This window comes from Pseudoalteromonas sp. SR43-7, from assembly GCF_014163785.1.
GTDB classification, from domain to species: Bacteria; Pseudomonadota; Gammaproteobacteria; order Enterobacterales; family Alteromonadaceae; genus Pseudoalteromonas; species Pseudoalteromonas distincta.
Genome location: NZ_JACJDY010000001.1, coordinates 115,343 through 173,013, shown reverse-complemented (window position 1 = coordinate 173,013; position 57,671 = coordinate 115,343). Strand labels below are relative to the sequence as shown.

At 39.5% G+C, this 57,671-nt stretch carries 52 protein-coding genes and 1 pseudogene (2 of these 53 running past the window's edge); 22 read left to right on the top strand and 31 right to left on the bottom strand.

Going from position 1 to position 57,671, the window contains the following annotated elements:
- Both H5087_RS00785 and H5087_RS00780 read left to right on the top strand, forming a co-directional pair.
- Nucleotides 1-192 carry the final stretch of a M15 family metallopeptidase gene (locus H5087_RS00785; protein ID WP_182670841.1) on the top strand. Its footprint begins 708 nt before the window's first position, so the window shows 192 of its 900 coding nt (coding positions 709-900); the start codon falls outside the window, past its left edge; the stop codon is at nt 190-192.
- 9 nt (nt 193-201) lie between these two features.
- Nucleotides 202-645: a hypothetical protein gene (locus tag H5087_RS00780; RefSeq protein WP_182670840.1), complete on the top strand. Its 444-nt coding sequence runs from the start codon at nt 202-204 to the stop codon at nt 643-645.
- Between the two features lie 78 nt (nt 646-723).
- On the opposite strand, the gene H5087_RS00775 is transcribed toward H5087_RS00780, so the two are convergent.
- The 8 genes and pseudogenes from H5087_RS00775 to metA form a co-directional block, all read right to left on the bottom strand.
- Entirely contained in the window at nt 724-2,985 is a 2,262-nt protein-coding gene (locus H5087_RS00775; protein ID WP_182670839.1) for a xanthine dehydrogenase family protein molybdopterin-binding subunit, read from the bottom strand.
- The gene (locus tag H5087_RS00770) at nt 2,982-3,479 is read right to left on the bottom strand and encodes a (2Fe-2S)-binding protein (protein ID WP_182670838.1); all 498 of its coding nucleotides are present in this window, start codon (nt 3,477-3,479) and stop codon (nt 2,982-2,984) included. Before H5087_RS00770 ends, H5087_RS00775 begins: the two co-directional genes overlap by 4 nt.
- 414 nt (nt 3,480-3,893) lie before the next feature.
- The gene (locus tag H5087_RS00765; protein WP_182670837.1) at nt 3,894-6,992 is read right to left on the bottom strand and encodes a VCBS repeat-containing protein; all 3,099 of its coding nucleotides are present in this window, start codon (nt 6,990-6,992) and stop codon (nt 3,894-3,896) included.
- Between the two features lie 158 nt (nt 6,993-7,150).
- Nucleotides 7,151-7,618: pseudogene (locus tag H5087_RS00760) on the bottom strand (hypothetical protein); the annotation flags it as partial.
- Nucleotides 7,619-7,727: 109 nt separating this feature from the next.
- Nucleotides 7,728-8,516, bottom strand: a complete 789-nt coding sequence (locus H5087_RS00755) for a DUF3800 domain-containing protein (protein WP_182670836.1) — start codon at nt 8,514-8,516, stop codon at nt 7,728-7,730.
- Between the two features lie 312 nt (nt 8,517-8,828).
- Nucleotides 8,829-11,459 (bottom strand): methionine synthase, encoded by a 2,631-nt coding sequence (gene metH / locus H5087_RS00750; RefSeq protein WP_002958120.1) that lies wholly within the window; start codon nt 11,457-11,459, stop codon nt 8,829-8,831.
- A 9-nt stretch (nt 11,460-11,468) separates the two neighbouring features.
- Nucleotides 11,469-12,542, bottom strand: coding sequence for a homocysteine S-methyltransferase family protein (locus H5087_RS00745; RefSeq protein ID WP_182670835.1), 1,074 nt, complete (start codon nt 12,540-12,542; stop codon nt 11,469-11,471).
- Entirely contained in the window at nt 12,532-13,479 is a 948-nt protein-coding gene (gene metA / locus H5087_RS00740) for a homoserine O-succinyltransferase (RefSeq protein ID WP_002958117.1), read from the bottom strand. The genes H5087_RS00745 and metA overlap by 11 nt, the downstream gene beginning before the upstream one ends.
- Before the next feature lie 222 nt (nt 13,480-13,701).
- Between metA and ettA the strand changes: the two genes are divergently transcribed.
- From ettA to H5087_RS00720, 4 genes are all read left to right on the top strand, one after another.
- Nucleotides 13,702-15,375 carry an energy-dependent translational throttle protein EttA gene (ettA, locus tag H5087_RS00735; RefSeq protein ID WP_039486820.1) on the top strand — a complete coding sequence of 558 codons (1,674 nt, stop codon included), beginning with the start codon at nt 13,702-13,704 and terminating at the stop codon, nt 15,373-15,375.
- A 155-nt stretch (nt 15,376-15,530) separates the two neighbouring features.
- The gene (locus H5087_RS00730) at nt 15,531-15,896 is read left to right on the top strand and encodes a PilZ domain-containing protein (protein WP_002958114.1); all 366 of its coding nucleotides are present in this window, start codon (nt 15,531-15,533) and stop codon (nt 15,894-15,896) included.
- Between the two features lie 53 nt (nt 15,897-15,949).
- On the top strand, nt 15,950-16,858 hold the full coding sequence (locus tag H5087_RS00725; protein WP_182670834.1) for a histone deacetylase: 909 nt from the start codon (nt 15,950-15,952) through the stop codon (nt 16,856-16,858).
- A 62-nt stretch (nt 16,859-16,920) separates the two neighbouring features.
- Nucleotides 16,921-17,424, top strand: a complete 504-nt coding sequence (locus tag H5087_RS00720) for a TlpA disulfide reductase family protein (protein WP_182670833.1) — start codon at nt 16,921-16,923, stop codon at nt 17,422-17,424.
- Nucleotide 17,425: 1 nt separating this feature from the next.
- Here the strand turns inward: H5087_RS00720 and H5087_RS00715 are convergent, their stop codons facing one another.
- Both H5087_RS00715 and H5087_RS00710 read right to left on the bottom strand, forming a co-directional pair.
- Nucleotides 17,426-18,427 carry an AraC family transcriptional regulator gene (locus tag H5087_RS00715; protein WP_182670832.1) on the bottom strand — a complete coding sequence of 334 codons (1,002 nt, stop codon included), beginning with the start codon at nt 18,425-18,427 and terminating at the stop codon, nt 17,426-17,428.
- On the bottom strand, nt 18,411-19,331 hold the full coding sequence (locus H5087_RS00710) for a GGDEF domain-containing protein (protein WP_182670831.1): 921 nt from the start codon (nt 19,329-19,331) through the stop codon (nt 18,411-18,413). The genes H5087_RS00715 and H5087_RS00710 overlap by 17 nt, the downstream gene beginning before the upstream one ends.
- A gap of 297 nt (nt 19,332-19,628) precedes the next feature.
- Here H5087_RS00710 and H5087_RS00705 point away from each other — a divergent pair, with 297 nt between their 5' ends.
- The 4 genes from H5087_RS00705 to H5087_RS00690 all read left to right on the top strand — a co-directional run bounded on the left by H5087_RS00705 (nt 19,629) and on the right by H5087_RS00690 (nt 25,800).
- Complete coding sequence (locus H5087_RS00705) at nt 19,629-21,932, top strand: TonB-dependent siderophore receptor (protein WP_182670830.1); 2,304 nt, start codon at nt 19,629-19,631, stop codon at nt 21,930-21,932.
- Nucleotides 21,933-21,992: 60 nt separating this feature from the next.
- Complete coding sequence (locus H5087_RS00700) at nt 21,993-22,967, top strand: metallophosphoesterase (protein WP_182670829.1); 975 nt, start codon at nt 21,993-21,995, stop codon at nt 22,965-22,967.
- A gap of 11 nt (nt 22,968-22,978) precedes the next feature.
- Entirely contained in the window at nt 22,979-24,961 is a 1,983-nt protein-coding gene (locus H5087_RS00695) for a phytase (RefSeq protein ID WP_182670828.1), read from the top strand.
- A gap of 173 nt (nt 24,962-25,134) precedes the next feature.
- Nucleotides 25,135-25,800 carry a hypothetical protein gene (locus H5087_RS00690; protein WP_182670827.1) on the top strand — a complete coding sequence of 222 codons (666 nt, stop codon included), beginning with the start codon at nt 25,135-25,137 and terminating at the stop codon, nt 25,798-25,800.
- Here the strand turns inward: H5087_RS00690 and H5087_RS00685 are convergent, their stop codons facing one another.
- Nucleotides 25,801-27,258: a PLP-dependent aminotransferase family protein gene (locus tag H5087_RS00685; protein ID WP_182670826.1), complete on the bottom strand. Its 1,458-nt coding sequence runs from the start codon at nt 27,256-27,258 to the stop codon at nt 25,801-25,803.
- Nucleotides 27,259-27,364: 106 nt separating this feature from the next.
- Here H5087_RS00685 and H5087_RS00680 point away from each other — a divergent pair, with 106 nt between their 5' ends.
- Nucleotides 27,365-27,940: a GNAT family N-acetyltransferase gene (locus H5087_RS00680; RefSeq protein ID WP_182670825.1), complete on the top strand. Its 576-nt coding sequence runs from the start codon at nt 27,365-27,367 to the stop codon at nt 27,938-27,940.
- The gene (locus tag H5087_RS00675) at nt 27,940-28,527 is read left to right on the top strand and encodes an FMN-binding negative transcriptional regulator (RefSeq protein ID WP_182670824.1); all 588 of its coding nucleotides are present in this window, start codon (nt 27,940-27,942) and stop codon (nt 28,525-28,527) included. Before H5087_RS00680 ends, H5087_RS00675 begins: the two co-directional genes overlap by 1 nt.
- Nucleotides 28,528-28,588: 61 nt before the next feature.
- Here the strand turns inward: H5087_RS00675 and cyoE are convergent, their stop codons facing one another.
- From cyoE to H5087_RS00590, 17 genes are all read right to left on the bottom strand, one after another.
- Nucleotides 28,589-29,473 carry a heme o synthase gene (gene cyoE / locus H5087_RS00670; RefSeq protein WP_182670823.1) on the bottom strand — a complete coding sequence of 295 codons (885 nt, stop codon included), beginning with the start codon at nt 29,471-29,473 and terminating at the stop codon, nt 28,589-28,591.
- A 9-nt stretch (nt 29,474-29,482) separates the two neighbouring features.
- Nucleotides 29,483-29,839: a cytochrome o ubiquinol oxidase subunit IV gene (cyoD, locus tag H5087_RS00665; protein WP_182670822.1), complete on the bottom strand. Its 357-nt coding sequence runs from the start codon at nt 29,837-29,839 to the stop codon at nt 29,483-29,485.
- On the bottom strand, nt 29,839-30,465 hold the full coding sequence (gene cyoC, locus H5087_RS00660) for a cytochrome o ubiquinol oxidase subunit III (RefSeq protein WP_002958100.1): 627 nt from the start codon (nt 30,463-30,465) through the stop codon (nt 29,839-29,841). The genes cyoD and cyoC overlap by 1 nt, the downstream gene beginning before the upstream one ends.
- Nucleotides 30,462-32,450, bottom strand: coding sequence for a cytochrome o ubiquinol oxidase subunit I (gene cyoB, locus H5087_RS00655; RefSeq protein WP_024596558.1), 1,989 nt, complete (start codon nt 32,448-32,450; stop codon nt 30,462-30,464). The genes cyoC and cyoB overlap by 4 nt, the downstream gene beginning before the upstream one ends.
- A 2-nt stretch (nt 32,451-32,452) precedes the next feature.
- Nucleotides 32,453-33,412: a ubiquinol oxidase subunit II gene (cyoA, locus tag H5087_RS00650; protein WP_039486806.1), complete on the bottom strand. Its 960-nt coding sequence runs from the start codon at nt 33,410-33,412 to the stop codon at nt 32,453-32,455.
- A gap of 318 nt (nt 33,413-33,730) precedes the next feature.
- The gene (locus tag H5087_RS00645; RefSeq protein WP_149594338.1) at nt 33,731-34,150 is read right to left on the bottom strand and encodes a hypothetical protein; all 420 of its coding nucleotides are present in this window, start codon (nt 34,148-34,150) and stop codon (nt 33,731-33,733) included.
- Nucleotides 34,151-35,203: 1,053 nt separating this feature from the next.
- Entirely contained in the window at nt 35,204-35,416 is a 213-nt protein-coding gene (gene nqrM, locus H5087_RS00640; RefSeq protein WP_182670821.1) for a (Na+)-NQR maturation NqrM, read from the bottom strand.
- A gap of 101 nt (nt 35,417-35,517) precedes the next feature.
- The gene (locus tag H5087_RS00635; protein WP_182670820.1) at nt 35,518-36,549 is read right to left on the bottom strand and encodes an FAD:protein FMN transferase; all 1,032 of its coding nucleotides are present in this window, start codon (nt 36,547-36,549) and stop codon (nt 35,518-35,520) included.
- Nucleotides 36,550-36,658: 109 nt separating this feature from the next.
- A complete protein-coding gene (gene nqrF / locus H5087_RS00630; protein WP_002958895.1) occupies nt 36,659-37,888 on the bottom strand; it encodes an NADH:ubiquinone reductase (Na(+)-transporting) subunit F in 1,230 nt (409 codons plus the stop codon).
- A gap of 18 nt (nt 37,889-37,906) precedes the next feature.
- Nucleotides 37,907-38,515, bottom strand: a complete 609-nt coding sequence (gene nqrE, locus H5087_RS00625; protein ID WP_002958896.1) for an NADH:ubiquinone reductase (Na(+)-transporting) subunit E — start codon at nt 38,513-38,515, stop codon at nt 37,907-37,909.
- A gap of 10 nt (nt 38,516-38,525) precedes the next feature.
- Complete coding sequence (locus H5087_RS00620; RefSeq protein ID WP_002958897.1) at nt 38,526-39,158, bottom strand: NADH:ubiquinone reductase (Na(+)-transporting) subunit D; 633 nt, start codon at nt 39,156-39,158, stop codon at nt 38,526-38,528.
- Nucleotides 39,158-39,910 (bottom strand): Na(+)-translocating NADH-quinone reductase subunit C, encoded by a 753-nt coding sequence (locus H5087_RS00615; protein ID WP_002958898.1) that lies wholly within the window; start codon nt 39,908-39,910, stop codon nt 39,158-39,160. The genes H5087_RS00620 and H5087_RS00615 overlap by 1 nt, the downstream gene beginning before the upstream one ends.
- A complete protein-coding gene (locus H5087_RS00610; protein WP_002958899.1) occupies nt 39,903-41,105 on the bottom strand; it encodes an NADH:ubiquinone reductase (Na(+)-transporting) subunit B in 1,203 nt (400 codons plus the stop codon). Before H5087_RS00610 ends, H5087_RS00615 begins: the two co-directional genes overlap by 8 nt.
- 4 nt (nt 41,106-41,109) lie before the next feature.
- Nucleotides 41,110-42,453 (bottom strand): Na(+)-translocating NADH-quinone reductase subunit A, encoded by a 1,344-nt coding sequence (locus tag H5087_RS00605; RefSeq protein WP_024596562.1) that lies wholly within the window; start codon nt 42,451-42,453, stop codon nt 41,110-41,112.
- A 363-nt stretch (nt 42,454-42,816) separates the two neighbouring features.
- Nucleotides 42,817-44,010 carry an enoyl-ACP reductase FabV gene (fabV, locus tag H5087_RS00600; protein WP_138489515.1) on the bottom strand — a complete coding sequence of 398 codons (1,194 nt, stop codon included), beginning with the start codon at nt 44,008-44,010 and terminating at the stop codon, nt 42,817-42,819.
- 113 nt (nt 44,011-44,123) lie between these two features.
- Nucleotides 44,124-44,435: a BolA family transcriptional regulator gene (locus tag H5087_RS00595; RefSeq protein ID WP_024596564.1), complete on the bottom strand. Its 312-nt coding sequence runs from the start codon at nt 44,433-44,435 to the stop codon at nt 44,124-44,126.
- 61 nt (nt 44,436-44,496) lie between these two features.
- Nucleotides 44,497-45,108 (bottom strand): alpha-ketoglutarate-dependent dioxygenase AlkB, encoded by a 612-nt coding sequence (locus H5087_RS00590; RefSeq protein ID WP_024604969.1) that lies wholly within the window; start codon nt 45,106-45,108, stop codon nt 44,497-44,499.
- 42 nt (nt 45,109-45,150) lie between these two features.
- On the opposite strand from H5087_RS00590, the gene H5087_RS00585 reads away from it, so the two are divergent.
- Genes H5087_RS00585 through H5087_RS00570 form a run of 4 tightly spaced genes read left to right on the top strand, consistent with a single transcriptional unit; the run spans nt 45,151 to nt 48,906 of the window.
- Nucleotides 45,151-46,293, top strand: coding sequence for a methyltransferase (locus tag H5087_RS00585; RefSeq protein WP_024604970.1), 1,143 nt, complete (start codon nt 45,151-45,153; stop codon nt 46,291-46,293).
- The gene (locus H5087_RS00580) at nt 46,294-46,854 is read left to right on the top strand and encodes a YajG family lipoprotein (RefSeq protein WP_165744317.1); all 561 of its coding nucleotides are present in this window, start codon (nt 46,294-46,296) and stop codon (nt 46,852-46,854) included.
- Between the two features lie 2 nt (nt 46,855-46,856).
- Nucleotides 46,857-47,477, top strand: coding sequence for a peptidylprolyl isomerase (locus H5087_RS00575; RefSeq protein WP_002958906.1), 621 nt, complete (start codon nt 46,857-46,859; stop codon nt 47,475-47,477).
- Between the two features lie 49 nt (nt 47,478-47,526).
- Nucleotides 47,527-48,906 (top strand): AmpG family muropeptide MFS transporter, encoded by a 1,380-nt coding sequence (locus tag H5087_RS00570; protein ID WP_182670819.1) that lies wholly within the window; start codon nt 47,527-47,529, stop codon nt 48,904-48,906.
- 70 nt (nt 48,907-48,976) lie between these two features.
- On the opposite strand, the gene H5087_RS00565 is transcribed toward H5087_RS00570, so the two are convergent.
- Nucleotides 48,977-49,216 (bottom strand): helix-turn-helix domain-containing protein, encoded by a 240-nt coding sequence (locus tag H5087_RS00565; protein WP_002958908.1) that lies wholly within the window; start codon nt 49,214-49,216, stop codon nt 48,977-48,979.
- A gap of 446 nt (nt 49,217-49,662) precedes the next feature.
- On the opposite strand from H5087_RS00565, the gene H5087_RS00560 reads away from it, so the two are divergent.
- A complete protein-coding gene (locus tag H5087_RS00560) occupies nt 49,663-49,851 on the top strand; it encodes a hypothetical protein (RefSeq protein WP_024596569.1) in 189 nt (62 codons plus the stop codon).
- A 49-nt stretch (nt 49,852-49,900) separates the two neighbouring features.
- Here the strand turns inward: H5087_RS00560 and erpA are convergent, their stop codons facing one another.
- A complete protein-coding gene (gene erpA, locus H5087_RS00555; RefSeq protein ID WP_002958911.1) occupies nt 49,901-50,239 on the bottom strand; it encodes an iron-sulfur cluster insertion protein ErpA in 339 nt (112 codons plus the stop codon).
- 321 nt (nt 50,240-50,560) lie between these two features.
- On the opposite strand from erpA, the gene H5087_RS00550 reads away from it, so the two are divergent.
- From H5087_RS00550 to H5087_RS00530, 5 genes are all read left to right on the top strand, one after another.
- Complete coding sequence (locus H5087_RS00550; RefSeq protein ID WP_002958912.1) at nt 50,561-52,243, top strand: chloride channel protein; 1,683 nt, start codon at nt 50,561-50,563, stop codon at nt 52,241-52,243.
- A gap of 15 nt (nt 52,244-52,258) precedes the next feature.
- Complete coding sequence (locus tag H5087_RS00545) at nt 52,259-52,693, top strand: CopD family protein (RefSeq protein ID WP_002958913.1); 435 nt, start codon at nt 52,259-52,261, stop codon at nt 52,691-52,693.
- A 114-nt stretch (nt 52,694-52,807) separates the two neighbouring features.
- Complete coding sequence (locus H5087_RS00540) at nt 52,808-53,824, top strand: aspartate carbamoyltransferase (RefSeq protein WP_002958914.1); 1,017 nt, start codon at nt 52,808-52,810, stop codon at nt 53,822-53,824.
- A 33-nt stretch (nt 53,825-53,857) separates the two neighbouring features.
- The gene (gene hemL / locus H5087_RS00535; RefSeq protein ID WP_182670818.1) at nt 53,858-55,138 is read left to right on the top strand and encodes a glutamate-1-semialdehyde 2,1-aminomutase; all 1,281 of its coding nucleotides are present in this window, start codon (nt 53,858-53,860) and stop codon (nt 55,136-55,138) included.
- A 179-nt stretch (nt 55,139-55,317) separates the two neighbouring features.
- Entirely contained in the window at nt 55,318-57,159 is a 1,842-nt protein-coding gene (locus H5087_RS00530) for a methyl-accepting chemotaxis protein (protein WP_182670817.1), read from the top strand.
- A 65-nt stretch (nt 57,160-57,224) separates the two neighbouring features.
- Here H5087_RS00530 and mrcB read toward each other — a convergent pair whose 3' ends face one another.
- Nucleotides 57,225-57,671: the 3' portion of a penicillin-binding protein 1B gene (gene mrcB, locus H5087_RS00525; protein WP_039486782.1), read on the bottom strand. It continues 1,896 nt past the right edge of the window; the window shows 447 of its 2,343 coding nt (coding positions 1,897-2,343); its start codon lies off the right edge, out of view; its stop codon occupies nt 57,225-57,227.

Below are 57,671 nucleotides of genomic sequence, written 5' to 3'. Positions count from 1 at the left end.
GCTACGGCTTCAGCGGTTAAATTTATTGATATAATGAAAAAAAGAGGGCTTCGATGGGGGGGCGACTTTACCAGGATGGATTCCCCTCACTTCGATAAGCAGCTATCAGCTTCAACATTCGACTATGAAGCTAAGCACTTTTTTAACCAATCATTAATTTCAAACAATCAGATGATCCCACTTTTTATATAGGATACTAAAATGAAAAAAATCCTATTAGGATGCTTTGCTTTTAGTCTAATGGGCTGTACTGGGGTAGTAACAGCTGAACAAACATCTTCAGAAAAACAGTTATGTGATGACTATAATAATGATAAAGCTATTATTATTATAGGCAGCACACCATTTGAAGATTCTGAGTGGTACGCAGACTGGTCCTCTATCCTCAATAGCTTTGTTGCCACAAACAGTGAGTCTTTTCATGTTTATAGAGCTAACCAGTTCACACATGCAGACTTAAAAAACTACTCTGTATTATTTAGTAAAAAATCTAAGCAGAGCTACCTACTTGAGGAAGTTATTGAGCCGCAATCTTATCAATATGTTCATTTAGAATATACACAAGCTAATATACCTAAACATATTAGTGCGTTTAAACCGAACCAGATCAATACAAATTTAGTGAGCAAAATATGTAATTTATGAGTTTGAAAAGACATAGACTTACGAATAAAAAAACCGCCATTTGGCGGTTTTTTTAACGGCTTAAATAAAGTACGTTATTTACGTTTTTAATTGGTTACCTACAGGCAATTGCCTAATACGTTTACCGCAAGCTGCAAAAATAGCGTTACACAATGCAGGGGCGTAAACCGGTGTTGCGGGCTCGCCTACGCCTGCTGGTGGCGCATCGCTTTGTATTATTTCGACTTCTACCTCTAGTGGTGAATCGCTCATACGCGGTACGCGATAATCATGAAAGTTACTTTGCTGCACGCGGCCTTTATCAAAGGTAATACCATCGCTGATTGCAGTTGTAATACCGTAAATAGAACCACCTTGGGTTTGGTTTTTAACGGTGTCGGTGTTTACAACCGTACCCGCGTCAATGGCAACCCACGATTTAATTACGTTTAAATCGCCAGCATCCGACACTTCTACTTCAACTACCGTAGCTACGTAAGTTAAAAAGCTTCTGTGTGCTGCTATTCCTAAACCTCGACCTTTAGGAAGCTCTCGCCCCCATTTACTCATGTCAGCTACTTTTTCAATAACATGGCGCAGCCTGCCAATATCTAGAGGATAAACCGCTTTATCGCCACCGTAATTATCGTATGTGGCATTTTGCTCAGTTACATCAACAATACGACTCGGACCTATCGTGTCTAGTAAATAGTCTTTTTGGTCGCGACCGGCTTTGTGCGCTGCTTCGCCAATAAATGACTGAATAGCAAAGGCATGAAAAATATTTGATACAGAGCGCATCCAACCAATTCGTGCTTTGGCTTGCGCATCACCGTTTTCTAACTTCATATTAGGTGTGTTAATAGGGTTATCGGTAAATCCTAAGCGCAGTTCAAAGCTTCCTGGCGTAGTCGCCCCTTCTGAAAAGGTAGAGGTAATTGGTGAAAACGCGGTGCGGTGTAAATAAGACTCTATAGCGCCATTTTTATCTAGCGATGCTTCAATGTGCTGAGCCGAAACCGCATGGTAAAAACCATGTTGTATGTCGTCTTCACGCGTCCATTGCACACGAATAGGCTTGCCTACTTTCATTGAAAGGTAAGCTGCTTCTGCTGAAAAGTCAGGTTTTGACTTACGCCCAAAACCGCCCCCTAACATGGTAACGTGAACATTAATTTTGCTCTCATCCATGCCAAGCATTGCAGCCACTGTTTTCATATCGGCTTGTGGATTTTGCGTAGCAGCCCATATATCAACACTATCTTTGTTGTACATAGCTGTTGCACACGGCGGCTCCATTGGTGCTTGAGCAAGATGCGGCGCGTAATAATCAGCTACGAGTTTATTGCTCGATTTAGCCAACACGCCCATGGCATCGCCTTTATCACGTATGTTTGCCTGTGGAGTTTGTACAGTTTTTAGTAATGACTTTTTAAATTCTTTTGAATTGTAATCGCCATTTTTGCCATCATCCCACACCACTTTTAATGCTTTACGCCCTTGCCATGCAGCCCATGTATTTTTAGCTATAATCGCAATACCGCCTTTTGGCTGAAACTGCGGCGCGCCTTTTGGTGCAGGTATTTCAATAACATCTAAAACGCCGTTTATCGCTTTTGTAGCACTGGCATCAAACGACTTAACAACACCGCCTACCACTGGCGGACGTTCAATTATAGCCACCAGCGCTTTTGGTTCGCGTACATCGGCTGCAAATATTGCTTTACCTGTTACTAAATCGGCTAAATCTATGTGCGCCATGCCAGTATTAATGTAGCGCCATTCTTTGCGTGTTTTAAGTGTTAGTTTGTCAGCTTCTGGTGGCGTTATTGTAAGCGCTAAGTCGATTAAATCTTTATAAATAAGCGATTTACCTGAGCTGTGTGTAACAACGTGTTGATTGGCTGTACAGGTCTGCGGGTCAACTTTCCAATACTTAGCGGCAGCATGCTGCATCATGTAACGTACACTTGCGCCCATTTCACGCAGGCGCTTCATGTTGTAGCGAATACTGCGCGAGCCATCGGTATTTTGATCGCCATATTTAGGGTCGCCCTTACCCTGAATAACAATAACCTTATCCCACGCGGCTTCCATTTCATCGGCAACTATTTGTGCAATCGCGGTGCGAATTTGCTGTCCCATTTCAGAGCGATGGCAGGTTATTTCAACCTTGCCGTCTGGGCGCAGTGCAATAAATAAGTTTGCGCGCTTTGCTTGCTCAGATGGCTGCTCTAATACACCCGCAAATGCTCTTGGCGCACTGCCTACAAAATAAGTACCGAGTACCAACGCACCTATTGCACTGGTTTTTAAAAACTTACGGCGGTTTAAATCAAAGTATTTGTTATCTTGGTTCATACTTCTTCCCCTTGTTCATTTGGGTCAAAATATTGAACACTCGCCATTGTTTTAGCAGCTGATTTAATTGCTTTATGAATACGCGGGTATGTACCACAACGGCAAATATTTCCCGACATATTACTTACTATTTCATCGTCAGTTGGGGTTGGGTTTGCTGCTAATAAACTCGCAGCTTGCATCATTTGGCCGCACTGGCAAAAACCACACTGCGGTACTTTATGCTCTATCCATGCTTGTTGTACAGGATGGTCGCCCTGCTCGCTTAACCCTTCAATTGTCGTAATTGAACGCCCTGCTGCTGCCGCTACAGGTAATACACACGAGCGCTGAGCTACCCCATCAATATGCACGGTACACGCACCGCACTGTGCCATACCACAACCAAATTTAGGCCCAGTTAAATTCAATTCATCTCGGAGGTACCATAATACTGGCGTTGACGGATCGCCAGAAAACTCATGTTTATTACCATTAATGGTAAGCGTGATCATACTAAACTCCTTGGCAAAGCGCTTTACAGGAGGGTTCCTTGTTGCGCGAGAACTATTTTTAATTACTTACTATTTTATACTTACTACTTTTAGCCTACCACTTAGATCTATTTTATAAAAATACTAATTATTAGAACGTTTAAACCACATTGAAATTATTAACGTCTGATTATTAGTATTATGACTAGGCCCTGCTGACCTTTTAGATTGAAACTCACTCAATCTAGGGGAGATTTAATCGCGGCGGGAGGTTTGTAAACACCAAAGCGTAAATTGCCCCTATGCAGAACCCTTGGGGCATTGCATGTTAAACCTCGAAAGATAAACAGCCCTAAATGAAAGTTTAAAAAGACTATTAATAAATAAAAAACCGCCATTTGGCGGTTTTAGATAGTGTAAATAAGCTTTTAACTATTAATTAAAACGGCGTCTACCAAATAAAACCACTGATAGCAGCGTAAGTAAGTAATAAATACTGCCACCTGAGCTAGAGCCTGAATCAGATGAAGGAGTCGCTAGCGCAGCAGCTTGCTTACCTTCAACGTTTATAGTCACAGTTTGAACTGCAGAACTATCAAATTTATCTTTAGCTACATAGCTAAACGTTACTACATGATCGGATTCGCTCGTAGGAGTTAGTTTAAACAATCCAGTATCAGGCTCAAATGTTAAAGTTCCTGAGTTTGGCTCTGTTACCACTTCAAATTCAAGTGTATCGTTGTCGCTATCTAATGCTGAAAAGCGACCATTCACTTCACTCTTATAAGAGGTGTTATATGTTACATTTTCAGCTTGTGGGGCTGTATTTGTAAGTTCAATAACAACATTATGAAGCTCTGATTCAACTAAAGAATCTTTCACTGTAAAGCTAACTGATACTGGCTCAACCGAGTCACCACTTGGTGAAAAGGTCACGCTACCTAAAGCAGAGTCCATTAACTGAATTTGCCCATGAGCAGGCGAATTTTTAATTTGAAATACTAATGGCTCTGCGTCTTCATCCACACCTTCTAAATTAAAGTTAAGCGGTGTATTCCAATGAGTTTGCAGTGTCATATTATTTGCTGTTGGTGCTGTATTTTTTAGCTCTAACGTTAAGCTTGATAACGCTGAACGTGAACGATCTTTTACTGTGTAGTAACTAAGCTCGTCAATGCCTACAGCGCCCGATGGTATATAAGTTAATAGACCCGTCTGTCTGTCGGTAAACTCGACCCTACCCAGAGTTGGTCTCTTATTTAAAACTACATAATCAATATCATCTGATACAGGTAAGTCTATTTGTATGCTTTTTAAAACATGATCAGAGTAGCTTACAGCTTCAGGTTTAGCTAAAGGCTCAGCAACTTGATTAGAAAACACCTCCAATGACTGACCTGCCAACAAGGTATAATCAACATTATTATACGTAGAAGTTGCTAACCAACTGTCATTATTCTTACGCTTAGCAGTGTATGAAACCACATTGTTATCTAGGTTATATTCACCAAACTGATCAGAACACGAATACTGCACAAACCCAGCTCTTACAGACACAATGTTATTTAAAGTGTTTTGGCACACTTCACTAATTAATGTTGTCTGCCCATTTAAAGCCACTTTGTAAAGTGAGCCGTTATAGGTAGATGCAACTAAAGTTTCTTCTCCATTAATAACAGTGTTAACCAAACCGTTAAAGCTTTGCTCCAAAGCAACTTTAGATATAGTGTTTTCAGAGTAGTCATAACTAATGAGGTAATCACTAACGAGACCAACCACATCTATATTTTCGTTATCAAGAAAGCTTCCAGTTACTATTGAACTCATACCGCCCCAATAAAATCCTAAGCGAGGCGATGTTTTTAATAACTCTCCAGTTTGCCCATTTAATACTTTAAAAAAGGTACCTTCACTTCCTGTATGCTCAGCGCCATTACCTACTATTATTTCTAACTTGCCATCATTATTAATATCTAACGTTGTTAAGGTACTAATGTAGTCTCCGCCGCCTAGATATGTTTGAAATAGCTCTTCACCCGTTTCAGGTGAAAACACCTGTACATTCGCATTGTATATAGCAGAGCTGCCAGTAATAATATAATTCTTACCATCATCAAACAGCTGAGCAGTAGTAACTAAATTGTTATTATCCCAATCGTTATTAACGCTTATATTTGTAAGTATTTTTTCATTAGTTTGTGTATCTATTATGTGCAAAGCGTTACTGTCACGCTCGGAATAAAGTATATCTAAGCTACCGTTATTATTAATATCAGCAAGTGCTAACGCTTTATTTGAGTAGTACTTAATGCCTTTAGCCCACTGCTGGGCTTTATCATCCGTGTTGTGAATATAAAAACCATCTTCACCTGATGAAGAATAGCCTGAGCCCCAAGCAATATTTTGTTTGCCATCGCCGTTAAGGTCATCTACAACAATGCCCGACACACCATGCTCTGGATTATTAATACTCCAAAACTCAACGCCTGTTGTGAGTGAAAGCGCGTATAAGCTCCCCCACTGACCATCGCCGTAAACTAAATCGTCGGTACCATCATTATCGATGTCTGCAACTATTACTTTATCAATATCTAAGTCGCTTTGGGCTGTCCATAAAATGCTTTCAGTGCTTGGGCTTAGCATTTCTATACTGTACCAACTTTGCCCATTAATCACTTCATCTAAGCCGTCGTTATTAATATCAACAGTAATGAAATGCTCGCCATTAATACTTACACTAAGTTGTTTATGCAGTACAAGTTCTGAATTTTCAAACCTATAAACCGCACCATCACTAAATAAAACTTCTTTTGCATTGGCCTCAGTAAACGAGCCTGTCACAAAATTTTGTGGTACGTTTTCAAGTACCGCAATTTCAGATAAATCGAGCGAGTTAAGAACAAAAAGCTTACTACTTTGATAAACAAAAAGCTCATCTTGGCCATCGCTGTTTATATCAAACTTATCTGCTGCTCTTGGGTAATAAAATTCTTTGCTTAGCTCTATCTCTTGGGTGACTAAATTAACTTTATGTACTGCGTTATTATCTAAAACATATAAGTAATATGTATCTGCCACTGTATCTTTAATTAGTGTGGTATCTTCAATATAGTCATCAAAGTCGTAGCTAGCTGTTACTTTATACGCACCTTTTACATACTCTATAATATTAAAATTGCTCTCTTGGGCGGATATAATGTGCTTGCTACCCACACCCGACAAAGGTGCAATGTACATGCCTTTGCGACCTGTTGAGTTACCTAATGAAAATTCACGAAATACGCTATTAAGCTCTATGCTTTGCTCGTCTGAGGCCGCTTGAGTAAGGCTATTATTTTTTATAATTGGCGTGAGTTGAGGCTTTTTAGATAAACTTTCAAAATGAGCTTTATCAAAATTTATTTTTTGATCGTTAATTAAAACAGCATCACCGTAAGTATTTTTTTGAGTGTTTTTTATAGGTTGTGCATGAGTATTGGCATTCACTGGATACGCGCTCATCATGAGCAACGTAAGGCAAGATAGTTTAATCAATTCCATAATCCTTTGTATTTCTTTATTTAATAACGCCACTACAACTGTAACGTTCCATTAACACGGCATTATATAGAGTAAAAACCGGAAATAAAGAGGCGATTAACAAAGTTTTACAAAGACATAGAAGAAATAACGTAATAATATTTTATTTTCAGCTAAGCTAGTTTTCTAAAAAACTTAGCCGCATATTTACTAATTAAAATCGATGAATGAGTGCTTATAACATCTTCAGACAATAATTTCTCATCGTCTTTATAGACTTCAAGCCAACCTGGTGGTGATGTATCACAGCCAATAATGGTTACATGTAGTATGTAACTATAACGTCCATTTTTAAACGTATAGTGATGATTACCGCCAGTGCGACTAACCGTTACATCGCCGTTAAATAAAACCATGTCTGGCTTATCACTTGGCTTTTTATTAATACCCCACACTACATAACGATAATTTCCATCACCTAAATCATCAACACGAATATGGTAGTTAGCCGTTTTCCAATCGAGTACTGGTTTTTCAAAAGTATTAATACTTGCGTGCAAGGATTGCTTACCTTGTTCGATTAAGCTTTTAGCAAGTGTCTGCTCTTTAGTATTTTGTGTATTTACAGCAATAATTCCACCACTATGTCTGGAATAAAGATTTGAGCCCTTTTGTTATTAAATACGAAATGAAACAAAAGCGAGTAAATCTTTCAAAGCCTTCCCTAAGTAAAGTCCATCTAAAACCTTATTAAGAGCCTGTTATAACTTCATATTCTGCTCTACTAACATTTGGTACTGCAAAATTAGGAACTATATCTCTAGTATCTGGTATAGCTCTAGTTTCTATCGGAAAGTGCCAAATGTTAAACATATTATTTGGTCTAGTATCATAGGCTAATTGATCCCAACCTAAAATTGAAGCCATTCGAAAAGTGGCTAGTTTTTTTGCCATTTGCATATCTGATTTGGGGTTGAAATATAAAAGATAACCAGTATTAACTGCCCCAGTTAATATATCAACAGCCTGTAAACCCCAATGAAGCTTAGAGTCTTGCATTGATACAAGCTCAATTTTTGAAGATGTTGGTAATTTAGCAAGCATATGATTAGTAATAATTTGAATTACTTCATCTTGTTTGGGGTATTTTGTACTTTTCTGGTCTATATATACTTTAAAGTTAGCGTTTAAACCTTTACTACTTTGATTTAGAAGTTGATTATACGTTGTGTAAAAAGCCGCTTCTTCATCTCTATGCCATTTTTGATAAGGGGCTTTTGATACCGCAATAGCATGGAAAGTACACGGGCTACTTAGTACAAACTTTAAGATATTTAAGCATAAATTAATTTGTCCTGAGCTTTTTCTTATTTTTTCCCATTTTATTTCACCTTGAATCCCACTCGATTTATAAATTTTTTCAATTTTAAAATTGAATTCATCTAAATATTCACTTGGAACATTTAAAATACCGATAGTATAACAAGGTGACCCTTTTGAAATTCCACTTTCATCAGCAAATGATACTACATCGTTCACTTCACTCTCCTTATGCATAAGCATTAAATAGCCTATTGGGTTCAATTTTTGGGGGTCATAACATCCCAAAACTACTTATATTCGCTTGATTAATAATTTCACTAAATAAACTCTTTGTAAACATATGATTATCTGGACAAAAAAAGGACTTTATTATTTTCACAAAAAACGTTTATTAATGCTATGCGACAAAACCATAATACATCTCTATCTCACTAAACTAATTTAAAAACAAAAAAACGAGCCTAATTAGGCTCGTTTTTGTTCTTTGTGTTTACTGATAGCTCACAACTAAAAACTAACCGCTTCGCTTTACTCCGGATCATACCCCAAGTTAGGCGATAGCCATCTTTCAGCTTCTTCAAGCGTCATATTGGTTCGTTTAGCATAATCTTCAACTTGGTCTTTTTGTACCGCCGCTACGGCGTAGTATTTAGCCTCAGGGTGTGAAAAGTACCAACCCGAAACAGCAGCACCTGGCCACATGGCGTACGAGCTAGTTAGCTGCATACCAATGCGTTTTTCGGTATCGAGCAACTGCCAAATTTTCTTTTTCTCAGTGTGCTCAGGGCACGCTGGGTAACCTGGCGCTGGGCGAATACCTTGGTAGTTTTCGCGTATTAGCTCATCGTTTGCTAGGTTTTCGTCTGGTGCAAAACCCCAATACTCTTTACGTACTTTTTCGTGTAGGTATTCTGCAAACGCTTCGGCGAGCCTATCGGCAACGGCTTTAACCATTATTTTGTTGTAGTCGTCTTGCTGTGCGTCAAACGCATTTGCTAAGTCGTCTTCTTCTAGGCCGCCCGTTACTGCAAACGCGCCAAAGTAATCAGGCGTGCCTTTGGGTGCTATGTAGTCGGCTAGGCAATAATTAGCAAAGTCGGTTTTTTCGGTTTGCTGGCGTAAATGGCACGAAGTAGTTAATACTTCTTTGCGTGTTTCGTCGGTGTATATTTCTATGTCGTCCCCAACGCGGTTAGCCGGGAATAAACCAATTACCCCAAGTGGTTGCAAACTGCCTGCTTTTTCAAGGTCGTCTAACATATCGTTAGCGTCTTTAAATAAGCTTTGCGCTTGCTCGCCTACTACTTCATCGTCCATTATGCGCGGGTATTTACCGGCAATTGACCACGTCATAAAGTATGGCGTCCAATCTATGTATTTACGCAAAGTAGCAATTGATACGTTTTTAAATTCAGTCACGCCCAGCTTTTTAGGCACAGGTGGTGTGTAGTTATCCCAATCAAGCTTTGCTGCGTTATCGCGTGCGCGCTGGATTGTAACAGGCTTAGAGCGTGGTTTTTTTCGCGCTTGTTGCTCGCGCACTTTTACATATTCAGCTTTAGTTTTAGCTAAAAAGTCAGGTTTAATGTCTTTTGATAATAAGTTTGAAACTACACCAACTGCACGGCTTGCGTTATTTACATACACAACGCCTTTGTCATATTGCGGCTCAATTTTTACTGCGGTGTGCGCTTTAGAGGTAGTTGCACCACCAATGAGTAGCGGCAGTTCAAAACCACGGCGTTTCATTTCTTTTGCTACGTGTACCATTTCGTCAAGCGATGGGGTAATTAAGCCCGATAAACCAATAATATCGGCTTTTTCGTCGATGGCGGTTTGCAGTATTTTATCGGCAGGTACCATTACGCCTAAATCAATAACTTCGTAGTTATTACATTGTAGTACCACGCCTACAATATTTTTACCTATGTCGTGTACGTCGCCTTTTACGGTCGCCATCACTATTTTACCATTGGTTGAACCTTCTTCTTTTTCGGCTTCAATAAATGGGTCTAAGTAGGCTACGGCTCGTTTCATTACGCGCGCCGATTTAACCACTTGTGGTAAAAACATTTTACCTGCGCCAAATAAATCACCTACCACGTTCATGCCATCCATTAACGGCCCTTCAATTACGTGAATAGGTTTATCGGCAGCAGCGCGGCACTCTTCGGTATCTTCATCTATAAAGGTGGTAATGCCTTTTACAAGGGCGTGCTCTAGGCGTTTTTCAACAGGCCATGTGCGCCATTCTAAATCTTCTACTCGCTCGGCTTGTGCCATACCAGAGTATTTTGGTGCAAGCTCTACTAAACGCTCGCCTGCGCCTGGGTCTGTGTTAAGTATTACGTCTTCAACGGCTTTACGAAGCTCTTCTGGTATGTCGTCGTAAACGGCGAGTTGCCCTGCATTTACAATACCCATATCCATACCCGCTTTTATTGCGTGGTATAAAAATACCGAGTGAATAGCTTCACGTACTGGGTTATTACCTCTAAATGAAAACGATACATTAGACACCCCGCCCGACACTTTACAGTGCGGTAAGTTTTGCTTAATACGGCGTGTGCCTTCAATAAATTCTACTGCGTAGTTATCGTGCTCTTCTATACCGGTAGCTACGGCAAATATATTAGGATCGAATATAATATCCTCTGGTGGAAAACCAATGTCTTCTACTAATATTTTGTAGCTGCGGGCACATATTTCATATTTTCGGTCTGCTGTATCAGCTTGCCCGTCAGTATCAAACGCCATTACAACGGCAGCTGCACCAAAACGTTTTATTATTTTAGCTTGGCGAATAAACGGCTCTTCGCCCTCTTTTAGTGATATAGAGTTAACAATGGCCTTACCTTGAATACACTTTAGGCCTGCTTCTATTACTTCCCATTTAGAGGAGTCGACCATAATGGGTACGCGTGAAATATCAGGCTCTGAGGCTATTAAGTTTAAAAACTTAACCATCGCGGCTTTTGAGTCCAACATGGCTTCGTCCATGTTTATATCAATAACCTGTGCGCCATTTTCTACTTGTTCGCGGGCCACTGTTAGCGCAGCTTCAAAGTCTTCTTCCATGATTAAACGTTTAAACATGGCAGAACCGGTTACATTGGTACGTTCGCCGACATTAGTAAATACTGCTATTTGTTGGGTCATGTTGGCTCCTTAATTTAAGTTACAGGCTTCAAGGCCTGATAAACGCATGCGTACTTCAAGCTCTGGCAATTGGCGTGGTTTAACGCCCGCTAGACCTTTTGCAAAAGCACGAATATGCGCAGGCGTGGTGCCACAACATCCACCTACTATATTAATAAAGCCCGATTTACCCCAATCGATAATTTCGGTTGCCATTTCAGGCGCTTCTAAGTCGTATTCACCAAACTCATTAGGCAAGCCCGCATTAGGGTGTACCGATGTAAAGGTTTCGCACACGCGCGAAAGCTCTTCTACATATTGGCGCAGTAAATCAGGGCCAAGCGCGCAGTTTAAACCAATCGAAATAGGCTTAATATGGCGAATAGAATTATAAAATGCTTCGGTTGTTTGCCCAGAAAGCGTACGTCCAGAGGCGTCGGTAATAGTGCCCGAGATCATAACTGGTAATGTGCGCCCTGCTTGCTCAAAGGCTTCTTCTACGCCAAACGAGGCGGCTTTTGCATTAAGCGTGTCGAATATAGTTTCGATTAGTATTAAATCGGCGCCGCCTTCCATTAATGCAAGGGTAGACTCTACATACGCAGTAACCAGCTTATCAAAGGTAACGTTTCGGTAACCCGGATCGTTTACGTCTGGCGAAATTGAACACGTTTTAGAGGTCGGCCCTAAAACACCGGCTACATAGCGCGGTTTTTCTGGCGTTTTAGCCGTAAATTCATCGCAAATTGCGCGTGCTAATTTAGCCGACTCTAGGTTTATTTCACGGCTTAGGTTTGCCATGTCGTAATCTTCCATCGAAATAGTGGTCGAGTTAAACGTGTTGGTTTCGATAATATCGGCGCCCGCTGATAAAAAACCACGATGAATATCAGTGATTAAGTCGGGCTTGGTTAGGCTTAATAAATCGTTATTGCCTTTAATTAATACATGCCAGTCTTTAAAACGCTCTCCGCGATAGTCTTCTTCTTCTAGCTTATGATCTTGGATCATGGTGCCCATAGCGCCATCTAAAATTAAAATGCGTTCTTTTAATGCGGCACTTATTTCGGCTTGTTTATTATTTGTAGGCGCGTTATTCAGCATAGTTGTTAGTCCTCACGTCTTGGCTAACTAAATTAATATCATACGGTGTGGTTTGGTACACGTAGTAATTTAACCAGTTCGAAAAAAGTAAAAAAGCATGGCTTTGCCACGTTTTTGAAGGTTGTTTGGTTGCATCGTCATCCGGAAAGTAATTTTCGGGCTTTGGTGCATTAGGGCTTTTTTTACAATCGCGCTCGTATTCTGCTTTTAGCGAGTCGGCGTCGTACTCTGGGTGGCCGGTTATAAACACTTGGCTACCTGATTTATTTTTAAGTAAGTAAGCCCCTACTCGCTCAGAACCTGCCAGAACAACGAGTTCTTCACAGGCGTTTATTTTATTTATATCAATATGGCCGTAGCGTGAGTGCGGTACCAAAAAGGTATCGTCGAATCCGCGAGTCAGTGCACCGTGATCAAAATAACACTGGTGAGTAAATACGCCACACAGTTTATCGTCTTTTAAATCGCGTTTTAAATTGTAACGGTGATATAACGCTGCATGCGCTGCCCAACACGAAAATAACGTAGAGGTAACGTGTTGCTCAGCCCAATCAATAATGACCTTTAGCTCATCCCAATACGCTACATCGTCGTATTCTAAATGGGCAAGTGGCGCACCGGTTACTATTAATGCATCGTAATTGTTGTCTTTAACCTCAGAAAAATAACGGTAAAAGGTATCAAGGTGCTCTTCTGAGTTGCTGCTACTGCGGTGAGTGTCGAGGCGCAGTAGTTCTACGTTTACTTGCAAAGGTGAGTTGGCAAGTAAGCGAATAAACTGAACTTCGGTTTCTACTTTATTAGGCATTAAGTTTAAAATAGCCAAACGCATTGGGCGTATTTCTTGCGTTTTTGCACGACTTTTTGGCATTACAAATACGTTTTCTTGACGTAAACGTGCAATTGCCGGCAACTCGTCTTTTACTGTAATTGGCATACTTTACTCCTGCTCATAAAAACCGAGGCTTAATTATGAACTGAAAGTAAAAAATATCAACCTCTAGATGTATAGATGTCCAAATGAAATTTATTCATGATTTTATATTTTACTTACAAGCATGCTTTGGTGCTTTAAAACCCGCCATTCGTTGACTGTTTCACCCGTCAGCCACTACAATACAACATTGAAATTTTTATTATTATTTGAAGGCTTTCCTCCATGGTTTTACCTGATAAATTTATATTCTCGATGAGTCGAGTATCTAAGGTTGTGCCACCTAAGCGCACTATCTTAAAAGATATTTCGTTGCACTTTTTTCCTGGCGCTAAAATTGGTGTGCTTGGTTTAAACGGTTCTGGTAAATCTACGTTACTGCGTATTATGGCCGGTGTTGACCAAGATTTTGAAGGTGATGCACATCCTCAGCCTGGTACTAAAATTGGTTATTTACCGCAAGAACCTATTTTAGACGAAAGTAAAACAGTACGTGAAACTGTTGAAGAAGCTGTTGGCGAAGTTAAACATGCACTTAAACGTCTTGACGAAGTGTATAACGAATACGCCATGGAAGACGCAGACTTTGACGCACTTGCAAAAGAGCAAGGCGAGCTTGAAGCTGTTATTCAGGCGCACGATGGTCATAACATCGACAACGTTTTAGAACGCGCAGCTGATGCACTTCGCCTGCCAGAGTGGGATGCTAAAATTGAGCACCTTTCAGGTGGTGAGCGTCGCCGTGTTGCTATATGTCGATTATTACTTGAAAAACCAGACATGCTTATTCTTGATGAGCCTACTAACCACTTAGATGCTGAGTCGGTTGCATGGTTAGAGCGCTTCTTACACGATTACGAAGGCACTGTTGTGGCAGTAACGCATGACCGTTACTTCCTTGATAATGTAGCTGGTTGGATATTAGAGCTTGACCGTGGTGAAGGTATTCCATGGGAAGGTAACTACTCTTCTTGGCTTGAACAAAAAGATGCGCGCTTACAGCAAGAACAAAAATCTGAAAAAGCTCGTCAAAAATCAATTGCGCAAGAACTTGAATGGGTTCGTTCAAACCCGAAAGGTCGTCAAGCTAAGTCAAAAGCACGTATGGCTCAGTTTACTGAAATGCAGCAGTCTGATTACCAAAAACGTAACGAAACTAACGAGATGTTTATCCCACCTGGTCCGCGTTTAGGTGACCAAGTACTTGAAGTAACTAATCTTCGTAAGAGTTTTGGCGATCGTGTTTTAATTGATGACTTAAGCTTTAGCATGCCAAAAGGTGCCATTGTGGGCATTATTGGTGCGAATGGCGCGGGTAAATCAACACTGTTTAAAATGATAAGCGGTGAGCAAACGCAAGACAGCGGTAGCATCAGCGTTGGCGAAACAGTACACCTAGCTACTGTTGATCAGTTCCGCGACGGTATGGACGAAAGCAAAACTGTTTTCCAAGAAATATCAGACGGACAAGACGTACTGAAAATTGGTAACTTTGAGTTCCCAAGCCGAGCATATGTAAGTCGCTTTAACTTTAAAGGTAACGATCAGCAAAAGTTTGTTAAAGACCTATCAGGTGGTGAGCGTAACCGTTTACACCTTGCTAAGTTATTAAAAGCTGGCGGCAATGTGTTACTACTCGATGAGCCAACCAATGACTTGGACGTTGAAACACTACGTGCACTGGAGAACGCTATTTTAGAGTTCCCAGGTTGTGTAATGTGTATCTCGCATGACCGTTGGTTCCTTGACCGTATTGCTACACATATTTTAGATTACCGCGACGAAGGTCAAATTAACTTCTTTGATGGTAACTACACTGAATATGAAGAGTGGCTTAAAAAGACCCTAGGCGCTGAGGCAACTCAACCTAAACGTATTAAGTACAAAAAAATTGGCTAAAAATATTGGTTAATTTTATGTTTGTATAACTTAAGCCCTGCACTTTGCAGGGCTTTTTTATGCCACCAGCATTACAGGAGCATATCCTGCTAGCATGTAGAGAATTACCCGCTATGCTTAATTTATTATAAAAAACAGTAAGGCTAAATTAGGTTATGCAAAATCGTCGACAGTTTTCTCGTGTGCTATTTTCGACTAACGCTCTGTTATGTTTTGATAGCCAACAGTATCCGTGTAAATTACTCGATCTATCGCTACATGGCGCGTTGGTCACTAATTGTGATGCATTTATTGGCAGCCACAATACGCAAGCAATACTGCGTTTTACATTGCCTCAAAGCGATATAGAAATAAAAATGGAAGTAGTGATTTGCCATATTGAAGCCGATCATATTGGTTTAAAATGCCATCACATTGATATAGACAGTATTACTTATTTAAAGCGTTTAATAGAGCTAAACTTAGCCGATGATGAGCTACTGCATCGCGAATTAGCGTCACTTATTAATGACTCACAATAGACTCATTCACTTAAGTTGATTACCATAGCGCAAACTTTATAAAGCTTGTAAATATGCGCTTAAATCCTCATTTGCCTTTGGTATACCATCCTAACTACTCGTTTAGCTTTGATCCTAAGCATCGCTTTGTAATGAGTAAATTTGCACATTTATATCAACATGTTGCAAAGCTTGGTTTAATCGGCAGTAACCTAGTTGAGCCAATATTAGGCACACCAGAGCCCCTTGAGCTTGTGCATTGCGATAATTATATCCAAGATTTATGGCACAACCGCTTAGATGAAAAAGCAATGCGTCGCATTGGTCTACCTTGGTCAAAAGAGCTTATGGCACGTACATTTACAGCCCCTCAAGGAACGCTTCAAACAGCCCGCTTAGCACTTAAACACGGTATAGCGTGTCATCTTGCTGGTGGTACGCATCACGCACATAATGACTTTGGTTCAGGTTTTTGTATGGTTAACGATTTGGCCTTTACCACGCAAACTTTAATTGAATCGGGTGAGGTAACTAACGTACTTATTTTTGATTTAGACGTGCACCAAGGTGATGGCACAGCTGCAATGTTACAGCATCAACCCTATGCTTATACCTGCTCTATCCATTGTGAAAAAAACTTCCCCTTTAGAAAGTCCGCTAGCGATTTAGACATTGGCCTGGCAAATAATATGAAGGACGACGAATACCTTGCCATAGTTGACGAAACACTAAGCTATTTACTTAAAGAGCTAAACCCAAGCTTAGTACTTTACGATGCTGGCGTTGATATTTGGCAAGGTGATGGCTTGGGTAAGTTAGATATTAGCTGGGATGGCATAGCTAAACGTGACCATTTAGTATTAAAACGCTGCCTTGAACACAATACACCTGTAGCTACTGTTATAGGTGGAGGTTACGATAGAGATCACCTACGCCTCGCTAAACGCCACGCTATTGTTGTTGAACAAGCTGCTGGCTTTTAGTTTGAAATAAAAATGTTAAATTATCGTTCTTGTTTAATATGTAAAATAAAAAAGAGCATATTATGAAACAGCTATTTATTACCATCACGCTAATTTTATTAAGCTTTACAGCTTACGCACAAGATACAAGCTCAGAAGCAACATATCCTAAATTGCCTACATTAAATTTACAAATGGCTGATGGGTCGCCACTCAACACTCAAGATTTATTAGGTCAACCTTACGTTTTACACTTTTGGGCAACGTGGTGCCCGTACTGTAAAAAGCTACAGCCAGCACTTCAAAAAATTGATGATATGGGCTTAAAAGTTATTGCCGTGAGCTTTAAAGAAGATGACGATGCTACTCCCGCTAAAGCACTTAGCGAAAGAGGTTATACTTTTAAAACAGCTGTAAAAGCCGATGCAATAGCACAGCAATTAGGTATACGAGGCACACCTACTACATTGTTTGTAAATAAAGAAGGCAATGTAATTTGGCTGACTAATACGTCAAACCCAGAAGATCCAAACCTACATTTAAAGGCACGAACATTGTTGCACTCCATCGACATGACAAATGAGTAGCTTATTGCGTTTTTAGCTGATTAGGTGTTAAGCCTGTCCAGCGTTTAAAAGCGCGCCGAAAGTTAGGTATATCGTAAAAAGCTAAATGTTCAGCGACTTGTTCGTTATGTTTAGCGCACAGAGTAAGTAGGTAAATAGCTTTGTGCTTATTTTGCTCATCTATTAACGCTGAAAAGCGTACCCCATTGAGTTTGAGCCTGCGCTTAAATGTAGCTGAACTCATAGCAAAGTGCTTCGCGGTACACTCTAAATTAGCACTTGGGTGAGAGTATAAGTATCTGCAGACGGCTTCAATAAAAGTCATGCTAACTACGCTTTTATTATGTAGCTGCGACTGCGCTTGCATAAATCGTAATTGACTCGCATGCGGGTTTTTAGCCCTTAACATGGTTTTATTTAATACCCAGCGAGTACATGGCTTATCAAAACTTACCTTTAGCCCTAAATTTTGTTCGTATTCTTGAATATGCCGAGGGCGTTTAAAAGCAAAGTCAAACTGACAATGCGGGTAACTTTCGCTCACTCGTTTAAGTAAACTATAAAATGCAGTGCTGTATATCTCTAGCACATAGTGGTAAAGGCTTTCATCAAGCCCATGTGCTGGCTGAATATAAATATAAACATTATCGTTTTTAATATACGTTTGGCTAAACAGCAAAGGCGCTAATTGCATTCTTAAAAGTGATAATTGCTTTAATACTTGAGCTAAATTATCGCTATATTTTAATGCCTGAGCTTCGGCTCGAGTGTCGTGAATAAGTTGGCTACCGAGTAAAAAACCACTGTCAGTACTTTTCATCAACAACTTAAATTGAGCTAATAAACGCACCTGCTGAGACACACTAAATGTATGCTGAAAATTAAGTATATCTTGTTCAAAAATACCGGTACCGCGTAGCAGCTTATGTAAATTTATGTTTCGGCTTTGAGCAAGCTCTACAGCTGACGTAATAAGCCCTTGAGCGCTTAAATATTTATCGTCTTGGCTAACAAACATGTGCACGGTGCGCTACTTTTTGTTGGTGCTTTTTTTGTTGTAATTGACTATGCAGTTGGCTTGTTAGTTTGCCTGTACTGTTATGCGTATTACCTTGTATTAAGGCGGTAGTGACATATTGAAACTTTGCTTTTTTAGATGCTTCAACTTTAAATGCACAATGCTTTAGAGCTCCTTTAATTTGTGCCATCAACTCTTTAGCTTGCTGCTCTGTAGTGGCTGGCATTAGTACCATAAAGCAATCCCCTGCGTAGCGGCACACTACATCACTTAGTCGGCAATTCATTAACAATAGCTCGCTAATTTCACGCAGTAACCGGTCGCCCTCACTAAAGCCAAACTCACTATTAAAATGCGAAAAATCACGAATATCAATAGCCCCAAGCCAGAGTGGTTGTTTGCTCGTAAGTTGCTCTTTAATTGCTGAGTCTAGGTACTGCGCCTTATAAAGACCTGTAACTGAACACACCTTATCGTGCTCACGTAAATGCGCTTCACGGCGGCGTAGCTGACGATTTAATACGTACTGCTCTTGATGCCAATAATACAAACCCACACTCGTTAACAACATGCCTAAAGGTGCTGGCAGAGATTCAATCCAACTGAGCCATTGATGGGCGGGATGCATTAGCCATTCATCAAGTAAATCTAGGGTTGCCGAGAACATAAATAACCCAACACCTATTACTAAGTAAGTGGTTACTTTACCCGGTGGTCTTGAAATTAATAACGCGGTAATCCATACAAGAGTCATTAATACAATACCGCCCTCCCCCATAATATCGAGCCACTGAATACTGGCGTAAGTTTTTAATACACCTAAATAACTACTTAAAAACACAGCGCTAAAAAACATCGCAATAATAGCGTTTATTAATAATCGGTGGCTGATAAAGGGGTTAAATCGCATGTGCGGTATCTCGTTTATAAATGAGTTTTAAAGTTAGTTCATACAAGTTTTTGTTAGCAGGGTCATATTAGCTCAGCTATATGACAACGAGATGATACCTACTTTAAAAACAGCCCTGCACGGTACATAACACCTGACTTTACGAGGAGTGATAAAAGCTCAATACACTCTATATATTGCTCAAACACCTCTAAATACATGTATTTAACCTAAACACTGTCACATTTACGTAATCAAATATCTTTAGCTTGCTCGCCATACCAAGAAACAAACCAGCAATAACCAAGAGCAAATACAATGAAAGACTTTAAAATAAAAGCACTGGTAGCCGCATTAGCCTTATGTAATTTGACGGCTTATGCAGAAGATGATGCAAAAGAAACCGCAAAAAAAGATATCGAAGTTTCTGACAAAATTGTTGTATACGGTGAAATTGGCTACAGAAACCGCTCAGACGAACTCGCACCAACCTTGGAGTATTCACAAGAGTACTTTCAACGTTTTGAACCATTGACCGCAGGCGATGCATTAAAACGAGTACCCAGTGTTACATTTTTATCGGATGTGCTTGAATCGGATGGTGCACGTATGCGGGGGTTAAGCCCTGCTTATACAAAGGTGCTTATAAACGGTGAAGAAGTACCTGGCGCTGGTGCCGACCGTTCATTTTTTGTTGACCGAATTCCGGCTGAGTTAATTGAACGCGTTGAAATAATTCGCTCATCAAGTGCTAACCGCTCAGCCGATGCTATTGCGGGCACATTAAATATTGTATTGCGCGATGGTTACAGTTTAGATGGCGGTTACTTGCGTGCTGGTGGCTTGCTTTATGACGATGGTGAATTTAAAGAAAGCTTAGCTGCAGTGTACGGTACTGAATTTGCGGGTGGGCGCTTATTACTTGGTGCAAATTTACAAGGCAGATATAACCCAAAACAAAAAAATAGTTTGCGCTACGGCGATAGCCCTGAAAACAATATAAACTTTCAAACAGAAGAATTTGATAACCGCGAAGACCAATCTGACACTCGTGATGGCGACGACACGTCACTTAACTCCAGCTACGAAATTGTTTTTGACGACGATAGTCAGTTTAATATTAGCGCTATGTGGGTTGATACAGAGCGTACTGAAGATGAACGTTCATTTGAATACAACGATCCGATTGCAACCAATAACGATATTGTAAATGGCGGTAACTTAGAAACAGATAATGCGAATGTTAAATATATTGACCAAACTAATTACAACATCAATACCGCTTATGAATTTCCACTACTAAGTGGCACAAGTAAGTTTAAATTTGGCTTTGCTCGGTTTGAAGAGTCTGTTTATGAGGAAGAAGTCGAATTAGATACCTCAGAGCTGCCTATGGTATTTGAAGAAGAGCAAACTAAAAGTGAAATAGATGATAAAGAATGGACTCTACAGTGGCAACACAGCCAACCTTGGGGTGACAGCAAAGAAATTCAGTTTGGTGCATTTTTACAAAATAAAAAACGCGATAGCAATATTTTTGAAGCCACAGACGAGCTTGAATTAGCACTTACCAGTTGGGATCAATATGCAACAACACCTTTAACGCTTGCTGCATTTAATAGCGAGTACGAAGCGGTTACTGGTGGTGTAAACACTTTAGAAGAAGATCGCTTTGACTTATTTGCTCTTATTAAGCACAAAGAAGATTTATTTGCTTGGGAGTTGGGCATTCGCTGGGAGTCTACCGATTCTAAAGTTAATGATAAAACGATTGGCGTGACCGAAGATAATAATTACGACTTTATCCTCCCCTCAGCACACTTTCGTTATAACGTTAGCGAAAATGGACGTATAAGTGCATCGGTTGCACGCAGTTTACGCCGCCCTGAGTTTGATTTTTTAACGCCAGCACTTATCGAAAAAGAACTTGGCGATAACGACCAACTAGGTAACCCTGAATTAAAACCTGAATCAGCTTGGGGTATGGACTTAGGCTACGAGTATCGCTTAGGAAAAAGTGGCGTTATAGGTATTAATTTATTTTATCGCAAAGTAAATGACCTAATAGAAATAGCAAATACAGGACAAGAAGGTTCTGAGGGCGAAGGTACATTTGTACTGCAACCACGCAACACCGGCGATGGTAATGTTAAAGGAGTTGAGCTTGATTTATCTACTCCACTTGGCGCGTTTAGCATGCCTAATACGGGTGTATTTTTAAATTACTCATGGCTTGATAGTGAAGTAACCGATTTTTTTGGAACTCGCAAATTTAACGACCAATCAGACTACGTTTATAACATTGGGTTTATTCAAGACTTACCCGAACTCAAAGCTGCATTTGGCGTAACTTACCGTAAGCAAGGTGATGCCTATGGACGTATTGTAGGTGAAGAAATAACTACATCTTACAGTGCCGACTTTGAAGTGTTTTTAGAAAAACGTTGGGAAGATGTAACGCTACGCTTGGTGGGTTCAAACCTACTTGATGCAAGTAAAGACGAAACCTTTAATAAATTTGATACTGTTGAAGATCAGTTTAGTAGAAGCTTTGATGAGTACGAAATTGAATCTGAAGAAGCGGGACCGGTTTATCAACTTATGCTGCGTTACGCGTTTTAAATAAGTTTATGAGGTAGTGCTAATCACTTTATTTAGCGCTACCAACATGGGAGAACAATAATGATAAAAAAAACATTACTGCTAATAACAGTTGGTCTATGCAGTATACAAACCGTATTGGCAAACGTAACGTACACCGACGCATTATACGAGCAACAAAAAATTGCAAACTTGACTGCGCTACCTAAGAGCTTAAATTTTACGGTTATTGGTGATTGGGGTCATAACGGGCACTTTTATCAAAAAGACGTAGCACACCAGTTAGAAATAGCGATGTTTCAAACGGATGGTGATTTTACTATTTCAACTGGCGATAACTTTTATCCCAATGGCGTGGCAAGTGTTAATGACCCGCATTGGCAAAGTGCCTATGAAGATATTTACCATGGTCCACATACATTCGAGCCTTGGTATGTAGTACTGGGTAATCATGATTATTTAGGTAATGCGCAAGCACAACTTGATTACAGTAAAAAAAGTCAGCGCTGGAATTTACCTGCACGCTATTACAGCAAAACCTTTACTTTAAAAGGTGGCGAGCAGATATTAATGGTGTTTTTAGACACTAATACTTTAAACCCTGAATACAAAACACGCGAAAAATACAAAGCAACTCAAGGGCAAAACAGCCAAGCGCAATTAACATGGTTAAATAGCCAACTCTCAAATAGCCAAGCACGATGGAAGATAGTGGTTGGTCATCACCCACTTTATAGCAGTGGAAAACGTTATGGACTTACTGAAGGTTTACGTAATTTACTCGAGCCCATATTTGAGCAAAATGGTGTGCAAGCATACATAGCAGGACACGAACATGACCTGCAACATAACCAAATAGATGGCAGTAAACTCGACCACTTTGTATCTGGTGGTGGTAGCGAAGCGCGTTACGTAAAACAACGTGAATTTACGCGTTTTGCAGAAGCTACTCCAGGATTTTTGAGCTTTTCGATTAACAATGAAGCACTAAAAGCAACGGCTATTAACTATAAAGGCGAAGTGCGTTACAGCACTCAAAAGCGCTTTGACCAATAAAAGGTTACAACATGAACTTTAAATTAAAAACATCTCTTAGCTTAATTGTAAGTAGCTTAGTGCTTAGCACATTAAGTGCGTGTAGCAATAGTAACGTGGCTACAAATACGGCAGTAAAAAACACACCTGATAAAGTAGTCATTAATAGTACTAAATTTGGTCCAACAGATAACATGCAAGGCTCACAAGCGGCATGGTTAAATAATAACAATTGGTTGCTAGCAAGTGAAAGCAAAGGCTTAGTGTTAGTTGAAAGTGAAGCGCAACAAAGCCGCATTATAAAAAAAGGTAACTTTGAAGCGCTTGCTGTCACTAAGCTAACAGCACACTCATTTTTGGTTGCAACTATTGATAACAATCAAGATAACGTTGTTATATTTAAGCTTGAGCACACTCAAAGTGGCTGGAATACAATTGAACTAACCCGCATTAACCCACCACAAGCACAACCCGATACGGTGTGTTTATTTGCTAATAAAGCGAGTGAATCAATATCGGCATTTGTTCCTGATGTACGCGGGCTAATTACCGAAACTATTATTTTTGATACAGCGAATAATAAAGCGGTTAACGTAAATGTACGTGAATTTTCTGGTGTTAGTGAGGCGTCGGGTTGTGCTGTAAGTACAACAACAAATACCTTATATGTAAGTGAAAGCGAAGTAGGCATTTGGGCAATAAACGCGAACGCGGAATCGCAAGCAGATAAAAAACCGATTGCTTTAGTCGCCCCCTTTGGAAAGTTAGACAGTGAACTAGGAGCTATTTCAGCTTCGCAAGATGGTATTATCTGGTTTACTAGTACCAAAAACAATACTGTGTATGCTTATGATCCAATTAGTAAAATGCTTAATAACTGGATGTTAAATGGTGACTTGAGCTTGGAATCGGTAGCGGTAAATTACACAAGTAACAACGCGGCAACGGCAGTGCTGTATAACGACGAAACAGGCGCTTATATTAAAAGTACATTACCTGTAACACCTATCAAAAAACCATTAAAAACCAACACTCAATCAATCACTCAAATAAAGGCAAGTGCACAAACGGCCCCCGTTCAAGCATTTGGTGATGCAGCAGACGATCCGGCAATTTGGGTTAACCCTAAAGATGTAGCAAACAGCTTAATTTTAGGCACCGATAAACGCCGTGGACTAATGGTATACAGCCTAAATGGCAAGCTTGAACAGTCACTTGAAGTTGGTCGTTTAAATAACGTAGACCTTCGACAAAATAGCACGATTAAAAACAGTACCAATACATTAATAACTGCTAGTAACCGAACGCTTAACGGTATTAGTGTATTTACAGTACAAGCTAATAATAGTGTGAAGTACATTGCTGATATTAATACCAATCTTGATGAAATTTATGGTTTATGTATGTACTCGTCAAATACGGGGAACTATGTATTTGTAAATGATAAATCGGGGCTATATCAACAATATAAAATCAGTGAGGATAACGAAAAAATAACAGGCAAACTTGTTCGCGAGTTTAACCTACCAAGCCAACCAGAAGGCTGTAGTGCAGATGATGAACTAGGACAATTATTTGTAGGCGAAGAAGATGCCGGTATTTGGTTTATAGGTGCAGAGCCAACGGCAGGAAGTACACCGGTTATGCTACAAGGTATAAATGAGCAACTTGTTGATGATGTTGAAGGTATGGAAATTTACCACAGCGACAAAACACGTTATTTAATTGTTTCCAGCCAAGGTGATAACAGCTACGTACTGTATAAAATAAATAATGGTACTGCGGGCATTAAAACACCTAGCTTAGAGTTTACGGGTAAGTTTAATGTAATAAGTGATTTGGTTAATGGTATTGATGGCTCATCAGAAACCGACGGGTTAACAGTAACATCTAAGTCTCTTCCGGGTTATCCTGAAGGTATTTTAGTTGTACAAGATGGTTATAACCGTATGCCACAGCAGCCTCAAAACTTTAAAATAATAGATTGGCGAGAAGTAAAAAAAGCAATTAAGTAGTGCTTATTTAGTCGCCATTATTTTAATGTCGCTTTGAGATTACCTTGAAATTGTATAAAAGGCTCATTTGAGTCTTTTATACAATTCTTTGCAGTTAAGTATTAAGTGTAATTAACTCAATGTAATATATATTTTATACTACAATGTAAGCTCATAAATTAATTGAGATTATTATGCGCTTACTACTTACTTTATTACTAATCACTTTAAGTGGCTTTGCCGCAGCTGAAGAAGAAAAAGCAGAACTACCACCGGTAGACCCCGCTTACAATGCTGAGCATCCTATGGCTTTGGTTAATCAAGGCTCATCTATTATTGCAATGAATTTACCCACCTATAATTTACCCAATGATTTGCAAGTTGTTTATAAAATTGGAAACCCAGATGTCGCACTCTTAAATTTTGTTAGAAATGCTGAGCTAATCACGGTTAAGCCACAAGCGTTTAATATTCAACATTTAATGCGTGGTGAAGAAATTACGATTATTGCTGATATTTATGAGGGTGATTATAGAGAAGGTGGCAGTTTAATTTACTCAAAAAAAGAGCTTGAGCTTAGTAAGCAACTGTATGCCAGAGAGCTAAAAGATTTAAGTGAATCATCGCAATGGCAAGACTACGACATGATTAATCTGGGCGGGAGTGAGCGTATTTATATTCATAAAATTCAACAAGCGCCGAGCTATAACCATCTTATTTTTGTTGATTTAGTTAATGCATGTATGCGAAAGCTTCGTACCTCAAAACGTGTCCCAGCTGAAAATGAGCTTACCTATAAATTTATTAACTGCGGCACCCTCAAACCACTTTATTACAATGCTGATGATTTTAAAAAATAGTTACTTATATTCAGTGATTAGTTTGAGCCCTTGCTTCATTGCCTCAACTGATTGCCCTGCAAAGCCTAAGCGAACATAACTATATTGCTTAGGCCTTAAACTTCTCACTGAATCAGCAAAGTAAAACTCAGATTCTGCCTGTAAATATAGGCTTTTACTTTGCATTGCTTGTTTTATATTGCTCGTATTTTTATTTAAGTTAACCCACATTGCCATACCGCCATCTGGCTTTTTATACTCTATTGGTAAACCCTGTGATTGCAGCAACGCTAACGTGTTGTCCATTGCTTCATAACGTTGTTTATAGTGTTTAGTCATGCGTTTTAAGTGGCGCTCAAATCCACCTTCTTGCATAAAGTGCGCAACGGCTAGCTGCATAACCACATCATTTTTATGATTCATTAACTGCTTCCATGCGGTTAACTGTGCTAATACTTCAGGAGCTGCACAAATGTAGCCAATTCTAGCGCCTGAGAACATGATTTTAGAAAATGTAGATAAGTAAATAATAATCCCAGCGGGATCGTCCCCAGCCATAGGTTGCAATGGCTGACAGCGATAATGAAACTCGTGATCGTAATCATCTTCAATAATCATTACGCCATACTCATAACATAATTGATAAATTTGCATGCGCCGTGTGGGCGAAAGCGTAACGGTAGTTGGGTATTGATGCAGCGGGGTTAAGTACAGCATTTTTATTGGATATCGTCTAAATTGCGCTTTTAAGTCATCAACACATAAACCATATTCATCTTGTTTTATATCTATTAATTGCGCGCCACAAGCAGCAAAGGCTTTGCGTGCTGGTGGGTAGCCTAAAGTCTCAACGGCTACGAAGTCATCTTTACTTATAAATACCTTTGAAATTAAAAATAAAGCTTCTTGTGAGCCATTACATACAAGTAAGTCTGATACTTTTAAATTTCTAGTTTTATGTAAGTAATCGCTTATCTGAACTTTTAGCTCACTCACTCCACCTATATCACCATAATGAAGCTTACTGGTATCTAAATGATTAAATACATGACTTACAGAGCGTTTAAATTCTTTATAAGGAAAGCTATTTAAATCAGGAAGTCCACCTGCAAAATTATATACGTAGTCTTTTAAATTCATTGCCGGAATAGGCACGGCTAACTCTGTAGCAAATTTATAAGGTTTTGGTGTTAAAACTGGCGTGTGCTCACAGTTAGCACTGCTTTGAATTGGTAGTGTTTGAGTGACGCTATACCCAGAGCGTTCATGAGATTCTAGCCATCCTTCGGCTACTAATAACTGCAATGCGTTCATTATTGTATGACGGTTTAACTGATACGCTTGCGCCATAACTCGAGCAGAACTGAGTTTTGTACCAGGTGCAATATCTCCCTTTACGATAGAACCACGCAAAGCATCTGCAACTTGTATGTACTTAGCTTTGTTTGAGTCATTAAATTCAATATTAAGCGGTTGCATGTCATTCCCTTATAACTGGTATAGCTAAAAATCCAATTCTGGTTGTTTTTACCAAGCCAAATTAGCGTACATTTGTTGCTTGTAAATAGCAAAGCTTAGAGGCAACATGTTTACTCAACAGATACATAAAACAAATAAGGTAATTTTAGAGCCATTAAATTATGAGCATTTAAAAGGCTTATATAAAGCAGGGCAACATCCAAAAATATGGGAATGGGTATTAAGCAACTATACAAAAACACCCGAACAGTTAAAGGAATGGTTTACCACCAGTGCACAATTTAATAAAAAAGAACAAATTGTATTTGCCATAGTAGACATAGCCAGCAAAGAGGTTGTAGGCACTACACGACTATTTAGATTAGATACACATAACTTAAGTGCTGAAATTGGTCATACATTTATAAGCCATCACTGGCAGCAAACTTATATTAATACTCACACTAAATATTTACTGCTTAGCTATGCTTTTGACGCGTTGAATTTAGTGCGAATAACGTTTAATACTCACGCAAAAAATCAAAAATCTCGAAATGCAATTACTCGACTAGGCGCCCGATTTGAAGGTATAGCCTATAAAGATAGATTGCTAAGTGATGGAAGTTACAGAAGCACAGCAAAATTTAGCATTATTGACGAGCATTGGCAGAGCATTAAGTTGCAGTTAGAGGAGAAGCTTTAATGTACCCACCTACACATTTTCAAGAACATAATATTGCACGTTTGCAGGCATTAGTTGAGCAATTCCCTCTAGCGAGTATTTTAATGCCCTGCTCGCAAAGTGACTTAAATAATATATGCCAAGTTCCTGTATTATATGAGCACTCACATAATGTATTTATTGCTCACGTAGCAAAACATAACCCGCTAGCGCAATGTGATAAACAGCCAGTAAAATTACTATTTAGTGGCGATAACTGTTATCTATCTCCCTCGTATAGTAATAATAAAACACTGCCGAGCTGGCTTTATTCATCAGTACAAGTAACTGCAAATGTGAGTATTATTGAAAGCGATAATGAGAAAGACAAAATAATGCGGCAACTAACGAGCCATTTTGAGCAAGGCTTTACGCCAATGTGGAAGATTACTGACGTGCCCAAAAGCAATCGCCAAGCAATGTATCAACAATTAAGCTTTATAGAATTTACTCCTACTCATTGGAGTGGAAACTTTAAGCTAAGCCAAAATAAATCACCAGAGGTAAGAGCACGAATAAAACAAAGCCTAGAACTTGCCAATAAGCGCTCTATTGCACAGCTATTTTAGGCATAAAAAAAGGCCCTTTCGAGCCTTTGGATTAACTTTGGAATAGTTAAAAATTTTTAAATTAGGTAAGCGTTAATAGCTGTGGAGCAACACTATGATAATCAACAGCCATAGCAATACTTAACGCTGTAATATTAATAATTGAAAATGCGAACACTTTACGTGCCCAGCTACTCATATCAATATTACGACGATAACCGCGCAGCGCCATTAGCAACCACCAAAAGCTGGTAATACAAGCAACAGCCATAAAAGCAGCACCTGTGTAGCCAGTAATTGGCAGTAACATCACAACTAGGGCATATACAGCAATGTAAAGTACGATATGGCGTTTTGCTTTGTCGATACCTTGCGCTACTGGTAATACAGGAATACCTGCAGCTTGATAATCTTTAAAGCGAAAAATAGCAATAGCGTAAGAGTGCGGCATTTGCCACAAGCTAAACATGACTAGCAGTATTAATGCGCCCATATCGAACTGCCCTGTTACGGCGCAGTAACCTACTACTGGCGGTACAGCGCCAGAAAGGCTGCCTACAAAAGTGCCATATACTGAGTTGCGTTTCATGTAGAGGCTATAAACCGCTACATAAATTACGTAGCCAAAGGCTGCAAAAAATACCGCGGCTTGAGTGGTGTAGGCGATAAGTAAACCAAAGCCCACAACACCCAATAAAATACCGTGACTAAGTGCAGCAAAGGCCGACATTTCGCCCGTTACTGTAACCCGCGTACGAGTACGCGCCATGGCCACATCTATGTCTCTATCTATAACATTATTGATAGCGCAACCTGATGCAACCACTAGCGACAAACCAATTAATGTGGCAATCATTAACCATGGGTCTATATCACCGCGCGAAGCAAGTAAAAACCCGCCCGCTACGCTGATCAAATTGCCCATAATAATACCCGGCTTTGTCACTGATAAATAACGACGAAACATCTTCAACTCCTAGTACATCATCATTGCGTTAGATTCATAAATGATCCAAACAGATAACCCAACAACCATTACGATGATCAGAGCACTGAATAGGAATGAGAAAGTACTTGCACGGCCATCTTCGGTGGTAAAATTAAGGTGTAAAAAGTATTTTAAATGCACCCAAATTTGTACGATTGCTAAAGTAACAATGCTCCAAAGCGTTGTTGCTTTTGAGAAGTCACCTTCCATTACCATGTAAAACGGTATAGCAGTTAAAATTACCGATAGCACAAAGCCAATTAAGTAAGTTTTAACACTGCCATGAGATTCATCATAATGATCACTTTGCGTTTGCTTTAACGCATGCGTTTCGCTGTGGCTCATTACATTGCTCCCATTAAATAAACAACGGTAAATACACAAATCCAAACAATGTCTAAGAAGTGCCAAAATAGGCTTAAGCAGCTTAAACGCGTTACGGTTGCTTTACCTAAGCCGCGTTTAGCAACTTCAATCATCATTATGGTCATCCAAATTAGACCCGCTGTTACATGTAAACCATGTAAGCCAACTAATGAGAAAAACGATGTTAAAAAGGCACTTTGTTGTGGACCATTGCCATGCACAATTAGGTGATGAAATTCGTATACTTCCATACCAATAAACACAGCACCTAAACAAAACGTAACAAATAACCAAGTCAGTGTTAGTGCCTTTTTTTGCCCTTGAGCGGCAATCATGGCAAAACCAAAAGTAATACTACTAATCAGTAGTGCTGCAGTTTCTACTGCTACAAAGTCGAGTTCAAAAATATCTTTACCCGATACGCCACCGGCTGTGTTCATAAATAACACAGCGTAAGTGGCAAAAAACGAGGCAAACAGTAGGCAATCGGTCATTAGGTATAACCAAAAACCAAATACAGTATCACCCGAAGTATCATGGTGATCATGCGCGTGGGCATGATCATCGTGTGATACAGAGTCTAAATTTGCAGAAAGTGTACTCACGCTTTTAACTCCTTAACGCCACTTGAATTATATGCAGCTTCGATGCGTGCAATTTCATCAGGTTGTATATAGTAATCTACATCGCTGGTGTAACAACGTTTGATAAATATGGCAATTCCGCCTACTAGTCCAACAACAGCTAACCACCAAATATGCCAAATCATTGCAAAGCAAAATACTGTTAAACTTGCTGCCATTAACACGCCAGCTGATGTGTTTTTAGGCATATGAATAGGGCTGTAGTTTGCTTTATCTTGATATGCTTGACCTTTTTCTTTCATATCGGTCCATGCATCAATATCATCGATATGTGGAATTGTTGCAAAGTTATAAATTTGCGGAGGTGAACTTGTAGCCCACTCAAGTGTGTGGCCGTTCCACGGATCGCCTGTTGTATCGTCAAGCGCTTCACGGTCTCTAAAGCTCACATATAATTGAATAACTTGGCTAATAATACCAAACATAATAATTACAGCACCGCCTGCGGCAATGTATAACCACATGTTCCAATCTGGGTTGTTAGTGTGGTTTAAACGACGTGTCATACCTAAGAAACCAAGTACGTACAGCGGCATAAATGCTACGAAGAAACCAATAATCCAACACCAAAATGATGCTTTGCCCCATTTTTCATTAAGTTTAAAGCCCATTGCTTTAGGGAACCAAAATACAAAACCGGCCAGGTAACCAAACACAGCACCACCAATAATTGTGTTATGGAAATGTGCAATTAAGAATAAGCTGTTATGCAGTACATAATCGGCGCCAGGAATGGCAAGTAATACACCGGTCATACCGCCTACGGTAAAGGTAACCATAAAGCCAAGAGTCCAAAGTACCGGTACACTTATACGTAAACGACCTCGGTAAATAGTAAATAACCAGTTAAACAACTTAACCCCAGTTGGTACGGCAATAACCATGGTCATTACCCCAAAGAACGCGTTAACGTTAGCACTTGAGCCCATAGTAAAGAAGTGATGTAACCAAACAATAAAGCCTAAAATTGAGATTGCACCGCTGGCGTAAACCATCGATTTGTAACCAAACAAACGTTTACCGGCAAAGGTCGAAATAATTTCAGAAAAAATACCAAACGCTGGTAATACTAATATGTATACCTCAGGATGACCCCATGCCCAAAACAGGTTGATGTACATCATGGCGTTACCGCCCAATTCATTGGTAAAGAAGTGGAAGTCGAGATAACGGTCAAGCGTTAGCATTGCAAGTACAGCAGTTAAAATTGGGAATGATGCTGCAATTAAGATGTTTGCCCATGTACATGCCCATGTGAAAATTGGCATTTTCATTAGGGTCATACCTGGTGCACGCATTTTAAACACGGTTGCTAAAAAGTTTACGGCTGTTAGAAGTGTACCGAGCCCGGATATTTGCAAGGCCCAAATATAATAATCGACCCCCACCCCAGGGCTAAAGGTCAGCTCCGAAAGCGGCGGATATGCCACCCAACCTGTTTTTGCAAACTCACCAAACACAAGTGATAAGTTAATTAAAATTGCACCACTGGCTGTAAACCAAAAACTTAAATTATTTAAAAATGGAAAAGCAACATCGCGAGCACCAATTTGAAGTGGTAATACGATGTTCATTAGACCAATCATAAATGGCATTGCCATAAATATGATCATGATTACGCCGTGGGCAGTAAATATTTGGTCGTAGTGTTCTGGTGGTAAATAACCTGGCGCACCACTGGTAGCAAGTGCTAACTGCGCACGCATCATTATTGCATCAGAAAAACCACGAAACAGCATTATTAGTGCTAAAAGAATATACATTACGCCTAAGCGTTTGTGATCAACAGACGTGATCCAGTCGCGCCAAAGCACGCCCCATTTTTTATACTTTGTAATAAGCCCGGCAATAATAAGCCCAGCTATCGCAATAACCGACATCGTGAACACAAGAATTGGCTCATGAAACGGAATTGCGTCGAGTGAAAGATTACCTAATAACGACATTATTATTCCTCGCCTTGGCTGTGAGATGAAGGCATTGAGTGCTCACTCATTTCATGATGCTTTTTACTCATTTGCCCATGTTCGCCCATTGCATGGTGTTTTTTGTTCATATCGCCATGCGCCTGCATATACTTCATAACAATGGTATGAAATAAGCCGTCATCAACTTTTCCGTAATATGCTACTGGGTTATTTTCACTTGCTTTTGCAAGCTCAACATAATTTGCATGAGTCAGGTTATTAGCGCTTGAATTCGCTTTCACATCACTCACCCACTTATCAAAGTCTGCTTGAGTAGGTGTAGCAATGGCATTAAATTTCATGCCAGTGAAACCTGCGCCGCTGTAATTTGCTGAAAAGCCTTTAAACGTACCTGGCTCATTTGCAATTAAGTGAAGCTTGGTTTCCATTCCAGCCATTGAGTATATTTGACTACCCAATTGCGGAATAAAAAATGAATTCATTGTGCTCTCTGAGGTGATTTTATATTCAACAGGTACATTTGCTGGGAACACTAATTCATTAACCGTAGCAATACCTTGCTCAGGATATATAAATAGCCATTTCCAGTTTAGTGAAACCACTTCAACAGTAAGATGTTCACCTTTACCTTCAATGGGTTTATAGGGGTCTAAGTCTTGGGTAGACTGCCAGGTAATAACACCTAAAATGATTACAATAACAATAGGAACAGCCCAAACAACGGCTTCAATTTTATTTGAATGAGCCCATTTTGGAGCATAAATTTCTTGGTTTTGAGTGTCTCTATATTTCCAAGCGAAATACAAAGTCATCACAATAACGGGAACGACTACAAGCAACATAAGCACGGTTGCGATGATGATTAAATTTTTCTCATCAATGCCTATCTGCCCTTTTGGATCGAGTATCCCGCCTTTACAGCCTGACAACGCCAGCACTGTACTAGCTAAAGCAATATTACAAAGGTTACGAATTAACAAGAGAGTATCCTACAAACCTAGAGTTTCAATTTGCTGCTTAAAATAAAAACCAAAGCAACGATTTTTCAATAAAAACCCAAGTTAACTAGAATTAAATTATAAAAATAAGGGGGCTATTCAAAACCTAAAGCTCATGCCATTAATGACCTAGCAACAAACCCAGCTTTCTAAACGCATTTATATAACGTAATAAAAGTTAACTTGGGTGAGTGGTGGTTGGCTGAAATGTGTTTAAAAAACACGGAGCTACTTTGTTTTAGCTAACCTTAATTATTTACAGCAAGAACAAATAATTAAAACCAGCAACAAGATGCAGCGTTACAGGCAACCTGTAAAGCTAGGTGGAGCACGACAACCATGTGAAGAGATCACAGGCTGAAGAACTTTAGCCTCGCTAAAAGCAAAGGCTGCTTTACGGAGGATTATGCCAGCACGACGCGCTGGACAAATATGGAACAATAACCAACAAAGGCCAATAAGTAACTGACTTGATATGATCGGATGAGCTAAAAATTGCGCAAGATTAAGTAACAGTGGCTCTACAATAAACCCATCACTTAATAGCGCTTCAAGCTTGAAGGCATCCTCTAATGCACCGCTTAGCAACATCACAGTATTAAACACTAATAAAGTTATAGCTACACACACGCCCTTGCCTGCTTTATTCAAGCGTTCACACGTCTGCGGCTCGCCAGAGGCAAGTTCCGTAGTTGTATGATGCAAAGAAAGTGTGTTCAAAGACATTAACCTACTAAAATGACTATAACAAAATTAGAGTAATACAGTTTGCAACGGAAAAATTTAAAAAACATTGCTGTTGTAAACCCTAAAACCAGGTGCTAAATACAATCAAATCCAGCTAGCACATATTTACCTAGCGAAAATTGATCCGTATCAACCAAACTTTCAAAACTTACTGAAAGTTCGAACGTGAGTATAACAAAGAGAATTTTCTGTTCAACTAAAAATCAACTAATTTGAGTTAAGCTTTCGAAGCTATTTTGTTAATAAAAAATAACACGATAAAAAACACTTGGTTAGCTAAAATAAAAAACAATTTAAAGAGAAATATTTAATAGGATTATAGGTTTTTAGGAGGGAGTAGTAATTGTGTGGCACAAATAAAAACAGCCCAAATTCAGTCACCACCGAACTTGAGCCGCCTTTCACACTGACAACATCTTCACACACAATATAAAGATTCTTGGTTTACACTGCATGGCAATTGTAGGGAATAAAAACAACTCAAGCTAAGTCACCACCGAACTTGAGTTGCCTTTCACACTGACAACATCTTCACACACAATATAAAGATTTTTGGTATACATTACGTGGTAATTGTAGGGAAATAAAAACAACTCAAATGCAGTCACCACCGAACTTGAGTTGCCTTTCACACTGACAACATCTTCACACACAATATAAAGATTCTTGGTTTACACTGCGTGGCAATTGTAGAGAATAAAAACAACTCAAAACCAGTCACCACCGACCTTGAGTTGCCTTTCACACTGACAACATCTTCACACACAATATAAAGATTCTTTTAAGCGAGGCTAACTTTATGCCTCAAGCTTATGACTCGAGCCTTGCTCTGTGTCTATGGTTAAACTTTAGAGTGTTAGCTCCAATTTGACAAACGAGAAAAATAAACCTAATAGGTGAAAAAAACTAAACTATATACCTTTGTCTAATACATTTAGATTGGATTGCTTTGGAAGCTATGATGCGAAGGCGTTTTACAGGCACAAAAAAAGCGCTATAAAGCGCTTTTTAATATTTAAGACAGGCTTAAATAATTTGGTTTTCTTTCCAGGCTTGCTCTTTTGCTAAACGGTTTTTGCGTTTATCACATGGATCATCGCAATCACAGGCTTTATCAATACCAACCGAACCTAAACCACCACAGCTGCTTGCCATAGATTTTTTTTGCAGGATCATACCAACGGCCATAGCCGAAACTATCAAAATTAGTAAGCCAAAAGTAAGAAGAAAAAGTGACATTGCTTAGCCCCTATTGATCAGCAATAAATTAAACTCAAATATTTTTGAGCGACTGCTATTATATACCCAAATAACACGGAAATAAACAAGTCAGCACCATACTATAAATAAGACTTAAATGCTGGGCTTGAGTAGGTAATTAAACCCTCCTTTGATTTACCTATTAAATAAACCGGTAAATCATGTTGTTCAGCATAAGCTTGCGCTTTTTGCATCCCCATTACAGTAAGTGCCGTCGCTAAACCATCTGCCGTCATAGCGCTTGGATGAAGCACAGTTACCGACACTAAGTCGTGCTTAATAGGCATACCTGTTGCTGGATCAATTAAGTGGGTATAGATCTCGCCATCCATTTTATAAAAAATACGGTAATCACCCGATGTCGCTATACCACTTGTACCTGGCGATAAAACACGGTGTACCTTACGCTCTCCAGGTTGCGCATCGGGTTGCTCAATCGCGATTTTCCAATCCTGATTATTTGGCTTTTCACCTGCTATACGCAGCTCACCACCAATCTCAACCATGTAATTAGTAATGTCGTGGTTTTCTAATAACTGGGCAACTTTGTCAATACCATAGCCCTTAGCTGTTGCCGAAAAAGAAAGCTCCAGTCCATTAACTGTTTTAGCCAACCCTTGCTCATTTAAGATAAGTTTATCAATGCCTATTTTTTCAACCATACTTGCAAGCTCTTCATCACTTGGGCGATTAGTTGGTTTTTTATCAGGCCCAAAGCCCCATAAATCAATTAAAGGCCCCATTGTTACGTCGAGTGTTTTAGTTGATTCACCCAAGCGAATAGACTCGCTTATAACAGCCCTAAAATCTTCGCTAATTGGCATGACTTGATTTGCAGGTAATCTGTTAAATGTATTTATTTCAGAGTCTTCTATGTAAGTAGACATAGATTGGTTAACATCTTTTAAAACAGCGTCTATTTGCAGCTGTAGTTGTGAAGCCGATAGCTGGGCTTGATCATCATAATATTTAATATGATAAGTGGTACCCATAGTCTTACCTTCTAAAAAGGTTTCTTTTAACTCTGGCTTTTCACCACACCCAGACAATAATAAAGTCAGTGTAATTAGTAAAAAGGCCATTATGCCCTGTGAAGTACTTACTCGATTCATAACAGCTCTACTTAATAGATTGATAAAATTAAAGAATAAAAAAAGCCTCGTAACACAAGTGCTACAAGGCTGGTATTTTAACCAAAACTAAACTGTTTTGGTATTAGTGTTAGCCACCGAAGTCATCTAGTAAGATATTTTCGTCTTCAACACCTAAATCTTTAAGCATAGTAATAACTGCCGCATTCATCATTGGAGGACCACACATGTAGTACTCACAATCTTCAGGCGCTTCGTGATCTTTAAGATAGTTCTCAAATAACACGTTATGGATAAAGCCAGTATAGCCTTCCCAGTTATCTTCAGGCTGTGGATCTGAAAGTGCTGTATGCCATACGAAGTTAGGATTTTCAGCGGCTAGGCCGTCAAAATCTTCTACGTAGAACATTTCACGCTCAGAACGTGCACCATACCAAAAGCTCATCTTACGTTTAGAGTTCAAACGTTTAAGTTGGTCAAAGATATGAGAACGCATTGGCGCCATACCAGCACCACCACCAACAAATACCATTTCTGCGTCAGTGTCTTTAGCAAAGAACTCACCAAATGGACCCGAAATAGTTACCTTGTCGCCTTCTTTAAGTGACCAAATGTACGAAGACATTTTACCACATGGCAAGCTAAGGTTTCTTGGAGGTGGAGCAGCAATACGCACGTTAAGCATAATGATGCCTTCTTCTTCTGGGTAATTAGCCATTGAGTAAGCACGAATTGTTTCTTCGTCTACTTTTGACTCCAGATCGAAGAAACCAAAATGGTTCCAGTCGCCACGATACTCTTCAGGAACATCGAAATCTGCATATTTAACATGGTGAGGTGGAGCTTCGATTTGGATGTAACCACCCGCACGAAACGGCACTGACTCGCCATCTGGAATTTGCAGCTTAAGTTCTTTGATGAACGTTGCTTTGTTATCATTAGAGATAACTTCACAATCCCACTTCTTAACACCGAAAATTGACTCTTCAAGTTCAATTTCCATGTCATTTTTAACATTTACCTGACACGCTAAACGACAGCCTTCACGGGCTTCACCTTTAGATATGTGATCAAGCTCAGTTGGCAGAATATCACCACCACCTTCTTTAATGTGTACACGACACTGACCACAAGAGCCACCGCCACCACAAGCAGATGATACAAATATACCTGACTCAGATAGTGCGCCTAAAAGCTTACTACCTGCTGATGTTTTAATGGCTTTATCTGGGTCGCCATTAATGCCGATGATAATATCGCCACTTGCAACTAACTGAGATTTAGCACCAATGATGACTAAAACCAGTAGTACAACGATAGCGATAAAAACACCAACGCCTAAGAAAATCTGATAATCCATGATTTATCCTCGCTACCTTTACAGTGAAATACCAGAGAATGACATAAAGCCAAGTCCCATTAAACCAACAGTGATGAAGGTAATACCTAAACCACGTAAGCCGTCAGGTACGTCTGAGTATTTCAGTTTCTCACGGATACCTGCAAGTAATGTAATTGCAAGTGCCCAACCAACACCAGCGCCAATACCATAAACAACAGACTCGCCGAAGTTATAGTTACGCTCAACCATGAATGATACCGCACCAAATATTGCACAGTTAACTGTGATAAGTGGTAAGAAGATACCTAACGCGTTGTATAGTGCAGGGAAAAACTTATCTAATGCCATTTCAAGAATTTGCACAAGTGCTGCAATAACACCAATGAAAGTTAAGAAACGTAAAAAGCTAAGATCTGCATCTGGGTAACCTAACCAAGTTAGTGAACCAGGTGCAAGTACCGCATGATAAACCAAGTTGTTTACAGGTACAGAAATACCCAATACAACTATAACCGCTATGCCTAGGCCAATTGATGTAGTTACTTTTTTAGATACCGCTAAAAAAGTACACATGCCTAAGAAGAATGACAACGCTAAGTTCTCAATAAAAACGGCTTTTACAAATAAACTAATATAATGTTCCACTATTTGCCCCTTACGCTTTAGCTTCTACTTGGTCTTTCTTATAAGTACGCAGTACCCATATGAATAAACCAATGATGAAGAATGCACTCGGTGGTAAGATCAATAGACCCATAGGCTGATACCAACCGCCATCTTGTACTAATGGGATAATATCAACACCGAATAGTGAACCCTTACCAAATAGCTCACGAATGAAACCAACAGTAAGTAGTACTACAGAGTAACCTAAGCCGTTACCAATACCGTCAAGGAATGACATAAGTGGTGGCGACTTCATCGCGTATGCTTCAGCACGACCCATTACGATACAGTTAGTAATGATTAGACCAACGAATACAGAAAGCTCTTTTGCAGTAGCATAAGAAAATGCCTGTAATACTTGGTCAACAACGATTACCAATGATGCGATAATGGTCATTTGTACGATGATACGTACAGATGATGGGATCTGGTTACGAATAAGCGAGATAAAGAAGCTCGAAAACGCAGTTACAAGTGTCAATGCAATTGACATAATTAACGCATTTTTTAAGCTAGACGTTACCGCTAGCGCAGAACAAATACCAAGTACTTGTAGTGCGATTGGGTTGTTAGCTAAAACCGGACCAAATAGGACCGCCTTCATTTCTTTAGTATCAGCCATTATTTCAATGCTCCTTTACGTACTTTCGCAAGGAAAGGGCCAAAGCCATTTTCGCCAGTCCAAAAGTCAACTGCATGATCAACACCGTTAGACGTTAATGTAGCACCTGAAAGACCATCGATCTTATGCTCATCATTGCCCGCAGTACCTTTAACAATTTGAATTGGAAGTTCTTTACCTTCCCATGTAGCAGTCCACTGTGGATTTTGGATTTCGCCACCAAGACCTGGGGTTTCATTATGCTTGTAAAAGATAATGCCCTTAACTGTTTCACCATCGCTTTCAAGCGAGATAAAACCGTACATTAAGCCCCATAAGCCGTAGCCTTGGATAGGAAGAATGATTGCATCAACTGAGCCATCTTCTTTTTTAGAGATATACACCGGTGACTCTTTAGTCACACGTTGAATACCAGCAATATCTTTAACGCCTTTCTCTTGAAGGGAAACACTTAGCGCTGCATCATATTTGCTTTTTTCAAAGTCAAAGATTGTTGGGTCTGTATCTACAAACTCACCTGTAGTCATGTTTACAACGCGCGCTTCGATTTTTGCATCAAATGTTTCAAGAACATTTTCAACTTTGTCGATGCCCGCAGCAGCTAAGATATTGCTTTGAATATCTTTGTTTTTATTAGCTTGCTGTAAAGGACGAAGCTGTACAGAAGCAAACGATACAATGATTGCACACACTAAACATAGTGCTACAACAACTGATAACGTTTTGCCGATTGATTCGTTATTACTAGACATTACGTGCCAACCTCCGCTTAATATTAGCCTGCACTACAAAGTGATCGAACAGTGGAGCGAACAAGTTAGCAAATAAGATTGCTAGCATCATGCCTTCTGGGAAAGCAGGATTCACAACACGTATCATAACCACCATAAAGCCAATTAATAGACCATATGCTAATTTACCTTTGTCAGTAAATGCAGCTGATACAGGGTCAGTAGCCATAAAGAACATACCAAACGCAAAGCCACCAAGTACAAAATGCCAATACCAAGGCATTGCAAATACAGGGTTAGTTTCTGAGCCAACAGCATTTAATAAAAATGCAGTTGCTACCATACCTAGGAATACACCTAGTACGATGCGCCAAGAAGCGATACGAACGTAAATTAAGAACAAACCACCCACTAATAATGCAAGTGTAGATGTTTCACCTACAGAACCTTGAATGAAACCATAAAACGCATTCCACCATAATTCCATGTTTGCAAAGTCAAGTGTGCCAGCAAATGCTTGGCCTAGCATAGTTGCACCAGAGAAAGAATCTACTGCTGTCCATACTGTGTCACCTGAGATTTGAGCTGGGTATGCAAAGAATAAAAATGCACGACCGGCTAAAGCAGGGTTTAAGAAGTTACGGCCAGTACCACCAAAGATTTCTTTAGCGATTACTACACCAAACGTAATACCTAACGCAACTTGCCATAAAGGAATAGTTGCTGGCAAAATAAGTGCAAATAATACAGAAGTAACGAAGAAACCTTCGTTAATTTCATGCTTACGCACTGAAGCAAATATTACTTCCCAGAAACCACCTACTGCAAATGTTACAGCGTAGATAGGTAAGAAGAAACATGCTCCATAGAACATCTTAGCGCCCCAGCCTGCATCAGCGGTTAACTCACCACCGAATAACTGGAACAAACCAACTTGCCACGTGTTTGCTAGTTCAAAACCTTGTGCTAAAGCACCAGCGGCCTGATGACCGATATTGAACATACCAAAAAACATAGCTGGGAACGTCGCCATCCACACTAAAATCATCATACGTTTTAGGTCGATGTTATCGCGTACGTGTGTCGCGCCTTTATTTACGTAGCCTGGTGTATAAAAAATAGTTGCAGCTGCTTCATACAGTGCATAAAACTTTTCATATTTACCACCGGCTTCAAAATTCGGCTCGATATCTTCTAGATATTTTTTTAAACCCATCTCTCTAGCCTTCCTTCTCGATCGTAGTTAAGCAATCGCGTAGGATAGAACCATACTCGTATTTGCCTGGACAAACGAAGGTACATAACGCTAAATCTTCTTCATCAAGTTCAAGCGCGCCCAATGAAATTGCACTGTCTAAATCACGTGCAATTAAGTCACGTAATAATAGAGTAGGCAAAATATCTAACGGCATTACGCGCTCGTAGCTACCAATTGGTACCATGGCACGTTTTGAACCACCTGTTGACGTTGTCATTTTAAATAAACGACTTGGTGCAAGGTGAGAAAGGAATGTACGCGTTACAGAGAATTTATCACTACCTGGTGCAATCCAGCCAAACAATTCTTTTTCGCGACCTTCAAGTAAAACAGATACTTGAACGTGGTAACGACCTAAGAATGCATGAACACCGTTTGAAATAGAACCCGATAGAACAGAACCAGAAATAACGCGGTTATCTCCGTCTTCTAACTCACCAGCCACTAAATCATCCAATGAAGCACCTAATTGTGTTTTCACTAAACGTGGGTTTTTAACGCGAGGACCTGCAAGCGAAATAACACGATTTGTGTAAATTTCACCAGTAAGGAATAAGTGACCATACGCAATAACGTCTTGGTAACCAATATGCCAAACTTGTTTGCTAACAGAAACTGCATCAAGATGATGGATATGAGTGCCAACGAGGCCAGCCGGATGCACACCACCAAACTCATGTACTTCTACTTGAGCTATAGATGAGCTAGGAACTTGGCTGCCTGCTTTTTTACACACAAATACTTTGCCATCAGTCAAACGCGAAACAACTGCAAGACCCGCTTCAAATGCTTGCGCATTTTCTGCAATAATTACTGCAGGATCTGCAGCTAATGGGTTTGTGTCGATTGCGGTCACAAAAATAGAACTAGGATTTGCATCCACAGCCGCTACTTTGCTGAATGGGCGAACACGAAGTGCTGTCCATTGACCAGACTGGATAAGTACTTCTTTGGCTTTTTCGCGCTCTAAGCTCGGAAGCTCGTCTGCTTTGAAAGAGTCAAAGGTGATTTGCTCACTGCCTGCTACTTCAATAACAACAGATTGCAGCACACGTTTAGCACCACGATTTATTTCTTTTACTGTACCAGAAGCTGGAGCAGTAAATAGGACGCCTGGGTTCTTTTTATCTTCAAAAAGTACCTGGCCTTTTTTGACTTGGTCATCCACACGAACATGCATGGTTGGACGCATACCGATAAACTCTTCGCCAAGCACAGCTACACGTTTGACAGCAGAACCGTCATGTATAACTTGCTGTGGCGCGCCCTCTAAGGGTAAATCCAGACCTTTTTTTATGTTGATCATACGCACTTGCATTACATTAAAGGAAAGAAACTGAAAAATCGTATCAACCACGTCGCCATTTGAGTTATTCCAAGTTATATCAAGGTACAAAAGAGCAGCTTGCTAGAGATATCAAACAAGCAACGTAGTAAAACTCATCACATATTGTCGAGATTTTAACATCATTTTAGATGACTATGCGAGTGTATTTATGAAAATTATACGACAGAAACACTTATTTAGTTTTGTTAAGTGAATTAAATAAAAATCAAGCTAGACCAAAGTGGTAGCCTAAGCAATTATCATTCCTGATTTCATCGTAAATTCAACAAATCGCATAATACAAAAAAAGCCGCGATAGCGGCTTTTTATAACTAAGTTCTGTTAGTCAATCATATTGGCAATTGGCTTAACTGAATCTACATCTTGATCGTAGTCAACACTATCTATACCAAAACCAAATAAGCGTAAAAACTCATTATGGTAACCAACATAATCTGTTAGCTCATCAATGCTGCTCGTATCTACTTTATCCCAAACAGCTTGCACGCGAGCTTGTACATCGTCTTCTAGCTCTTTGTAGTTTTGGAATAAATGTCCACCGTCGTCAAAGCGAGGTGATTCACCATACAAGTTTTCACTAAATAAAGCGTGAATTTGCTCAATAGTGCCTTCGTATGTGCCATCTGCTTTCATAACTTTAAATAAAGCAGAGATATATAACGGCATAATAGGAATAGCAGAACTTGCTTGCGTTACCACAGCATTAAGTGATGAAACATATGCCTCACCATTTAAATCTTTTGTTGATTCTTTAATAGCAGCGGTTGCACGGTCTAAATCTTCTTTAGCCTTACCAATAGTAGCGTGTCCGTATATTGGCCATGTTAGCTCTTTACCAATATAAGTGTACGCAGTCGTTTTAAAGTTATCGGCTAATACATCCGCTTCTTTTAATGCGTCAATCCACATTTCCCAATCTTCACCGCCCATTACTTTAATGGTGTTGTCGATATCGTCTTGGTTTGCAGCTTCAACAGTAATTTCATCAATTTCACGCTTTGATGTATTTAAGTTTTTAGTAGTAACGGCATTTCCAATTGGCTTAAGCGTAGATGAGTATACTTCGCCCGTATTTGGGTCTGTACGACGAGGAGACGCTAAGCTGTAAATAATACAATCTACTTTGCCCAAATCTGCTTTAATAGTGTCGATTGCTTTTTGTTTAATTTCGTTAGAAAACGCATCGCCATTAATATTTTTAGACCAAAGGCCTGCTTCGTCTGCTGCATCTTGAAAAGCAGCGGTATTGTACCAACCAGCAGAACCTGTTTTGCGATCTGTACCTTCTTTTTCAAAGAAAATACCTAATGTTTTAGCACCACCACCAAACGCAGCTGTAATGCGCGAAGCCAAGCCGTAGCCTGTTGATGCGCCAATAACTAATACATTTTTTGGTGCATTTTTTAATGCGCCTTGTTGTTTTACATAGTTAATTTGTTCTTGAACATGCTCTGCACAACCAGCTGGATGTGCGTTTGTGCAGATAAATCCACGAATTTTAGGCTTAATGACCATTGATCATCCTATATCTTTTACAATAAAAATTAGCGCTAGTTTAAAGGCTAATACTAAAAACACTGATCTGATCAGTTAACCACAAGTGTAACTATCAAATCACTATTAATTATTTAAGCTAATTTAGAGCCGCCCATACAATTAGGTGAATCAGGTGCCTCGCCGCCCTGCTCTGTATACTCATCGGGTGTATATGTATGAATTGCGAGTGCATGAATATGATTTGCTAATTCATCTTTTAGAATTTCATTAATTTCACGATGGCGCTGCAATAAACGTTTACCTGTAAAACCTTCGCTAACCACTATTACTTTAAAGTGTGATTCAGTGCCCGCACTGTGCATATGGCTTTCGTTAATTACGTTTAAATGTTTACACGCAATAGCGTTGCTTATTTTTTCTTGGATCTGTTGCTGCATTGACATAAAAGACCGTTTTAATTAGCTAATTTATATACTTACTATAACAATTTAACGCAGCGCTTGGCTAACTAAATTGCTTTTGTTTAATGTGCTTAATAAATCGGTAAGTTAAACTTATTCGAGGATGTGCAAGCGTTGTTTGCTTAGGTATTGCATGTTGATAATCTCGCTGGCTATGTCCATTCATTATTAAACAGCTGCCACTTTGTAATTTTAAGTCGGTTACTTTATTGCTCGCCTTGTGCTTTAACTTTAGAACCCGATCAGCTCCTAGCGAGACACACACAATTGTTGGTTTATCACCAAGCTCTATTTCATCATCACTGTGCCAGCCCATCGTATCATTACCATCTCGGTAATAATTAACGAGTAATGAGTTTAGAGGCTGATTTAAGTGCGCCTCTAAACGCCTTCTCATATTAAGTAACAATTCATCCCATGGCTCTACTATTTGCTTACTACTTGAATAGCCGTATTCAATATTTAAATCGCTCATGAAGCATTGTAGCCGTGGAATAGGCCCCGTTTTACCATAAACAGTTACATCGGGTTGCTGCCAACGTAGGTTTTTTTGCAAATAATAAAATAGATCGAGGCTTTTTTGTGCACTAAGTGCCCTACTTTGATAAGAAAAGCCATTTGGTAACTGTTGGGGGTTGGCGTTTTGCCGTTGCATGTTAGAATTTACCTACATTAGATTACTGATCAACGAACCATTATGACGACGCAAGCCCAGCTAGGCGATAAAACCTTTACTCTTGAACGCTTTCCTTTGGATCAAAAAAACCGCAGCTTACAAGCGTGGGATTCGGCAGATGAGTACCTTATCAATTATGTTAACGAACATCACCCTGATTGTCGCTCATTGCTTATTTTAAACGATAGCTTTGGTGCACTTGCTTGTTATTTTAATAAGTTAACGGTTTGTTCAGTTAACGATTCTTATATTAGCCACCAAGCTGCGGCTTATAACTTACAAGAAAACAAACTGCCTACAGCAGATTTTACACAATTAGATAGTTTGTCTGCATTACCGCAGGATGTTGATTTAGTACTTATTAAAATCCCTCGTAATGTAGGTTTTTTACAGTTTCAGTTAAGTGAACTCAGTGAAGTCCTTGCACCTGGTACGCCAGTAATTGCCGCAGGTAAAACAAAAGAAATTCACAACTCAACAATAAAATCATTTGAGCAATTTATTGGTGAAACAAAAACTAGCCTAGCAGTTAAAAAATCCCGTCTTATATTAAGTACAGCTAAAGGCGGATATAAAGCAGCAGATTTCCCTGTAACGTGGGAGCTTGAAGGTACTGAGTTTAATATAACAAACCATGCAAATGTGTTTTCGCGTGATTCGTTAGATATTGGTGCACGCTTCTTTTTTAACTACTTACCAGAAACACCAAAAGCTAAAAGCATTATTGATTTAGGCTGTGGTAACGGAGTTGTTGGATTAATGACGCTTGCTCGTTGCCCTAATGCATCAGTTACTTTTGTTGATGAGTCTTACATGGCAGTAGAGTCGGCTCGGTTAAATGTAGAAATTAACCTAGGCGATAAGTTTGATAACTGCGAGTTCATCGAAAACGACTGTTTAACAGGCTTTGAAAGAGACAGTGTAGATATGGTGCTTTGTAACCCTCCATTTCACCAAGCTCAGGCCGTTACCGACCATATTGCTTGGCAAATGTTTAAACAAGCAAAAGATACTTTAAAAGAAGGCGGCGAGCTGCGTATTATTGGTAATCGTCATTTAGATTATCATGATAAATTAAACCGTATGTTTGGCAACTGTAAGTTGCTAGGTTCAAACAAAAAGTTTGTCGTTTTAAGTGCAACAAAAAATAGTGGAATGCTATAAATGAAATTAACAAACATTATAATTGGGTGTTGTGTATTACTGATACTTGGTGGCTGCGCGAATCAGCCTAGCCAAGTAATACTTAACCCTGTTTATAAAAATGGTCAAATTAGCACTATAAATAGTAGCTTAAGTACTAGTGTAATTGATTTACGTGGCGATACATCAACACTTAAACTTATTGAGTCAGACAAAACTAAAACCTTTGCAAGCCAAGGCATTACCAGCTCTATTAAAAGTGTGTTAGACAGCGCCCTTAGCCGCAATGGAGCCAGTATTTCTAACTTAGCAACTGTTCGCTTTGAAGTAGATATTCATGCATTGCAAGCTGTTGTAACCGAAAAGCTAGTGAGCCATACCAGCGAAGCCCACATAGAACTTGGCGTGCGTGTTATTCGCGCCTCAAGTAACTTTAGTAAAGTGTATAGAGGTAGTGCTAATTTAGAAGGCCCATTTAGTCATGAGCAAGCAAAAATAGAAGGTCAGCTCAATAAGTTGACTGAGCAAGTTATTACCCGCATTGTATCTGACCCTGAATTAATAGAATTTTTAGAAGGTTAACTATGAAACGACTTTTTTTAATCTGCTTAGGCCTATTCTTTAGTGTAAGTAGCTTAGCAGCCCAAGAAGGCCGCTTTGTGCAAAAGGACAACATTTTTCCACGCGTAGAAATTGTAACGTCAATGGGTAGCATCGTGGTTGAGCTGGATCGCTCTAAAGCGCCCATCACAGTCAATAATTTTTTAACTTACGTGTCAGACAAAAGTTATCAAGGCAGCGTTTTTCACCGTATTGAGCGCGATGTAGAAAATGATCGCGACTTTGTTATTCAAGGTGGCGGTTACGATAAAGACTATGATGGCCTACATGAAAATGACCCTATTTTTAATGAAAGCGGTAACGGTTTAAAAAACGATATGTATAGCATTGCTATGGCATATCAAGATAGACAACCGCACTCAGGAACTCGCCAATTCTTTTTTAATATGGATAATAACGATCACTTAAATCCAGGGAAAGATTGGGGCTTTGCTGTATTTGGTAGCGTAATGGATGGTTACGACACGCTTGATAAAATTATGACTGTTGAAACCGGTTTTAATGAAAAAATTGGCTACGATTTCGTACCTAAGAAACCTGTTGTCATCTTAAACATTAAAGTACTTGAACAAGTCCCACTATAATTTTTTAAGAGCAGCTTAGCTGCTCTGCATCAAAGCCAATGAAGGCCCTATGAGCAAATCTCTCTCTATTAGCGAATATTTTTCTTACTTTAAAGACAAACGCTTAATCCACATTTTCATATTTGGTATGAGTAGCGGTTTTCCGTGGGTTTTAATTGGCTCTGTTATGTCTGCTTGGCTAAAAGATGAAGGGCTAAGTCGCAGTATGATAGGCCTATTTGGCATTGTATTTGGCGCTTACAGCATAAACTTTTTGTGGTCGCCACTCATTGACCGTACAAAACTTCCTATTTTATATAAATGGCTAGGCCAACGTCGCAGTTGGATACTATTTTGCCAAAGTTTTATTTTTATTGGCACCTTGCTATTAGCAGGGCTTGATTTAAAAGCTAATTTAGCAATTGTTGCTGCGATTTGTTTATTAATCGCCATTGCTTCGGCTACTCAAGACATTGCTATTGATGCCTTTAGAATAGACACCCTAAGCGAAAGCGAATCGCACAAAGCAACCGCTGCAGCCGCCATGGCAACTTCGGGTTGGTGGACAGGTTATGCACTTTTAGGCGCCATTCCATTTTACATGGCCGATATCCCCTCACTCGACTGGCCACAAATTTATTACTTTTTAGCTGCAGTAATGCTGCTGTTAATGAGTGGAGCAGTGTTTGCAAAAGAGCCCGAAACTAACCGCGAAGCAGTACATGCTGAGCTTGAGCGTGTGTACCTTGAAAAACTGTCCTCTACAAAACAAACTCCTTTAACAAAAACTGTTGCGTGGCTTGCGGTAACCGTTATTGATCCCTTTAGAGCTTTTTTTACTAAAAATGGCGTTAAAACAGCACTAGCATTACTTGCGTTTATTTTCTTATTTAAAATAGGCGAAGCGTTTTTAGGGCGCATGTCGATTGTGTTTTATAAAGAAATTGGTTTTAGTAATAGCGATATAGCTACATTTTCGAAGGTAGGTACAGCGGTACTTACAATCATATTTACCTTTGTTGGCAGTTTATTTAATCAAAAATATGGCATTGTTAAGGGTTTATTTGTAAGTGGTATTGCAATGGCTGCTTCAAACTTAGCCTTCTCGTGGATTGCTTTAGTTGGCCCTGACCTAAGGCTGTATGCCTTTGCTATTGTTATTGATGGCTTTACGCAAGCGTGGTCGTTGGTCGCTATGGTGGCCTTTATATCGATGTTATGCGATAGAGCATTTAGTGCAACGCACTATGCATTACTGGCGTCATTAGGGAATTTAGGACGAACATTGCTTTCAAGCTACAGTGGTGTAGTAATTGATGATTGGTTAATGGGAAATTGGTCGCTGTTCTTTATTTTAACAGCCTTAATGGTTTTACCCTCGTTGATATTTTTATATCTGATTAGGCATAAGTTGTATGAGCTTGAGAAGAATTACCACAAAAATATTTAATGCATCCCTGCATTAACATATTGCTTAGCACTATCAAGTGCCCCTTAAAGTGTACTAAGCAATTATTGAGTTAATCTACTTTTAGCAAGCTAAGTGCTTCATGTGGATCAACTTCTAGAGCTGTACAATAGCGAACAAACTCAATTACATCTAAGCGGCGTTCTTGATTTTCAATCTTGCCGATAAACGAATGAGGCGTTCCAAGCACTTGTGCTAGGCTTCGCATTGTATGACCCTTTTCATGGCGCTTAGTTTTAAGCCACTTTGTTAGCTTTGCATTTTCTTCAGAAGAAACTGTTTTGCCCATCATTTTACATCTCCTACTAGATGATTTGACGTACCTATTAAAGCAGTAGTTTCCATCAATAGCCGTAGGCAGGTAAGCAGTCATACTTTCAATAGCAAGCTATTGCTTAATAAAGCATGTGTTGCTACTCACTCCACCAACACAGCTAAAAACTACGCTAATAATATGGTAAAGATTTGTTTTTATTGAGAATGAAATTTTGCCCGTCTCATTCTTGGATACATTATATACTATTAACACTTTGGTTAAATAATTAATTACATACTCGGTACAAAATCAACCTGAACGAACATTTATAAACACTGAATATTTGACCTAAGTTATCAGAAAATATTAAAAAAATAATATTACCTTCATAAAACAGCTTAAAAATATTTATAACATATTTGTTCCTTTTTAATGTTACACGTTTATTATTAAGCAATAATTTGCACTAAAAAGGCCAAGTAATGTTCAGACTTCTTTTTTTATTACCTATCGTGTTGTGTTTAGGTTGGTACTTTTTTTTGCGCCACAACGGCGTACCAATTAAACAAGGTAAAAAAGGCTTTATGTATATTTTAGCGTTTTCAGCCTTTGTGCTCGGCTTTTTTGTATTGATAATGCAAATTACCGAATACGCACCAACCGATTTGTAGGCATTAAAAAAGCCGCAAAAGCGGCTTTATTCTATTTAGCGTTTAGCTGTTAAACGCTAAAGCTTGCACCACAACCACAAGTTGTTGTTGCATTTGGATTAGATACAAAAAAGCGTGCGCCTTCTAATCCTTCAGTGTAATCAACCTCACCATCAACCAAATATTGAATGCTCATTGGATCAATAACGAGTGTTACACCATTTTTTACAATTTCTAAATCGCCAGGATTCGCTTTTTCATCAAAAGTAAAACCATATTGAAAACCAGAACAACCACCGCCTGTTACATAAACACGCAGTTTTAAGTCTGGGTTTTCTTCTTCGTCGATTAACTGTTTAACACGAACAGCAGCTGCATCGCTGAACTTGATTGGTAATTCTTCAGACATTTTAAAACCCTCAATATCGCAATGGCGTGATTATCTAATACCCGAGTGTTTTAATCAAGTATAGTAAAACAACTCTTTCCTCTAAGTTATATCTATAAATTAGTAAAAAAGTGGCCAAACATTAACTAGCTAAAATAATACTTAAGCAAACTAAAAGCGACCTTTATACGCTATAAACTCATTAAATATTTTAGTTATAGGCAATAGGTCTTAATCTTCACTGCAAATTGTTAATATAAGTTACGAAAATTTCAAAATCACAAGGACTTAGCTAAACTCTTTTGCTAAAATGCTGCTGAAAAATACAGCGAGGAATTATGCATGTGGCTTGAGCAACTCAGGCGTCGGCTGGCAAAACCTAAAACATCTGTACAATTATGCTTATTAGGCGTAGTTGCCGGATTAATTGCTGCATTTTTTATTATTTTATTTCGCTTAACCATTCTGTTTTTCCAAAGCTTATTTTTAGAAACACCTGACGACTTTACTACCCTACCAACACTTGAACGTGTACTAATGCCTTTAGTTGCTGCATTACTAATAGCCACGTTTGCTGCCTTTACTGGGTTTAAACATTACCGCTTGGGTATCCCCTTTGTTATACACAGAATTAAACGTCACTACGGGCAAATGCCTTTATACAATACTGTTAATCAATTTGTTGGTGGCGCACTTGCTCTCATTAGCGGTTTTTCAGTTGGCCGAGAAGGGCCTTCCGTGCATATGGGCGCAACTGGGGCGAGTATTTTGGCAGATAAGCTGCATTTACCGCATAATGCCATGCGCACTCTAAGTGGTTGTGGAGTAGCGGCAGGTATAGCCGCGTCGTTTAATACTCCACTTGCAGCCGTTATTTTTGTAATGGAAGTGGTACTTCGTGAATATAAAGTACATATATTTGTACCTATCATGCTTGCCGCTGTTACTGGCGCACTGGCAACACAGTTTGTTTTTGGTGAAGGTTCAGAGCTTGCACTCATTACCATAGCGCCATTGAGTGGTTGGCATTACCCTTATTTAATATTATGCGGCATGGCGCTGGGTGCTATTGCATTTAGTTTTAATCAAAACTTAATGCTAATTATTAAAACATTTAAACCTTTAAGTATGTTCCCTCGTTTATTAATTGCAGGATGCATTGCCAGCTTAATAGCTTACGCAGTACCTCATGCTATGGGCTCTGGTATGAGCGCAATAACTATCGCGGTTGAATCTCCTGATGACGTAAAGCTACTCACAACTATTTTAATCGCTAAACTACTTGCTACATTGTTTGCTATCGGTTTGGGTATACCAGGTGGTTTAATTGGTCCGGTAATTGGACTTGGCGTATTAATTGGTACTCTAATGGCCTTTTTTGCTCAGTTTATTAGTCCTGGCACTGATATAGCGGGTACTTATGGCGTGTTAGGTATGGCCGGATTAATGGCCGCCACGTTGCATGCGCCACTAGCTGCTTTAACAACGGTCATGGAGCTTACATCGTCACCTGAAATAATTGTTCCAGCTATGCTTGTGATCACCACGGCCTATGTAACAGCATTACAGTTTTTTGGAAATCGCTCCATATTTTTGCAGCAACTAGATTTTCAGGGATTACCGTACCATGTATCTCCCGCTACCGAAGCATTACAAAAAGTGGGGATAATGGATGATATGGATGAAGACTTTAAATTGCTTTATTCTGACGACAAAGTGCAAATAAAAAGCACATTAGATGCCATGGATAGCCAAACTCCGTTAATTGTTTTTGACGAAGAAAATGGCTATCGTCTCGCTGAATACGATTTAACGCTAATGTCTAATGAAACAATAAATATAAATTATATTAGCTTGCAGGGCATCAGTAGTCAGGCCACCCTAGCCGATGCTTTCGATATCCTAAAAGATAAAAGAAGTGGCGCGCTTTACGTTTATAACCTTTTAGATAATCAACAAATTATGGGGCTATTACGCTGGGATCAAATTCATCATATTTTAACCATTCGTAACAGCTTACTTTAAACAATAAGGACTATTATGAGCGCATTATTGATTTATAAAACACTCCACATATTTTTTATGATTGCGTGGTTTGCCGGTATTTTTTACTTGCCTCGATTATTTGTATATCACGCTATGAGCGAGGAAAGATCATGCAACTCTATGTTAAAAGTTATGGAGCGCAGACTACTTTATTTCGTTACCCCATTTGCTGTATTAACCGCTGTATTTGGTGTATTGACCATTGTTGAATATGGTCGTGATTGGTTTAGATACAGTATGTGGTTGCACTATAAGCTAGTGCTTGTGATCATATTATATATATACCACGGCTACTGTTTTAAGTTATTAAATGACTTTAAACATGACCGCAACACTAAGACAGACCGCTTTTACCGTATTTTTAATGAGCTCCCAGTTATTGCGTTGCTCATCATAGTGGCGCTTGCGGTAATAAAACCTAATTTATAAGCTTTGCGGCGCATGTTAAACTTCGCTGCAATTTACAATACTTGCTTTAACACGCGCGATTGCGTGCTCCATTTATGGATTATCGCGCCCATTTGATTGATTAGGAATAACCCCATGTTAAGTTTCCAAGGTGAGCATATACTGTCTGTAAATCAGCTAGACAGAGACTGCATTGAACGTATTTTTGCAGTAGCAAAAAAAATGGAGCCTTATGCTAAAAAGCAAAAGCAAACTACGGTGCTAGAAGGCGCTATTTTAGCTAATTTGTTTTTTGAACCAAGCACTCGTACACGAGTTAGCTTTGGCACCGCCTTTAACTTACTTGGCGGTGGCGTACGTGAAACTACAGGTATGCAAAGTTCAGCCCTTGCTAAGGGTGAGTCTCTTTACGATACCGCCCGCGTTATTTCAGCTTATGCTGACGCTGTTGCTATGCGCCATCCTGATGCAGGCTCAGTAAGTGAATTTGCTGATGGCTGTACTGTGCCGGTTATTAATGGCGGCGACGGCCCAAATGAGCACCCTACTCAAGCATTGCTTGACTTATTAACCATTGAGCGCGAATTACATCGTTTTGGTCAAAATATTGATGGTATGCATATAGCGCTTGTGGGCGATTTAAAGTATGGCCGCACAGTGCATTCTTTATCTAAACTATTGTGCCATTATAAAAACGTAAAGTTTTCGATGGTCGCGCCTGATGGCTTACAAATGCCAACAAGCATTTTAGATGCAGTAGAAAATGCTGGCCATAAAATTGAGCTAGTAAATAAGATGGAAGGTAATTTAGCAGCCGATATTGTTTACCAAACACGTATTCAAGAAGAGCGTTTTCCATCGCAAGAAGAAGCAAATAAATACCGTGGCGGCTTTAGGATTAGCCAATCTATTTACAGCGCTCACTGTAAGCCTAACTCTGTATTAATGCATCCTCTTCCACGTGACAGTCGCTTAGAAGCCAACGAGCTTGATAACGACTTAAACAGTAACGACAATTTAGCAATATTTCGCCAGGTACAAAACGGCGTATTAATTCGTATGGCACTGTTTGCTTTAACACTCGGCGTAGAAAACAAAGTCGATAAGTATGAAGTAGACGTACCTTGGTTTAGCCGCAAACGCGACAGCTAACCCCCTTTTAAGTGACAATTTATAGGATTTTTCATGACAATTAGCCAAGACTTATTTGAACGCGCCCAAGCTTCTATTCCTGGTGGCGTAAACTCACCAGTTCGTGCTTTTAATGGTGTAGGCGGTACGCCACTATTCATTACAAAAGCAGAAGGCGCGTTTACATTTGATGCCGACGGTAATCGTTACATTGATTATGTTGGCTCTTGGGGGCCTATGATCATGGGCCATAATCACCCTGCAATTAAACAAGCTGTACACGAAGCTGTAGAAAATGGCCTTAGCTATGGCGCACCAACTGAAGCCGAAATATTAATGGCTGAAAAAGTAAAAGAGCTAGTTCCATCAATCGAAAAAGTACGCATGGTTAGCTCAGGAACTGAAGCAACAATGAGTGCAATTCGTTTAGCACGTGGCTTTACCGGTCGCGATAAAATATTAAAATTTGAAGGTTGTTACCACGGTCACGCTGACTCGTTATTAGTTAAGGCAGGCTCTGGTGCGCTAACAATGGGTGTGCCTAATTCTCCAGGTATTCCTGAAGACTTTGCTAAGCATACACTTACAGTTTCGTTTAATAACCTAGATGAAGTAAAAGCTATTTTTGCAAAATACGCAGACGAAATTGCCTGTATTATTGTAGAGCCAGTAGCCGGTAACATGAACTGTATTCCACCAGTGCCCGGCTTTTTAGAAGGTTTGCGTGATGTGTGTGACGAATATAAATCAGTACTTATTTTTGATGAAGTAATGACAGGCTTTCGTGTTGCACTTGGCGGTGCACAAGCTTATTACAACATTAAACCAGATCTTACGTGTTTAGGTAAAGTAATTGGCGGCGGCATGCCAGTTGGCGCGTTTGGTGGTAAAACTGAAATAATGGATTACATTGCGCCTGTAGGACCAGTTTACCAAGCAGGTACTCTTTCTGGTAACCCTATTGCAATGGCTGCAGGTTTAAAATCACTTGAGCTATTAAGTGAGCCTAGCCTTCACGATAAGTTAGAAGCTATTTCAAAAGCAATTTGTGAAGGCTTTGAAGCTGGTGCTAAAAAAGCCGGTGTTGCGCTAACAACTAACTATGCGGGCGGCATGTATGGATTCTTTTTTACTGATGCTGAAAAAGTAACAACCTACAAGCAAGCAACTGAGTGTGACCTAGAGCGCTTCAAACGTTTTTTCCACCTTATGCTTGAAGAAGGCGTTTACCTTGCCCCATCAGCATTTGAGGCTGGTTTTGTATGTGCTGCGCATACTGAGCAAGAAGTAAAAAACACAATAGCGGCAGCGGAACGCTCGTTTGCTAAACTTTAAGCTAAAAATTACTATTTATACATTTGTAACCACTTGTTTTTAAATATGTAATTAAGACTAAAGATTGAAAAAAGCCCGAAAGGGCTTTTTTTATTTGTAATGTACTATAAATGAATGATAATTAAGCGTAACAAGGTCTATTCACCTTTACCCTAATACAAAAAATACAAGAGAGCCTTATGTCAGGATTACGCCAATTTTCTTTTCCCGCTATCCAGCTAATGGCAAACTTAAAATACAAAACTAAAATCAGCTTAATGTTTGGAATTTTACTCGTTCCTCTAGCACTTAGTTTGTTTTTTTTAGTCTCGTTATTAAGTGAAAGTATTGCTGTTTCAAAAATGCAGCAACAAGGCTTAAAAGGCTACAGATCTATACTTTCAAATCAAATGCAGGGAGATACGAATCAAAATATAAAAATAGCTCGCTCACTCGGCTTTGACATAAAAGACACTCAAGCAAATGAAGTACTTGAACTTGTTTCTATTCAATCAAATCTAGCCTTAGACAGTCAATTAGCAAGCGCTTATGTAAACCGCTCTTTAGTCACGCCAATTCCTGCACTTATAATGCAAATAAACTCAACAGCGCAAAGCGCTAATACTGTTTTAGCTAGTAATCGTTTTACGCCCGATACGTTTATAGCACTTTCAAATTTTAGTAAGTCACTTCCTTTATACGAAAAACAACTCGATAAAATACTCAATGTAGCCACCAATGCAGATAAAGCAGTAAACAAAGCGCTCATGCCTCCTTTAACTAATTTACACAGTGCTGTGGGAGCATTTAAAAAAGCGATAGATGAAAAACTACTTGAGCCAGACGATATTCTATTAACTCAAGCAGAGTTCACTAAGCTAACAAACAACGTTCATAGTAGTATTAATCAACTTGTTAGTAAGAGCATTCCAACACTTGAGAGCCTTATAGAGGCAAAACTGCAAACTCAACAGTGGACACGAAATCTTGTTTTAGCTGCTTCATTGATCAGTTTGCTATTTGCATTTTATTTGATGATTGGTTTTTATTTTGCAGTTGTTGATACCATTAATCGCTTTGCTGATGCCGCGAATAGAGCCGCGAATGGCGACTTAAATGCCACTATCGATTCGAGCACTAATGATGAAATGGGAATTATTGCATCGCGCTACAATGCATTACTTAATGCATTTTCACATTTATTATTTGATGTTAAAGCAAGTACAGAAGAGCTATGCGATGCAACTAAATCGCTATCACATGCGAGTAGCGAAACAAGCAATGATGTTTCAAAACAGCAAATTCGAGTCAATGCTATTTATAATGCACTAAGCGATATGGCTCAAAACGCACTTGCAGTTGAAGAGTCTGCGCATCAAGCTACGCTTACCGCGCAAGATGCTGCAGCTCATGTGAAACAAGGTTCAGATAATACAATGGAGCTTGCTAAATATATGCAAGACCTCCAAATTGAATTTGCAGAGAGCCAACAAGCGCTCGATAAACTAGCACAAGATAGCCAAGAAATTAGCAAAGTAAGTAAAGGGATTAGTGAAATAGCCGATCAAACAAACTTGCTTGCACTTAATGCCGCTATTGAAGCCGCGCGAGCCGGCGAGCATGGCCGTGGATTTGCCGTTGTAGCTGATGAGGTAAGAACACTTGCTCAGCGTACACAAACACAAACCCAAGAAATACATCAAATTATTAGCTCTTTACAGCAAGCATCTGACGACACTCAGCAAAAAATGCGCTCAAGTGTTGAAAAAATGGAGCAATCAGTAAAAGCAGCCAATCAAACCAATGAAGTATTGCAAAGTGCAGAGCAAAGTATGGGCGATATTAAACATCAAGGTGAAGTAATTGCAGAGCGTGTTAAACAGCAATCAAATGCAACAACACAAGCATTAAATGATTCGCAAGAAGTGAGTAATTTAGCAGATCAAACGCTGACATCGGCTCAATCAACGCTACAAGATGCACAGCAATTAAGTCGCTTATCTAATGATTTAACCAAATCAATGCAGTTTTTTAAATCTTAAGCGTTAACTACAACTTACAACAAAGCCGCTAAATAAGCGGCTTTGTTGTTTAAAGTAATCTTAAATTAACGAATACATTGTGGTCTTGGCTCGAACTCACTCGCTCTAAGCGGTAGCTGAATCACCTTGCCACATCCTGGTGGTGCCTGCTTACCCGTTTGTTCATTTACAAATGCCCAACGAATTGATGGTGGACGAGTATCAGCTATTGCTTGTGGGTTAAGCGGCTTTAAGTAACGAATATACGCTTCTAATGCGCCTACGCTACCTGTTAAACCAGTGCTTTTGTTATCATCTCGACCAAGCCACGCAACAGTCACTGTATTTTGATCAAAGCCTGCAAACCAACTATCACGTAAATCGTTACTGGTCCCTGTTTTACCAGCGAGCTGGATTGACGGAAAGTGTAAATTTAAGCGTTTAGCAGTGCCATCTTTCGTTACGCGTTTCATCGCGTATTTGGTCATGTACATTGCAGATTTATCAAAACGAGGCTCTGCATTTACTTTATG

What these genes read in the sequence shown, in the direction of transcription:
- H5087_RS00695 (WP_182670828.1), top strand. Translation starts at nt 22,979, where the DNA reads ATGAACTTTAAATTAAAAACATCTCTTAGCTTAATTGTAAGTAGCTTA.
- H5087_RS00545 (WP_002958913.1), top strand. Translation starts at nt 52,259, where the DNA reads ATGAGCGCATTATTGATTTATAAAACACTCCACATATTTTTTATGATT.
- erpA (WP_002958911.1), bottom strand. Translation starts at nt 50,239, where the DNA reads ATGTCTGAAGAATTACCAATCAAGTTCAGCGATGCAGCTGCTGTTCGT.
- H5087_RS00540 (WP_002958914.1), top strand. Translation starts at nt 52,808, where the DNA reads ATGTTAAGTTTCCAAGGTGAGCATATACTGTCTGTAAATCAGCTAGAC.
- H5087_RS00590 (WP_024604969.1), bottom strand. Translation starts at nt 45,108, where the DNA reads ATGCAACGGCAAAACGCCAACCCCCAACAGTTACCAAATGGCTTTTCT.
- H5087_RS00745 (WP_182670835.1), bottom strand. Translation starts at nt 12,542, where the DNA reads ATGCTGAATAACGCGCCTACAAATAATAAACAAGCCGAAATAAGTGCC.
- fabV (WP_138489515.1), bottom strand. Translation starts at nt 44,010, where the DNA reads ATGGTCATTAAGCCTAAAATTCGTGGATTTATCTGCACAAACGCACAT.
- metA (WP_002958117.1), bottom strand. Translation starts at nt 13,479, where the DNA reads ATGCCAATTACAGTAAAAGACGAGTTGCCGGCAATTGCACGTTTACGT.
- cyoD (WP_182670822.1), bottom strand. Translation starts at nt 29,839, where the DNA reads ATGAGCCACAGCGAAACGCATGCGTTAAAGCAAACGCAAAGTGATCAT.
- H5087_RS00775 (WP_182670839.1), bottom strand. Translation starts at nt 2,985, where the DNA reads ATGAACCAAGATAACAAATACTTTGATTTAAACCGCCGTAAGTTTTTA.
- H5087_RS00580 (WP_165744317.1), top strand. Translation starts at nt 46,294, where the DNA reads ATGAAATTAACAAACATTATAATTGGGTGTTGTGTATTACTGATACTT.
- H5087_RS00635 (WP_182670820.1), bottom strand. Translation starts at nt 36,549, where the DNA reads ATGAATCGAGTAAGTACTTCACAGGGCATAATGGCCTTTTTACTAATT.
- H5087_RS00705 (WP_182670830.1), top strand. Translation starts at nt 19,629, where the DNA reads ATGAAAGACTTTAAAATAAAAGCACTGGTAGCCGCATTAGCCTTATGT.
- H5087_RS00610 (WP_002958899.1), bottom strand. Translation starts at nt 41,105, where the DNA reads ATGGGTTTAAAAAAATATCTAGAAGATATCGAGCCGAATTTTGAAGCC.
- H5087_RS00620 (WP_002958897.1), bottom strand. Translation starts at nt 39,158, where the DNA reads ATGGCTGATACTAAAGAAATGAAGGCGGTCCTATTTGGTCCGGTTTTA.
- cyoE (WP_182670823.1), bottom strand. Translation starts at nt 29,473, where the DNA reads ATGTTTCGTCGTTATTTATCAGTGACAAAGCCGGGTATTATTATGGGC.
- H5087_RS00700 (WP_182670829.1), top strand. Translation starts at nt 21,993, where the DNA reads ATGATAAAAAAAACATTACTGCTAATAACAGTTGGTCTATGCAGTATA.
- H5087_RS00585 (WP_024604970.1), top strand. Translation starts at nt 45,151, where the DNA reads ATGACGACGCAAGCCCAGCTAGGCGATAAAACCTTTACTCTTGAACGC.
- H5087_RS00530 (WP_182670817.1), top strand. Translation starts at nt 55,318, where the DNA reads ATGTCAGGATTACGCCAATTTTCTTTTCCCGCTATCCAGCTAATGGCA.
- nqrF (WP_002958895.1), bottom strand. Translation starts at nt 37,888, where the DNA reads ATGGATTATCAGATTTTCTTAGGCGTTGGTGTTTTTATCGCTATCGTT.
- H5087_RS00780 (WP_182670840.1), top strand. Translation starts at nt 202, where the DNA reads ATGAAAAAAATCCTATTAGGATGCTTTGCTTTTAGTCTAATGGGCTGT.
- H5087_RS00720 (WP_182670833.1), top strand. Translation starts at nt 16,921, where the DNA reads ATGAAACAGCTATTTATTACCATCACGCTAATTTTATTAAGCTTTACA.
- hemL (WP_182670818.1), top strand. Translation starts at nt 53,858, where the DNA reads ATGACAATTAGCCAAGACTTATTTGAACGCGCCCAAGCTTCTATTCCT.
- H5087_RS00615 (WP_002958898.1), bottom strand. Translation starts at nt 39,910, where the DNA reads ATGTCTAGTAATAACGAATCAATCGGCAAAACGTTATCAGTTGTTGTA.
- H5087_RS00565 (WP_002958908.1), bottom strand. Translation starts at nt 49,216, where the DNA reads ATGATGGGCAAAACAGTTTCTTCTGAAGAAAATGCAAAGCTAACAAAG.
- H5087_RS00770 (WP_182670838.1), bottom strand. Translation starts at nt 3,479, where the DNA reads ATGATCACGCTTACCATTAATGGTAATAAACATGAGTTTTCTGGCGAT.
- H5087_RS00550 (WP_002958912.1), top strand. Translation starts at nt 50,561, where the DNA reads ATGTGGCTTGAGCAACTCAGGCGTCGGCTGGCAAAACCTAAAACATCT.
- H5087_RS00725 (WP_182670834.1), top strand. Translation starts at nt 15,950, where the DNA reads ATGCGCTTAAATCCTCATTTGCCTTTGGTATACCATCCTAACTACTCG.
- H5087_RS00675 (WP_182670824.1), top strand. Translation starts at nt 27,940, where the DNA reads ATGTACCCACCTACACATTTTCAAGAACATAATATTGCACGTTTGCAG.
- metH (WP_002958120.1), bottom strand. Translation starts at nt 11,459, where the DNA reads ATGACCCAACAAATAGCAGTATTTACTAATGTCGGCGAACGTACCAAT.
- H5087_RS00710 (WP_182670831.1), bottom strand. Translation starts at nt 19,331, where the DNA reads ATGCGATTTAACCCCTTTATCAGCCACCGATTATTAATAAACGCTATT.
- H5087_RS00685 (WP_182670826.1), bottom strand. Translation starts at nt 27,258, where the DNA reads ATGCAACCGCTTAATATTGAATTTAATGACTCAAACAAAGCTAAGTAC.
- H5087_RS00605 (WP_024596562.1), bottom strand. Translation starts at nt 42,453, where the DNA reads ATGATCAACATAAAAAAAGGTCTGGATTTACCCTTAGAGGGCGCGCCA.
- H5087_RS00730 (WP_002958114.1), top strand. Translation starts at nt 15,531, where the DNA reads ATGCAAAATCGTCGACAGTTTTCTCGTGTGCTATTTTCGACTAACGCT.
- H5087_RS00575 (WP_002958906.1), top strand. Translation starts at nt 46,857, where the DNA reads ATGAAACGACTTTTTTTAATCTGCTTAGGCCTATTCTTTAGTGTAAGT.
- H5087_RS00560 (WP_024596569.1), top strand. Translation starts at nt 49,663, where the DNA reads ATGTTCAGACTTCTTTTTTTATTACCTATCGTGTTGTGTTTAGGTTGG.
- nqrM (WP_182670821.1), bottom strand. Translation starts at nt 35,416, where the DNA reads ATGTCACTTTTTCTTCTTACTTTTGGCTTACTAATTTTGATAGTTTCG.
- H5087_RS00595 (WP_024596564.1), bottom strand. Translation starts at nt 44,435, where the DNA reads ATGTCAATGCAGCAACAGATCCAAGAAAAAATAAGCAACGCTATTGCG.
- H5087_RS00690 (WP_182670827.1), top strand. Translation starts at nt 25,135, where the DNA reads ATGCGCTTACTACTTACTTTATTACTAATCACTTTAAGTGGCTTTGCC.
- ettA (WP_039486820.1), top strand. Translation starts at nt 13,702, where the DNA reads ATGGTTTTACCTGATAAATTTATATTCTCGATGAGTCGAGTATCTAAG.
- H5087_RS00570 (WP_182670819.1), top strand. Translation starts at nt 47,527, where the DNA reads ATGAGCAAATCTCTCTCTATTAGCGAATATTTTTCTTACTTTAAAGAC.
- cyoB (WP_024596558.1), bottom strand. Translation starts at nt 32,450, where the DNA reads ATGTCGTTATTAGGTAATCTTTCACTCGACGCAATTCCGTTTCATGAG.
- H5087_RS00680 (WP_182670825.1), top strand. Translation starts at nt 27,365, where the DNA reads ATGTTTACTCAACAGATACATAAAACAAATAAGGTAATTTTAGAGCCA.